The sequence below is a fragment of the Streptomyces sp. NPDC002958 genome (assembly GCF_055563255.1).
The window spans coordinates 1-54078 of sequence record NZ_JBVHDS010000022.1 but is presented as its reverse complement, the minus strand read 5'-3'; the positions used below and the strand labels follow the sequence as shown (position 1 = coordinate 54078).

62 protein-coding genes and 1 pseudogene (1 of these 63 only partly in view) are annotated in these 54078 nt (G+C 68.8%); 38 read left to right on the top strand and 25 right to left on the bottom strand.

Annotation, left to right across the window (positions count from 1 at the left end):
• A protein-coding gene (locus tag ACZ3IC_RS27470) for a hypothetical protein (protein ID WP_467420332.1) crosses the window boundary here: on the bottom strand, positions 1-569 show its 5' portion. 133 nt of this gene lie to the left of the window's left edge; only the first 569 of its 702 coding nucleotides appear in the window; the start codon lies at positions 567-569; its stop codon lies off the left edge, out of view.
• A gap of 92 nt (positions 570-661) precedes the next feature.
• Between ACZ3IC_RS27470 and ACZ3IC_RS27465 the strand changes: the two genes are divergently transcribed.
• The 5 genes from ACZ3IC_RS27465 to amaP are packed head-to-tail and all read left to right on the top strand — an operon-like array spanning position 662 to position 2979.
• Positions 662-1129, top strand: coding sequence for an Asp23/Gls24 family envelope stress response protein (locus ACZ3IC_RS27465; protein ID WP_467420331.1), 468 nt, complete (start codon positions 662-664; stop codon positions 1127-1129).
• A 32-nt stretch (positions 1130-1161) separates the two neighbouring features.
• Positions 1162-1353, top strand: a complete 192-nt coding sequence (locus ACZ3IC_RS27460; protein WP_327366611.1) for a hypothetical protein — start codon at positions 1162-1164, stop codon at positions 1351-1353.
• 5 nt (positions 1354-1358) lie between these two features.
• Entirely contained in the window at positions 1359-1712 is a 354-nt protein-coding gene (locus ACZ3IC_RS27455) for an Asp23/Gls24 family envelope stress response protein (RefSeq protein WP_467420328.1), read from the top strand.
• Positions 1709-2395: a DUF6286 domain-containing protein gene (locus ACZ3IC_RS27450; protein WP_467420325.1), complete on the top strand. Its 687-nt coding sequence runs from the start codon at positions 1709-1711 to the stop codon at positions 2393-2395. The genes ACZ3IC_RS27455 and ACZ3IC_RS27450 overlap by 4 nt, the downstream gene beginning before the upstream one ends.
• Positions 2396-2400: 5 nt before the next feature.
• The gene (amaP, locus tag ACZ3IC_RS27445; RefSeq protein WP_467420323.1) at positions 2401-2979 is read left to right on the top strand and encodes an alkaline shock response membrane anchor protein AmaP; all 579 of its coding nucleotides are present in this window, start codon (positions 2401-2403) and stop codon (positions 2977-2979) included.
• An 82-nt stretch (positions 2980-3061) separates the two neighbouring features.
• Here amaP and ACZ3IC_RS27440 read toward each other — a convergent pair whose 3' ends face one another.
• The 6 genes from ACZ3IC_RS27440 to ACZ3IC_RS27415 form a co-directional block, all read right to left on the bottom strand.
• Positions 3062-3817: an SDR family oxidoreductase gene (locus ACZ3IC_RS27440; protein ID WP_467420320.1), complete on the bottom strand. Its 756-nt coding sequence runs from the start codon at positions 3815-3817 to the stop codon at positions 3062-3064.
• Positions 3818-3822: 5 nt separating this feature from the next.
• On the bottom strand, positions 3823-5622 hold the full coding sequence (locus ACZ3IC_RS27435; protein WP_467420318.1) for a glycoside hydrolase family 15 protein: 1800 nt from the start codon (positions 5620-5622) through the stop codon (positions 3823-3825).
• 88 nt (positions 5623-5710) lie between these two features.
• A complete protein-coding gene (locus ACZ3IC_RS27430) occupies positions 5711-6526 on the bottom strand; it encodes an SURF1 family cytochrome oxidase biogenesis protein (protein ID WP_467420393.1) in 816 nt (271 codons plus the stop codon).
• Positions 6527-6598: 72 nt separating this feature from the next.
• Positions 6599-6832, bottom strand: coding sequence for a hypothetical protein (locus ACZ3IC_RS27425; RefSeq protein ID WP_259931046.1), 234 nt, complete (start codon positions 6830-6832; stop codon positions 6599-6601).
• Between the two features lie 63 nt (positions 6833-6895).
• Positions 6896-7894 carry a DEDDh family exonuclease gene (locus ACZ3IC_RS27420; RefSeq protein ID WP_467420313.1) on the bottom strand — a complete coding sequence of 333 codons (999 nt, stop codon included), beginning with the start codon at positions 7892-7894 and terminating at the stop codon, positions 6896-6898.
• A 29-nt stretch (positions 7895-7923) separates the two neighbouring features.
• Entirely contained in the window at positions 7924-8139 is a 216-nt protein-coding gene (locus ACZ3IC_RS27415) for a hypothetical protein (protein ID WP_467420310.1), read from the bottom strand.
• Between ACZ3IC_RS27415 and ACZ3IC_RS27410 the strand changes: the two are divergent.
• The 5 genes and pseudogenes from ACZ3IC_RS27410 to ACZ3IC_RS27390 form a co-directional block, all read left to right on the top strand.
• Positions 8125-8592, top strand: a pseudogene (locus tag ACZ3IC_RS27410) (amidohydrolase family protein); the annotation flags it as partial. The gene ACZ3IC_RS27415 and the pseudogene ACZ3IC_RS27410 sit on opposite strands and share 15 nt — an antisense overlap.
• A gap of 25 nt (positions 8593-8617) precedes the next feature.
• On the top strand, positions 8618-9331 hold the full coding sequence (locus ACZ3IC_RS27405; protein WP_467420308.1) for a VIT1/CCC1 transporter family protein: 714 nt from the start codon (positions 8618-8620) through the stop codon (positions 9329-9331).
• Between the two features lie 186 nt (positions 9332-9517).
• On the top strand, positions 9518-10396 hold the full coding sequence (locus ACZ3IC_RS27400) for a sterol desaturase family protein (protein ID WP_467420306.1): 879 nt from the start codon (positions 9518-9520) through the stop codon (positions 10394-10396).
• Positions 10393-11082, top strand: coding sequence for a lysoplasmalogenase (locus tag ACZ3IC_RS27395; protein ID WP_467420303.1), 690 nt, complete (start codon positions 10393-10395; stop codon positions 11080-11082). Before ACZ3IC_RS27400 ends, ACZ3IC_RS27395 begins: the two co-directional genes overlap by 4 nt.
• A 21-nt stretch (positions 11083-11103) precedes the next feature.
• Positions 11104-12147 (top strand): zinc-dependent alcohol dehydrogenase family protein, encoded by a 1044-nt coding sequence (locus ACZ3IC_RS27390; protein ID WP_467420301.1) that lies wholly within the window; start codon positions 11104-11106, stop codon positions 12145-12147.
• Here ACZ3IC_RS27390 and ACZ3IC_RS27385 read toward each other — a convergent pair.
• Positions 12137-13555, bottom strand: coding sequence for a CoA transferase (locus ACZ3IC_RS27385; protein ID WP_467420298.1), 1419 nt, complete (start codon positions 13553-13555; stop codon positions 12137-12139). The genes ACZ3IC_RS27390 and ACZ3IC_RS27385 overlap by 11 nt on opposite strands.
• 149 nt (positions 13556-13704) lie before the next feature.
• The gene (locus ACZ3IC_RS27380; protein ID WP_467420296.1) at positions 13705-15240 is read right to left on the bottom strand and encodes a S8 family peptidase; all 1536 of its coding nucleotides are present in this window, start codon (positions 15238-15240) and stop codon (positions 13705-13707) included.
• Positions 15241-15530: 290 nt separating this feature from the next.
• On the opposite strand from ACZ3IC_RS27380, the gene ACZ3IC_RS27375 reads away from it, so the two are divergent.
• The 3 genes from ACZ3IC_RS27375 (at position 15531) to moaA (ending at position 18801) form a co-directional block, all read left to right on the top strand.
• Positions 15531-15896, top strand: a complete 366-nt coding sequence (locus ACZ3IC_RS27375; protein WP_467420293.1) for a DUF485 domain-containing protein — start codon at positions 15531-15533, stop codon at positions 15894-15896.
• Entirely contained in the window at positions 15893-17533 is a 1641-nt protein-coding gene (locus ACZ3IC_RS27370) for a solute symporter family protein (RefSeq protein WP_467420291.1), read from the top strand. Before ACZ3IC_RS27375 ends, ACZ3IC_RS27370 begins: the two co-directional genes overlap by 4 nt.
• 278 nt (positions 17534-17811) lie before the next feature.
• A complete protein-coding gene (gene moaA, locus ACZ3IC_RS27365) occupies positions 17812-18801 on the top strand; it encodes a GTP 3',8-cyclase MoaA (RefSeq protein ID WP_467420289.1) in 990 nt (329 codons plus the stop codon).
• On the opposite strand, the gene ACZ3IC_RS27360 is transcribed toward moaA, so the two are convergent.
• Together ACZ3IC_RS27360 and ACZ3IC_RS27355 are read right to left on the bottom strand one after the other, a co-directional pair.
• The gene (locus ACZ3IC_RS27360) at positions 18798-19046 is read right to left on the bottom strand and encodes a hypothetical protein (protein ID WP_467420286.1); all 249 of its coding nucleotides are present in this window, start codon (positions 19044-19046) and stop codon (positions 18798-18800) included. The genes moaA and ACZ3IC_RS27360 overlap by 4 nt on opposite strands.
• 267 nt (positions 19047-19313) lie before the next feature.
• Positions 19314-19679: a DUF3099 domain-containing protein gene (locus ACZ3IC_RS27355; RefSeq protein ID WP_467420285.1), complete on the bottom strand. Its 366-nt coding sequence runs from the start codon at positions 19677-19679 to the stop codon at positions 19314-19316.
• A gap of 247 nt (positions 19680-19926) precedes the next feature.
• On the opposite strand from ACZ3IC_RS27355, the gene ACZ3IC_RS27350 reads away from it, so the two are divergent.
• Positions 19927-20202 carry a GlsB/YeaQ/YmgE family stress response membrane protein gene (locus tag ACZ3IC_RS27350; protein ID WP_467420283.1) on the top strand — a complete coding sequence of 92 codons (276 nt, stop codon included), beginning with the start codon at positions 19927-19929 and terminating at the stop codon, positions 20200-20202.
• A gap of 156 nt (positions 20203-20358) precedes the next feature.
• Here the strand turns inward: ACZ3IC_RS27350 and tyrS are convergent, their stop codons facing one another.
• Complete coding sequence (gene tyrS, locus ACZ3IC_RS27345; RefSeq protein WP_467420282.1) at positions 20359-21624, bottom strand: tyrosine--tRNA ligase; 1266 nt, start codon at positions 21622-21624, stop codon at positions 20359-20361.
• Positions 21625-21679: 55 nt separating this feature from the next.
• The gene (locus ACZ3IC_RS27340) at positions 21680-23077 is read right to left on the bottom strand and encodes a metallopeptidase TldD-related protein (RefSeq protein ID WP_467420280.1); all 1398 of its coding nucleotides are present in this window, start codon (positions 23075-23077) and stop codon (positions 21680-21682) included.
• Between the two features lie 295 nt (positions 23078-23372).
• Here ACZ3IC_RS27340 and ACZ3IC_RS27335 point away from each other — a divergent pair, with 295 nt between their 5' ends.
• A complete protein-coding gene (locus ACZ3IC_RS27335) occupies positions 23373-24608 on the top strand; it encodes a tyrosine-type recombinase/integrase (protein ID WP_467420278.1) in 1236 nt (411 codons plus the stop codon).
• A gap of 20 nt (positions 24609-24628) precedes the next feature.
• Here ACZ3IC_RS27335 and ACZ3IC_RS27330 read toward each other — a convergent pair whose 3' ends face one another.
• The 3 genes from ACZ3IC_RS27330 to ACZ3IC_RS27320 form a co-directional block, all read right to left on the bottom strand.
• On the bottom strand, positions 24629-26155 hold the full coding sequence (locus ACZ3IC_RS27330; protein ID WP_467420275.1) for a TldD/PmbA family protein: 1527 nt from the start codon (positions 26153-26155) through the stop codon (positions 24629-24631).
• A gap of 314 nt (positions 26156-26469) precedes the next feature.
• A complete protein-coding gene (locus tag ACZ3IC_RS27325) occupies positions 26470-26691 on the bottom strand; it encodes a DUF397 domain-containing protein (RefSeq protein WP_189277290.1) in 222 nt (73 codons plus the stop codon).
• Entirely contained in the window at positions 26688-27554 is an 867-nt protein-coding gene (locus ACZ3IC_RS27320) for a helix-turn-helix domain-containing protein (RefSeq protein WP_467420272.1), read from the bottom strand. Before ACZ3IC_RS27320 ends, ACZ3IC_RS27325 begins: the two co-directional genes overlap by 4 nt.
• A 144-nt stretch (positions 27555-27698) precedes the next feature.
• On the opposite strand from ACZ3IC_RS27320, the gene ACZ3IC_RS27315 reads away from it, so the two are divergent.
• The 9 genes from ACZ3IC_RS27315 (at position 27699) to ACZ3IC_RS27275 (ending at position 33446) form a co-directional block, all read left to right on the top strand.
• Positions 27699-28226, top strand: coding sequence for an ATP-binding protein (locus ACZ3IC_RS27315; protein ID WP_467420269.1), 528 nt, complete (start codon positions 27699-27701; stop codon positions 28224-28226).
• Between the two features lie 565 nt (positions 28227-28791).
• Positions 28792-29688, top strand: coding sequence for a helix-turn-helix transcriptional regulator (locus tag ACZ3IC_RS27310; RefSeq protein ID WP_467420267.1), 897 nt, complete (start codon positions 28792-28794; stop codon positions 29686-29688).
• Positions 29689-29857: 169 nt separating this feature from the next.
• On the top strand, positions 29858-30250 hold the full coding sequence (locus ACZ3IC_RS27305; RefSeq protein WP_467420265.1) for a hypothetical protein: 393 nt from the start codon (positions 29858-29860) through the stop codon (positions 30248-30250).
• Positions 30247-30555, top strand: coding sequence for an AAA family ATPase (locus ACZ3IC_RS27300; RefSeq protein ID WP_467420262.1), 309 nt, complete (start codon positions 30247-30249; stop codon positions 30553-30555). Before ACZ3IC_RS27305 ends, ACZ3IC_RS27300 begins: the two co-directional genes overlap by 4 nt.
• Positions 30556-30593: 38 nt before the next feature.
• Entirely contained in the window at positions 30594-30881 is a 288-nt protein-coding gene (locus tag ACZ3IC_RS27295) for a type II toxin-antitoxin system Phd/YefM family antitoxin (RefSeq protein ID WP_467420260.1), read from the top strand.
• A gap of 5 nt (positions 30882-30886) precedes the next feature.
• Positions 30887-31273: a type II toxin-antitoxin system VapC family toxin gene (locus ACZ3IC_RS27290; RefSeq protein WP_467420391.1), complete on the top strand. Its 387-nt coding sequence runs from the start codon at positions 30887-30889 to the stop codon at positions 31271-31273.
• Positions 31274-31407: 134 nt separating this feature from the next.
• Positions 31408-32127: a 3-oxoacyl-[acyl-carrier-protein] reductase gene (fabG, locus tag ACZ3IC_RS27285; protein WP_467420257.1), complete on the top strand. Its 720-nt coding sequence runs from the start codon at positions 31408-31410 to the stop codon at positions 32125-32127.
• A gap of 5 nt (positions 32128-32132) precedes the next feature.
• Complete coding sequence (gene fabI / locus ACZ3IC_RS27280; protein WP_467420255.1) at positions 32133-32900, top strand: enoyl-ACP reductase FabI; 768 nt, start codon at positions 32133-32135, stop codon at positions 32898-32900.
• Between the two features lie 168 nt (positions 32901-33068).
• Positions 33069-33446 (top strand): hypothetical protein, encoded by a 378-nt coding sequence (locus tag ACZ3IC_RS27275; protein ID WP_467420253.1) that lies wholly within the window; start codon positions 33069-33071, stop codon positions 33444-33446.
• On the opposite strand, the gene ACZ3IC_RS27270 is transcribed toward ACZ3IC_RS27275, so the two are convergent.
• On the bottom strand, positions 33418-34149 hold the full coding sequence (locus ACZ3IC_RS27270; RefSeq protein WP_467420251.1) for a FadR/GntR family transcriptional regulator: 732 nt from the start codon (positions 34147-34149) through the stop codon (positions 33418-33420). The genes ACZ3IC_RS27275 and ACZ3IC_RS27270 overlap by 29 nt on opposite strands.
• Before the next feature lie 107 nt (positions 34150-34256).
• Between ACZ3IC_RS27270 and ACZ3IC_RS27265 the strand changes: the two genes are divergently transcribed.
• The 4 genes from ACZ3IC_RS27265 (at position 34257) to ACZ3IC_RS27250 (ending at position 36651) form a co-directional block, all read left to right on the top strand.
• A complete protein-coding gene (locus ACZ3IC_RS27265; RefSeq protein WP_467420248.1) occupies positions 34257-35561 on the top strand; it encodes a CynX/NimT family MFS transporter in 1305 nt (434 codons plus the stop codon).
• 17 nt (positions 35562-35578) lie between these two features.
• Positions 35579-35698: an SGM_5486 family transporter-associated protein gene (locus ACZ3IC_RS27260; protein ID WP_467420247.1), complete on the top strand. Its 120-nt coding sequence runs from the start codon at positions 35579-35581 to the stop codon at positions 35696-35698.
• Positions 35699-35851: 153 nt separating this feature from the next.
• Positions 35852-36058 carry a hypothetical protein gene (locus ACZ3IC_RS27255; RefSeq protein ID WP_467420244.1) on the top strand — a complete coding sequence of 69 codons (207 nt, stop codon included), beginning with the start codon at positions 35852-35854 and terminating at the stop codon, positions 36056-36058.
• 74 nt (positions 36059-36132) lie between these two features.
• A complete protein-coding gene (locus ACZ3IC_RS27250; protein ID WP_467420242.1) occupies positions 36133-36651 on the top strand; it encodes a SixA phosphatase family protein in 519 nt (172 codons plus the stop codon).
• A 141-nt stretch (positions 36652-36792) separates the two neighbouring features.
• Here the strand turns inward: ACZ3IC_RS27250 and serB are convergent, their stop codons facing one another.
• Positions 36793-38049, bottom strand: coding sequence for a phosphoserine phosphatase SerB (serB, locus tag ACZ3IC_RS27245; protein ID WP_467420240.1), 1257 nt, complete (start codon positions 38047-38049; stop codon positions 36793-36795).
• 361 nt (positions 38050-38410) lie between these two features.
• Here serB and ACZ3IC_RS27240 point away from each other — a divergent pair, with 361 nt between their 5' ends.
• Complete coding sequence (locus tag ACZ3IC_RS27240; protein WP_467420237.1) at positions 38411-41011, top strand: ABC transporter ATP-binding protein/permease; 2601 nt, start codon at positions 38411-38413, stop codon at positions 41009-41011.
• A gap of 96 nt (positions 41012-41107) precedes the next feature.
• Here ACZ3IC_RS27240 and ACZ3IC_RS27235 read toward each other — a convergent pair whose 3' ends face one another.
• Positions 41108-41893: a transglycosylase SLT domain-containing protein gene (locus tag ACZ3IC_RS27235; protein ID WP_467420235.1), complete on the bottom strand. Its 786-nt coding sequence runs from the start codon at positions 41891-41893 to the stop codon at positions 41108-41110.
• Between the two features lie 330 nt (positions 41894-42223).
• Here ACZ3IC_RS27235 and ACZ3IC_RS27230 point away from each other — a divergent pair, with 330 nt between their 5' ends.
• Positions 42224-42742, top strand: a complete 519-nt coding sequence (locus tag ACZ3IC_RS27230) for a hypothetical protein (RefSeq protein ID WP_467420233.1) — start codon at positions 42224-42226, stop codon at positions 42740-42742.
• On the opposite strand, the gene ACZ3IC_RS27225 is transcribed toward ACZ3IC_RS27230, so the two are convergent.
• Together ACZ3IC_RS27225 and ACZ3IC_RS27220 are read right to left on the bottom strand one after the other, a co-directional pair.
• Positions 42729-43034, bottom strand: coding sequence for a hypothetical protein (locus ACZ3IC_RS27225; protein ID WP_467420231.1), 306 nt, complete (start codon positions 43032-43034; stop codon positions 42729-42731). The genes ACZ3IC_RS27230 and ACZ3IC_RS27225 overlap by 14 nt on opposite strands.
• A gap of 74 nt (positions 43035-43108) precedes the next feature.
• A complete protein-coding gene (locus tag ACZ3IC_RS27220; RefSeq protein WP_467420228.1) occupies positions 43109-43978 on the bottom strand; it encodes an IS5 family transposase in 870 nt (289 codons plus the stop codon).
• 128 nt (positions 43979-44106) lie between these two features.
• Between ACZ3IC_RS27220 and ACZ3IC_RS27215 the strand changes: the two genes are divergently transcribed.
• The 3 genes from ACZ3IC_RS27215 to ACZ3IC_RS27205 all read left to right on the top strand — a co-directional run bounded on the left by ACZ3IC_RS27215 (position 44107) and on the right by ACZ3IC_RS27205 (position 46283).
• Positions 44107-45252, top strand: a complete 1146-nt coding sequence (locus tag ACZ3IC_RS27215; protein ID WP_467420226.1) for a GAF domain-containing sensor histidine kinase — start codon at positions 44107-44109, stop codon at positions 45250-45252.
• The gene (locus ACZ3IC_RS27210; RefSeq protein ID WP_467420224.1) at positions 45245-45889 is read left to right on the top strand and encodes a response regulator; all 645 of its coding nucleotides are present in this window, start codon (positions 45245-45247) and stop codon (positions 45887-45889) included. The genes ACZ3IC_RS27215 and ACZ3IC_RS27210 overlap by 8 nt, the downstream gene beginning before the upstream one ends.
• Before the next feature lie 145 nt (positions 45890-46034).
• The gene (locus tag ACZ3IC_RS27205; RefSeq protein WP_467420221.1) at positions 46035-46283 is read left to right on the top strand and encodes a chaplin family protein; all 249 of its coding nucleotides are present in this window, start codon (positions 46035-46037) and stop codon (positions 46281-46283) included.
• 269 nt (positions 46284-46552) lie between these two features.
• Here ACZ3IC_RS27205 and ACZ3IC_RS27200 read toward each other — a convergent pair whose 3' ends face one another.
• Entirely contained in the window at positions 46553-47320 is a 768-nt protein-coding gene (locus tag ACZ3IC_RS27200) for a hypothetical protein (RefSeq protein WP_467420219.1), read from the bottom strand.
• A gap of 143 nt (positions 47321-47463) precedes the next feature.
• Between ACZ3IC_RS27200 and ACZ3IC_RS27195 the strand changes: the two genes are divergently transcribed.
• The 4 genes from ACZ3IC_RS27195 (at position 47464) to ACZ3IC_RS27180 (ending at position 50688) form a co-directional block, all read left to right on the top strand.
• Positions 47464-48261 (top strand): ABC transporter ATP-binding protein, encoded by a 798-nt coding sequence (locus ACZ3IC_RS27195; protein ID WP_467420216.1) that lies wholly within the window; start codon positions 47464-47466, stop codon positions 48259-48261.
• A 95-nt stretch (positions 48262-48356) separates the two neighbouring features.
• A complete protein-coding gene (locus ACZ3IC_RS27190; protein WP_467420214.1) occupies positions 48357-48785 on the top strand; it encodes an NfeD family protein in 429 nt (142 codons plus the stop codon).
• Positions 48786-48928: 143 nt separating this feature from the next.
• Positions 48929-49858, top strand: coding sequence for an SPFH domain-containing protein (locus ACZ3IC_RS27185; protein ID WP_467420212.1), 930 nt, complete (start codon positions 48929-48931; stop codon positions 49856-49858).
• Between the two features lie 62 nt (positions 49859-49920).
• Positions 49921-50688 (top strand): sulfite exporter TauE/SafE family protein, encoded by a 768-nt coding sequence (locus ACZ3IC_RS27180; protein ID WP_467420209.1) that lies wholly within the window; start codon positions 49921-49923, stop codon positions 50686-50688.
• 61 nt (positions 50689-50749) lie between these two features.
• On the opposite strand, the gene ACZ3IC_RS27175 is transcribed toward ACZ3IC_RS27180, so the two are convergent.
• The 3 genes from ACZ3IC_RS27175 to ACZ3IC_RS27165 all read right to left on the bottom strand — a co-directional run bounded on the left by ACZ3IC_RS27175 (position 50750) and on the right by ACZ3IC_RS27165 (position 52980).
• Entirely contained in the window at positions 50750-51256 is a 507-nt protein-coding gene (locus ACZ3IC_RS27175; RefSeq protein ID WP_467420206.1) for an HNH endonuclease, read from the bottom strand.
• Positions 51257-51614: 358 nt separating this feature from the next.
• Complete coding sequence (locus ACZ3IC_RS27170; RefSeq protein ID WP_467420204.1) at positions 51615-52145, bottom strand: YbhB/YbcL family Raf kinase inhibitor-like protein; 531 nt, start codon at positions 52143-52145, stop codon at positions 51615-51617.
• 52 nt (positions 52146-52197) lie between these two features.
• On the bottom strand, positions 52198-52980 hold the full coding sequence (locus ACZ3IC_RS27165; protein WP_467420202.1) for a sporulation protein: 783 nt from the start codon (positions 52978-52980) through the stop codon (positions 52198-52200).
• A gap of 74 nt (positions 52981-53054) precedes the next feature.
• Between ACZ3IC_RS27165 and ACZ3IC_RS27160 the strand changes: the two genes are divergently transcribed.
• A complete protein-coding gene (locus ACZ3IC_RS27160; protein WP_467420201.1) occupies positions 53055-53696 on the top strand; it encodes a DNA-3-methyladenine glycosylase in 642 nt (213 codons plus the stop codon).
• Positions 53697-54078: the final 382 nt, after the last annotated feature.

The following is a 54078-nucleotide window of genomic DNA, read 5'->3' as shown; positions in this document are numbered from 1 at the left end:
CGTACATGATCCGGGCCCGTGTGCACCGCATGGCCCAGCACCTGGGTCAGCGTCACGACACCCGCAACGCCTGCCGCGGCGACCCCCGCCGCCCCCTCCGCCCTGGCCGCGCGCACCTCGGCCGGTGCGGGGGCCGGACGTTCGGGTGGTGTGTCCAGCAGCTCCGTCACCAGGAGATCCACCTCGTGGACCACCAGGCCCAGCCGCTGCCCGGCAGCCGTCAGCAACGCCGAGCGCAGCGCCTCGGCCGCGGCGGGCAGCGGCTGGCCGGACATTGCCGACATGGTCGCCTCGATCCGCAGCGGCCCCGGCGGCAGCGCACTCGGCGGCGGCTCCACCGCCGCGTTCGGGGCATTGTCCGGATCCGCCACGGAGATCCTGAGCTTCCCGAGCACCGGGCCGGGTCCCGTCCCGGCCACCGCGCCGCGCAGCACCGCGACCGCGGCCTGCTCCGAGATCCAGGCCCCGTCCGCCGGACCGCCCAGCGGAAGGAGCCGGCCCAGACCGAGCCGTCGCCGAACCGCTGCCGTCCATCCGTCGGCCCCGTGCGGGCTGTCAGCTGTCGTCATTACCCCAGCCTGCCGCATTCACGGCGCGAAATGGGGCAAGCGCACTTAATGTGGGCAACGAGGTCCAACCTGCCCCGAAGGGAAGAGTGGCGATGACCGACACCCCACAGCGGAACCGTCCCGAGAACCCCGACAAGGAATCCAGCCCACTCACCAAGCGCGGCGGGGGAGCACCCGCCACCCGTGGCCGTACGACCATCGCCGACGGCGTGGTCGAGAAGATCGCGGGAATGGCGACACGTGACGTGGCCGGTGTCCATGCGATGGGCAGCGGCTTGGCCCGTACATTCGGCGCAGTACGCGAACGAGTTCCAGGCGGCGGGAAGTCCGTCACGCGAGGCGTCAAGGCGGAGGTCGGCGAGTCGCAGACCGCCCTCGACCTGGAGATCGTCGTCGACTACGGCGTGTCGATCGCCGATGTCGCCGGGGACGTACGGGAGAACGTCATCGCAGCGGTCGAGAGGATGACGAGCCTCGAAGTCGTCGAGGTCAATATCGCTGTCAGCGATGTGAAGCTGCCCGACGAGGAAGAAGAAGAGCCCGAGCCACGTCTCCAGTAGGCCTCCGGCGTGAGGCAGTTGAGGAGCGCACGATGAACATGGCTGTGGTCGGCATGGTGGCCGGCATGGCACTCGGTTTCGCCGGGTACTTCGGCGGATTCGGTGCCTTTCTGCTGGTGGCCGCGTTGGGGGCGATCGGCTTCATCGCCGGTCGCTTCCTGGAGGGTGACCTGGAGCCCGGCGACTTCTTCCGGAGTCGCGAACGCGGCGACCGACGGCGGTGATGGCGGTGTCGGGGGTGAGCGGACGGATCGCCGCCGGGGAGCGCGGAGCAACCCGGATCGCCGACCGGGTGGTCGCGAAGATCGCCGCACAGGCGGCGAAGGAGGCGATCGACGAGCCGCCGAAGGAAGGTGTTTCGCCGCGCGCCACGGTCACGGTGCACCGTGACACCGCCCGCGTGCGGGTGAGCCTGGAACTCGCATACCCCTCCGACATCGGCCGCCAGTGCGGCGGGGTGCGTCGGCATGTCGCCGAGCGGGTAAAGGCGTTGGCGGGGATGGACGTGCGCGAGGTGGCCGTACAGGTCGAGCGCCTGCATCCGACGGCAGCGAGCATCGCGGCACAGGGGAGGATCCGATGACCGAGCCCCATGAACCGGAACGCCGTACGCAACGGCAGCCCACCGCCCGGCCCGTCGAACAGGGGGACGTGCCCGCACTCGACCGGTCCGCCTCGTCCACCGCGCACAAACCGAGGCACGCACAGCGGGATGGCGGTGGCAGGGCGGGCCGTTTCTGGTCCGCGCGCCGTGTCCCCGCAGCGATCCTCGCCCTGCTGATCCTCGGCGGTACCGGTCTGCTGCTCTACGACGTGGTGGCGGTACGGGCCGACCACCCGGCGATGTGGTGGCGCCGCACGCTGGCCGACGAACTCGCCGACCGGCCGCTGGACGACATCTGGGTGCTGGGCGCCGCGGTGGCGGTCATGGCGATCGGCCTGTGGCTGCTCGTGCTCGCCGTCACTCCCGGACTCCGCGACCTGCTGCCGATGCGCCGCGACCGTCCCGGCGTACGGGCCGCCCTGGACCGGTCCGCGGCCGCACTGGTCCTGCGCGACCGGGCCGTCGAGGTGTCCGGTGTGCAGTCGGTACGGGTCCGGATGGGCCGGGGCAAGGTCGGGGTGCGTGCGGTGTCGCACTTCCGTGAACTCGACGATGTACGGGCCGATCTGAACACCGTGCTCGGGACCGGCATCAAGGAACTGGGGCTGGCGGGACCGCCCAGCCTGTCCGTAAATGTCCGCCGTCCGGCGAAGAAAGGGTGAGCCCGTTGCTCAGGACCGTCAACCGGGTACTGCTCGGCCTGGCCGGGCTGGTGCTGATCTGCGGCGGCGGTGCGGTGCTCGCCGCCGGGCTCGGCCTCTCCGTACCATCCTGGTGGCCCTGGTACGGCAAGGGCGATGTGCTCATCAGCGAGGCCGACCGGGACCGCTGGCGCGGCGAAAGCTGGTGGTGGCCGACCGTGATCGCGGTCCTCGCCGTTGTGGTCGTCCTCGCCCTGTGGTGGCTGCTGGCCCAGCTGCGCCGCGCCCGCCTCGCCGAGGTGCTGGTGGACAGCGGCGACGGCGAGGGCGCGCTGGTACGGGGCCGGGCCCTGGAGGGGGTGCTCGCCGATGAGGCGAAGACCCTGGACGGGGTGGCCCGCGCCCGGGTCGCGCTGACCGGGCGGCGCAGTTCGCCGCACGCCAGGATCCGTCTGCTGATGGAGCCGCACGCGGCGCCGGACGAGGCGCTCGGCCGCCTCACCGACGAGGCGCTGGCTCATGCGCGGGATTCGGCGGGGCTGGCCGAGCTGCCGGCCGAGGTGCGATTGAGGGCCGTCAAGCACCGTGCGGAAAGGGTGAGTTGACGGCCGCTGCCCGGTTTCCTGGCTCCCCGGCCGGGCTTGATTCCTCAAGCCGTCCGGGGAGCCAGGACAGGGCGAGGCCGGTTCAGAAGCCGTGCCGGGAGCCGCCGTCGACCGGCAGCATGATGCCCGTCAGATACGAAGCCGCAGGGGAGAGCAGGAACGCCGCGGTCCGGCCGAACTCCTCCGGAGTCCCGTAACGCCGCAGCGGAATACGTGCCTCGTTCGCCGTGCGAGAGGCCTCGACATCGCCCGAGAGCGCATCGAGCTCACGCATCCGGTCCGTGCCGATCCTGCCCGGCAGCACACCCACCACGCGGATGCCCCGGGGGCCGAGCTCGTCGGCCAGGGACTTGGCGAAACCGGCCAGGCCGGGGCGCAGACCGTTGGAGATCGTCAGCCCGGCGATCGGCTCGTACACGGAGCCGGAGAGCACGAAGCCGATGACACCGCCCTCGCCGAGCGTGGCCGCCGCGGCCCTGGCGAGACGTACCGCGCCCAGGAAAACCGACTCGAAGGCCGACTGCCACTGCTCGTCGGTGTTGTCGGCGACGAAGCCGGGCGCCGGTCCGCCGACACTGATGAGAATGCCGTCGAGCCGTCCGAAGCGCTCGTGCGCACTGCCCACCAGACGCTGCGCGGAGGCCGGGTCGGCGTTGTCGGCGGCGAGGCCGACGACATCCGGCCCCAGTTCGGCGGCGGCCGCCTCGACGCGCTTCTCGTCCCGGCCGGTGATGATCAACCTCGCGCCGTCCTCGGCCAGCGCCCGCGCCGTGGCGTTGCCCAGCCCCCGGGTCGCTCCGGTGACGATGTACACACGGTCTTTCAGTTCGAGATCCATGGGCCCTATCCTGCCGCGTCGGCCTCCAGCGTGTCCTCCCCGGCCAGTGCCATGGCGGTGCCCACCAGTCCGATGTGGCTGAACGCCTGCGGGAAGTTGCCGAGCTGCCGGTGTCCGACGGTGTCGTACTCCTCTGCGAGCAGCCCCACATCGTTACGGAGTGCCAGGAGCCGCTCGAAGAGATCTCTGGCCTCTTCGCTGCGCCCGGTCAGGTGCAGGGCGTCGGCCAGCCAGAACGAGCACGCCAGAAAGGCCCCTTCGCTGCCGGGCAGTCCGTCGATCGAGGCGCCGTCCGTGCTGTAGCGGCGGACCAGACAGTCGCTGCCCAGCTCCTCCCGGACCGCGTCGACCGTCCCGACCACCCGGGGATCGTCCGGCGGCAGGAAACCGGTCCGGGGGATCAGCAGCGTCGCGGCGTCCAGGTTCCGGGAGCCGTAGGACTGCGTGAAGGTGTTCCGTACCGGGTCGAACCCCTTTTCGCACACCTCCCGGTGCACGGCATCCCGCATCGCCCGCCACCGGTCGGCGTCTCCGGCCAGCGAGGGGTCCTTCTCCAGGGTGCGTACGGCACGGTCGGCGGCGACCCAGGCCATCACCTTGGAGTGCACGAAGTGGCGGCGCTGGCCGCGGATCTCCCACAGCCCCTCGTCCGGCTCGCGCCAGGTGGACTCCAGGAAGCCGAGCAGGCTGAGCTGCAGATTCCAGGCGTGCGGCTTTTCGTCCATGCCCGCCTCGCGCGCGAGCCGCAACGAGTCGATGACCTCCCCGTACACATCGAGCTGCCGCTGGCGCACCGCGGCGTTGCCGATCCGGACCGGGCCGGAGTTCTTGTATCCGCGCAGCCACGGCAGCTCCGCCTCGGGCAGTCTGCGCTCGCCCGCCAGGCCGTACATGATCTGTAGATCGGCCGGGTCCCCGGCGACCGCCCGCAGCAGCCAGTCCCGCCAGGCGGCGGCCTCCTCCAGGTAGCCGGCCGAGATGAGGGCGCCGAGGGTCAGTGTGGAGTCCCGCAGCCAGCAGAAGCGGTAGTCCCAGTTCCGTACGCCGCCGATCTCCTCGGGCAGCGAAGTGGTGGGAGCCGCCACGATCCCGCCGGTCGGGCCGAAGGTGAGAGCCTTCAGCGTGATCAGCGAGCGGATCACCGCCTCCCGGTACGGGCCCCGGTACTTGCACCGCGCGGACCACTCGACCCAGTCGGACAGGGTGTTCTCCAGTGCCTCGAACGGGTCGACGAGTTCGGGGCGGGGCGAGTGCGAGGGATGCCAGGTCAGGACGAACGCCACCTGTTCCCCCGCCGAGACGGTGAACGACGAGCAGGTGGAGAACTGCTGGCCCCATGTCTTGACCGGCGGCTCGCTGCGCAGCCAGGCCGAGTCCGGCCCCGCGACCGCCACCCGGTGCCCCTGCGAACGGCGCACCCACGGCACGACCGAGCCGAAGTCGAAGCGCAGCCGGATCACGGAGCTCATCTCGACGGTTCCGCTGACGCCCTCGATGATCCGCATGACATCGGGTTCCTGGTCGCGCTGTGGCATGAAGTCGATGACCTTGACCGTGCCGGTACGGGTCTCCCAGAACGTCTCCAGGACGAGGGACTCACCCGCATAGCCGCGCCGGGTGCAGGTGTCCGCGTCCTTCGGGGCGATCCGCCAGTGGCCGTTGTCCTGGTTGCCGAGGAGGGCCGCGAAGCAGGCGCCCGAGTCGAAGCGGGGCAGACAGAGCCAGTCGACAGAACCGTTCCTGCCGACCAGGGCGGCTGTCTGCAGATCGCCGATGAGGGCATAGTCCTCGATGCATGGGGTCACGTTCTGGCGTGTTCCCGAACCTGGGCCTCGTTAAGCAGCCCTCCACCTACGTGAGGCGGGGCACCCCGACACCCGGGCGGGCACGGCGTCAGGCCGTCGCGGGCTCCGGTTTCTCCGGCTCGGACGCGTCCTGTTCCCCGGCGGCGGCCTTGGCCGCGGCCTCCGCACGGTCGCGCCTCTCCCTGCGGGCGAGGACCACGAAGCCGACCGGGACACCTGCGGCGAACAGCCACCACTGCACGGCGTACGCCATGTGCGGGCCGATCGACTCGTCGTCCGGGGCGGCGATCAGTTCCGGGGTGTCGCCGGACGGCTCGGGTGCAATCTGCTCGATATAGCCGCCGAGCACCGGCCGGGAAAGCCTTTCGGCCTCCTGGGTGCTGTTGATCAGCATCACCTGACGGTCCGGCAGGTCGGAAATGTCCTTGATGCCGCTGCTGCTCGTGGTCTCGTCGGCCTTGAGTCGCCCGGTGACGGTCACTTCGCCCTTGGGTGCGGCCGGTACGTCGGGGAAAGCGCGCTGGCTGTCGGCGGCGGGCACCCAGCCGCGGTTGACCAGGACCGTGCCGCCGCCCTTGAGGTCGAGCGGGGTCAGTACATGGACGCCGATCTGGTCGTCGGCGGAGGTCCTGCGGCGTACGACCACCTCATGCGCGGTGTCGTACGTGCCCGTGGCTGTCACCGTGCGCCAGTAGTCGGAGCGCGGGACCGTGTGACCCGGGGAGGTGAGCGAGGTGACCGGAACCGGTTCCGCCTTGATGTTGCGGGAGATCAGGGCGTTCTGCGCGACCTTGTTCTCGTGCCGGTGCAGCTGCCAGAAGCCCAGCTCGACCATCGTGGGAATCAGTACGAGGGCGAGGAGGGCGAGGATCAGCCACTGCCGGGTCAACAGGAAGCGGTACACCCCATGACGGTACAACTGCGTCATGGGGTGCATCGCGGAGGGGTGGGGAGAAGGGGGCGCGGCAGCCGGCGGTCAGACTCTGTCGATGATGCCCACCTTCCCCTCGGCGCGGGCGCAGTGACCGCCGCAGAACCAGTGCCCGTCGACCTCGACCCCCTGGCCGATGATCTGGACCCTGCAGTGTTCACAGATGGGCGCCATGCGATGAATGGCGCAGGAGAAGCAGTCGAAGACATGCACCGCGCCCTGCGCGTGCACCTCGAAGGACATGCCGTAGTCGTTTCCGCAAACCTCGCAACGTGCCATGCGCCACAGGTTGGGACGCGAAAGCGGCGGCGGGCGAGCGGTGGGCGGGCGAGTCGCCCCGGTTCACTCCGATGACGGCGCGGCTGCCCGCGTCGCCGCCTGCGCCACATCGCGCAGCAGATGGGTGAACGCGCTCTCGTCCAGGATCGGTGTGCCGAACGACTTCGCCTTCACCGTCTTGGACGTCACCGAGTCCGGGTCGTTGGTGACGAGCAGGCTGGTCAGCCGGGACACGCTGGTCGCCACATGCAGCCCGGCCTCCACGGCCCGGTCCTCCAGCAGCTCGCGGTCCACGGAGGTGTCCCCGGAGAACGCCACCCGCATGCCCTGCATGAGAGGTTTGTCCTTCTCGTACCGTCCGGGGTTCGGATGCGGGCACGCCGGACGCTTGCGCGAGGGACGCCAGTTGTTCTGACCGTACGAAGGCTGGTAGCCAACCCGCGGTGTGACCGGGGAGTCCGACCACTCGGTCAGCGGCCGGCACTCCAGCAACGGCAGCCGCACCCCGCCCCGCGCCGCCGCATGCAGACTCGGCCGGAACGCCTCGGCCAGCACCCGGGCATCGTCCAGGGCGTGGTGGGCGCGCTGCTGCACGACTCCGAAGTGCGCCGCCAGCGACTCCAGCTTGTGGTTGGGCAGCGGCAGCCGCAGCTCCTTGGAGAGCGCGATGGTGCACAGCCGCTGCTCGACGGGGGCGGTGACCGAGGCCCGTGCGTACTCCCGCGCCAGCATCGACCAGTCGAAAGCCGCGTTGTGCGCGACGAGGACACGGCCCGTGAGCCGCTCGGAAAGCTGGGTGGCGACCTCCCGGAAGAGCGGAGCGTCTTCGAGCACGTCGCTGGTCAGCCCATGGATCCAGACAGGACCGGGATCACGCTGAGGGTTGACGAGGGTGTACCAGTGGTCCTCGACATTGCCCTGCGCGTCCAGGCGGTAGACGGCAGCGGACACTATCCGGTCGTCCCGCGCGAGTCCGGTGGTCTCCACGTCGACGACCGCGTACCCCTGCGGGTAGGCGGTCGGCCACGGTGCTGCGGTCTGGCGGTCGTCGAGCATGGTCACAGAGAATACGGGCCGCGACTGACAGTCTCCTATTCGGCCGTCTCCTGCCCCCGCGTGCCGGTTTGGTGGCGCGAAGCCTGTGGTACGGGGCGCGCCAACAGCCCCTCCACCAGGGCCCGTACGGAATCGGCGAACAACCGGTCCGGGTCGGCGGGCCGGGCCAGTGCGCGGGCCAGTGCCGGGTCGTCGTCCGCAGTGGACGCGGTCCACAGATCTCCCTCGCCGGGTGACTGGACTACTACCACGGACGGCTGGTCGCGGCGGCGACCCGGACATCCACCGCCGAGTCCAAGTTCGGTGCGGGACTGGCTGCTTCGATGGGGAACAGCCCCAGCGAGGTCTGGCGCGACAACTGCTTCGTCGGCGCCAGCTTCATGCGCCCGCATGAGGTGCCGCTGCGCGACCGGATCGGCCTCGACAAGATCATGCGGGGCAGCGACTACCCGCACGACGAGGGCACTGCCCCGTACTCGCGGGAGGGCCTGCGGATCGCGTACGCGGGCCTGCCGCCCGAGGAGATCGCGGCGATGACCGGCGGCAACGCGGCCCGCGTCTACGGCTTCGACCTGGCCGCCCTCGACCGCCTCGCGGCGGAGGTCGGCCCGACGGTCGAGGAGATCGCCGAGCCGCTGAAGGAGGCCCCTCCCGACGCGACGAGCCCCGCCTTCGCACCGGGCGGGTCGGTACGCGCGTGGTGACCGGGCGGAGTGAGACCATCCCCGGGTGACGGATACCCAGGCGCATGACGAAGCGCACGGCAACGGGCTCGGCACGCGGCTGAACTGGCTGCGTGCCGCGGTCCTCGGTGCCAACGACGGTGTGGTGTCCACCGCGGGCCTGGTCGTCGGCGTGGCCGGCGCCACCGGCGACCGCGGCGCCCTGCTCACGGCGGGCCTGGCCGGTTTGCTGGCCGGGTCCATGTCCATGGCGGCGGGCGAGTACGTATCGGTCTCCACCCAGCGCGATTCGGAGAAGGCAGCGCTGGCGGTGGAGAAACAGGAGCTTTCGGAGGCCCCTGAGGAGGAACTTGCCGAACTGACCGGCCTGCTGGAGGGCAAGGGGCTGAGCCGTGAGGTCGCCCGCGAGGCCGCTCTTCAACTCACCGAACGCGATGCGCTGCGCGCCCACGCGGTGGTCGAGCTGGGCATCGACCCGGACGAGCTGACGAACCCGTGGCATGCGGCGGGCGCTAGCTTCCTGGCGTTCACCGCCGGCGCGCTGCTGCCGCTGCTGGCGATTGTGCTGCCCCCGGCGTCGCTGCGGCTCCCCGTGACCGTCCTGTCGGTACTGGCGGCGCTGTCCCTGACAGGCTGGTGGAGCGCCCGCCTGGGCGACGCGGCGCCGGGGCCCGCGGTGCTGCGGAACATGGGTGGGGGAGCGGTGGCGATGGCGGTCACCTATGCGGCGGGGCAGTTGCTGGGGGCGGTGGGGGTTTAGCCTCCGGTTCAGGCCCTGCCGTCGATCGGTCGTTGAACTGCAGACGTCGCCCAAGGACGGCCGTACGGCCTCCGGTGCGTGCCCCCGCATTGGCAGAAGTCACCAAAGACTGCTGACGCCGCGTCTCGCATACTTGTTGGTAACAACGTCTAGTCCCGGGCCGACCTGCGGCTCTACGGTGCAAGCATGCCGCCGAACCTGCCCGATGTCGTACTCTGGTCCATACCAGCCTTCGTCCTGCTCACCGTCCTCGAAATGGCCCTCCACCACTTCCATCCCGATGACGAAGCCGCCGGATACGAGGCGAAGGACGCCGTCACCAGCATCACCATGGGGATCGGCAGCCTGGTCTTCGACCTGCTGTGGAAAGTGCCCATCGTCGCGATCTACACCGTGGTCTACGAGCTGACCCCGCTCCGTGTTCCCGTGCTGTGGTGGACCGTCCTGCTGATGCTGCTCGCGCAGGACTTCTTCTACTACTGGTCCCACCGCGGCCACCACGTCATCCGGATCCTCTGGGCCTGCCACGTGGTCCACCATTCCAGCCGGAAGTTCAACCTCTCCACCGCGCTGCGACAGCCCTGGACATCGCTGACCGTCTGGCCGTTCTATGTGCCGCTCATCGCCTGCGGTGTCCATCCGGCCGCGCTCGCCTTCTGCTCGTCGGCGAACCTCGTCTACCAGTTCTGGGTGCACACGGAGCGCATCGACAAGCTCCCCAAGCCCTTCGAATACGTGCTGAACACGCCCTCCCACCACCGGGTGCACCATGCATCGCAGGGCAGCTACCTGGACCGGAACTTCGGCGGCATCCTGATCCTGTGGGACCGGCTCTTCGGGTCCTTCACCGCCGAGACGGAGCGGCCTGTGTTCGGCCTCACCAAGAACATCGACACATTCAATCCGCTCCGTGTCGCCACCCATGAGTACGCGGCCATCGCCCGCGATGTGCGGGCGGCGGTCAGCTGGAGCGAGCGGGCCGGGCGGATCTTCCGCGGGCCCGGCTGGCAGCCGGCCGGTACGGCCGCCCGTACGGCCGTCCCCGCCCAGGAGCGCATCGGATGAGCGCCGCAGCCGTCACGGACCGGCGGGAACGTCTCGTACGCCCGCTGCTCATCGCCTTCCTTGTGGCCTCGGCCGTCGACCTCTTCGGCATCCTCGCCGACATCGCGGTCGCCCACATCGTCGCCAAGCCCCTGCTGATGCCGCTGCTGGCTGGGTACGCCGCCGCACGGCGCGCCCCGCGGCTGCTCATCGTGGCGCTCCTGTTCGGATGGGGCGGCGACACGCTGCTGCTGTCCGATGCCGATGCCGCCTTCCTCATCGGGATGGGCTCCTTCGCCGCTGGTCACATCTGCTATCTGTGGCTCTTCGGACGTGCCCGCAGTTCGCTGCTCGCCGGGGCCGTGTACGCCGCCGTCCTGGCCACCTTCATCGCGCTGCTCTGGAGCGGGCTGCCGGCGGACATGCGGATTCCGATTTCTGGCTACAGCCTGCTGCTCACAGCGATGGCGTACCGCGCCGGCACGCGCGGCCGGTATGCGGCCGTCGGCGGGGCGCTCTTCCTGATCTCCGACGCGCTCATCGCCACCGGCATCGCCGACTGGCCGCAGCTGCCCGCCCCCGACTTCTGGGTCATGCTCACCTACATCGCCGCACAGTTCCTGCTGACCCTCGGATGTCTCGCACCCGATGCGAAAAGGGCTGGTGCCACCCCTGGGGCGTACCGTGAGCGGAGTATCAGTATCTGAGATCAGCAAGGACCCCCACGCATGCGCGCCACCGTCATCCACGCCCCCCACGACATACGCGTACAGGAGGTGCCGGACCCGTCGATCCAGCAGCCCACCGATGTGGTGCTGCGGGTCCTGCGGGCCTGTATCTGCGGCAGCGACCTGTGGGCGTACCGCGGCGAGTCCGCCCGGCAGCCGGGCCAGCGCATCGGGCACGAGTTCCTCGGGATCGTCGAGGAGGCGGGTTCCGAGGTGGCCGGCTTCGCCGTCGGTGACCTCGTCGTCGCACCCTTCGTCTGGTCCGACGGCACCTGCGCGTACTGCGCGGACGGCCTGACCACCTCCTGCCCGCAGGGCGGCTTCTGGGGCTCGGTCGGCTCCGACGGCGGCCAGGGCGAGGCCGTGCGCGTCCCGTTCGCCGACGGCACGCTGGTCAAGCTCCCCGCTGCCGCGGCCTCCGACGACCATCTGCTCACCGCGATCCTGGCCCTGTCCGACGTACTCGGCACCGGGCACCACGCCGCCGTCGGCGCGGGTGTGAAGCCCGGCACGACGGTCGCGGTCGTCGGTGACGGGGCGGTCGGTCTGTGCGGCGTCCTGGCCGCCAAACGGCTCGGCGCCGGGCGGATCATCGCGCTCGGGCGCCACCGGGTGCGTACGGACATCGCCCGCACCTTCGGTGCCACGGACGTCGTCGCCGAGCGCGGCGAGGCGGCCGTCGAAGCCGTACGGGAACTGCTCGGCGGCGAGGGCGCACACTCAGTGATCGAGGCCGTCGGCACCGAGCAGTCGATGCGCACCGCCGTCGGGATCACCCGCGACGGCGGCTCCATCGGCTACGTCGGCGTGCCGCACGGCAGCGGCACCGGCCTGGACCTCGGAGTCATGTTCGGCCGGAACATCGCCCTGCGCGGCGGCGTCGCCCCCGTGCGCACGTACATTCCGGAGCTGCTTCCCGACGTGCTGTCCGGCACGATCGACCCGTCGCCCGTCTTCGACCTGACCATCGGCCTCGACGACGTCCCCGTCGGCTACAAGGCGATGGATGAGCGCATGGCGCTGAAGGTGCTCATCAAGCCGTGAGCCAGGCGGTCGCGTCCGCCCCCAGCGGGCCGGGCGGGCGCGACCAGTCGGCCGGGGAACCGTCGAAGGCGACCGGCGGCAGCGCGTGACGCAGCCGGCCCAGGGGGCTGTCCGTCTCCGTGAGCCACTTCTCCGGGTCGTACGATCCGGCGGCCCCGGATGCGGCCCCGAACTCCTGCCGGGCGGACAGCTCGTCGAGCAGCCAGGCGGCGGTCCGGGCGAGCGAGAGCGTGGCCAGCCGCGAGCCGCCTTCGTCGTGCTGCTCGGTCAGTGCGCGCAGCACGGCGGCGGCCAGCAGATAGCCCGTGCCGTGGTCGAGTGCTTGGGCGGGCAGCGCACCGGGCATGTGCTCCGCCCCGGCCTCGACCGAGGCGATGCCGGTGGCCACCTGCACCAGACTGTCGAAGCCGCGCTGCTGAGCCCACGGCCCGTGCCCCCAGGCCGAGAGCTGCCCGATCACCAGCCCCGGCCTGCGCGCGGCCAGGGACTCCGGCGTCAGGCCGAACCGCTCGACCGACCCCGGCCGGTAGCCGATGACGACCACATCCGCGCCGGTCAGCAGTTCGTCGAACGCGGCCGTACCGGAGCGGCTGCCGAGATCCAGGTTCACCGACCGCTTCCCGAAACCCGTGTCGCTGTGCGCGTCCGGGCTCTCCGGGAGCTGCGGGGCGTCGATCCGCAGGACGTCCGCGCCGAGCAGCGCGAGCGTACGGGTGGCGACGGGCCCTGCGATGACCCGGGTGAGGTCCAGCACGCGCAACCCGGCGGCGGGCAGCAGCGGTTCACCGCCGAGCGCCGTCGTCCGGCGGGGTGCGCTGTCGATACGGTCCCTGGCCACCAGCGGCGTGCCCGCGACCGCGGCGCCCCGCGGGTCGGCGGCCCACTCCTCGGGCGTACGGGCGACGACGGCCAGGCCGCCCGCCGCGTACACGGTCTGTTCGATCTCGTCGCCCCGGCGCCCGGCGAACGAGGCGGCGACGGCGTCCACGGCGATGTCGTCCGAAGTGTCCGCGGGCAGCCCCAGGGTGGCGAGCAACCGGGCCCGGTGGTGCGGGTAGTTGGCGTGTGTACGTACCCAGCCGTCCGCCGTGCGCCAGAACCGGGACAACGGGGCGAAGTTGGTCGGTGCGCGCCCGTCGATCCGCAGATGGCGCTCGCTGGTGAACGCCGTGGCCACCGCACCGTGGTCGATCCGGACGTGCGGCACGGGGCGCGCACTGCGACGGGCGGCCAGCTCGGCGGCGGCCAGTGAGCAGACCGCGACGGTGGAACGGGCCAGCTCCATCACCGGCAGCCGGGCGGGCAGCAGCCCCTCGGGACCAGCCGTCCCGATGTGCGCAAGAAGCGCCAGGTCACCGCCGAGCGCCGCCCAGGCCTGCTCCGTACCGGACGTTTGTGCATGAGTCATCCCCGCACTATGGCACCGAGTGCCACCAGCCGGGAAGAGACCCGGGAAGAGACCCGGGAAGAGACCCGGGGAGAGGGCCGGGAAGAGACCGGACGGAGACCGGGAGGAGCCGGCCGACGGCTCCGGCCCCTCCCGTCACATCGCGTTCCCTACCAGCGGACCGCGTTCAGCGCGTTCACCACACCGGCCCCGTAGAAGCCGTTGCGGTTCTTGCCGCCCTCGCAGACGGCGTCGATCTTGCCGTCACTGTTGATGTCGTACGGCGCGCCGCACGCGGTGGCGTCGGCCTCGGCCGTCAGGAGCGCCTTCACCGCAGCCGCCGAGGCCTGCGGGTGCGTCGACTTGATCAGGGCCGCGACACCCGCGACATGCGGGGACGCCATCGACGTACCGGCCTTGTAGCCGAACTTGCCACCCGGCAGCGTGGACAGGATCAGACCGCTCGTGGCGGGCAGTTCGGGCGTCTGGTAGACCGTTGAGTCGCCGCCCGGGGCCGCCACGTCGATGACACCGTTCCCGTAGTTCGAGTACGAGGCCTTCAGACCCTTGGCACCTGTCGCGGAGACCGTCACGACGCCCGGCAGCATCGCCGGGATGTCGAGGCACTCGCGCGGGTCGATGGTCCGGGTGGCCGCCGTGGTGTCGTTCGGGCTGGTCGTGTCCTCGATCGCGCCGGAGGCCAGGTCGAAGCGGCTGTTGCCGGCCGAGGCGACATTGACCGCGCCCTTGCGCTCCGCGTACCGCGTGGCACGGGCGACGGCCTCGACCAGAGCGCCCTGGTCCGGGTCGTTCTTGCAGTTGAACATCCACGGGTCGGTGTAGTAGCTGTTGTTGGTGACATCGACACCGTGCTCGGCGGCCCAGACGAAACCGCAGACGATCGACTCGGTGTAGAAGAAGCCGTCCGGGTTCGCCACCTTGATCCCGGCGACCTTCACGCCCGGGGCGACCCCCGTCACCCCGGTGCCGTTCTTCGCGGCGGCGATGGTGCCCGCCACGTGCGTGCCGTGGTCGCTCTCACCGGTCTTCGGACGCCAGGCACCATCCGTCGTGTCCGGCGCCCCGGACACGCAGCTCGCCGAGGCACCGCGGTCGAAGTTCGGCGCCAGGTCCGGGTGGGTGTCGTCGACACCCGTGTCGATGACCGCGACCGTGACCTTGCTGCTGCCCAGCGTCTCCCGATGCGCCTGGTCCGCCTTGATGGCGGGCAGGTCCCACTGCAGGGGCTCCATCGGATCCTGCTCCGCCGTCGCCTTCGCCGCCGCGTTCCGGGCCTGCTCGGCGCTGAGCGGCTGCTCGACCCCGATGTCCGTGGTGGCCTGCGGAACGATGGGGTTGGTGCGGGTGGCCCCCGCCGAATCGACACCCCTGACCCGGCGGATCGACTGCGCGAAGTCCGGGTTCTGCGAGTGGACGACGATGACACCGATCCGCTCGTAGGCGACCACCACCGTGCCGCCGGCTTCGGCTATCGCCTTCTTCACCTGCTTGACGGTCCTGTGACCGCCACGTGTGTTGACCACGTAGGAGAGCTTCGGGCCGTCCGTCGACACCGCTGCCGTGGGCTGCGCGTCCACCGGTGCGGCAGAGGCGGCACCCGTCGGCAGGAAGCCGAGCGAGGCCGTGAGTGCCAATCCGACGGGCAGCGTCAGTGCGCGCGTCCGTCTGGATCCCAGATGAGCCATGGGGTCTCCACATCATCAGTGCCGGGCGACCGGACACGGGTGTGCCCAGTCGCGTACATGACGAGTGAAGCTATCGCTGATCGTCCCTGCTCATCAATGAGTTCGGGGGACGGGTTCGGCCGGATGCGCGCGAAGAGGCGGGTTCGAGAAGTGCGAACTTGCGGTGAACCGCTTCGCCGCGCTCTCCGTGCCGTTGTCAGGGGAGGCGCACCATCACCCCCGACGATCGAGGTTCCTCAGTGAAATCCACCGTCCCCACCACCACCGCACCCGCGTCGCGAGGAGATTCCGTGGCTACCGATGCACCGTCACCCGAGGCCAGTACGGACACCAGCCCTGCCCAGCCCGTGACCGAGGCGTTCATCGCGATGCAGGCGAGTGCGGAGTTCGGCGAACTGCGCCGCGCGCACCGCTCGTTCGCCTTCCCGCTGACCGTCGCCTTCGTCCTCTGGTACCTGCTGTACGTGCTGCTGTCCAACTACGCGGGCGGCTTCATGGGAACCAAGGTGTACGGCAACATCAACGTGGCCTTCGTGTTCGGTCTCGCCCAGTTCGTCACCACCTTCTTCATCGCCTGGTTCTACTCACGCCACGCAGCCGCGAAGCTCGACCCGAGGGCCGAGGCCGTCAAGTCCCGTATGGAGGCCGACGCATGAGCGCCGCGTACCACTCGCATCCCGCCCTCCAGCTGGCCGCTTCCTCGACCACCGAGCACCGGCCGCTGATCATCGCGCTCTTCGCCGTGTTCGTCGCCGCGACCCTGGGCATCACCGTCTGGGCCGGTCGGCAGACCAAGAGCGCCTCCGACTTCTACGCGGGCGGCCGCCAGTTCACCGCCTTCCAGAACGGACTCGCGGTCTCCGGCGACTACATGTCGGCGGCCTCGTTCCTCGGGATCGCCGGGGCCATCGCCCTCTTCGGCTACGACGGCTTCCTGTACTCGATCGGCTTCCTCGTCGCCTGGCTGGTGGCCCTGCTGCTGGTCGCCGAACCACTGCGCAACTCGGGCCGCTACACGATGGGCGACGTCCTCGCCTACCGGATGCGGCAGCGCCCGGTCCGTACCGCCTCCGGCGTCTCCACCATCATCGTCTCGATCTTCTACCTGCTGGCGCAGATGGCGGGCGCGGGCGTCCTGGTCTCCCTGCTCCTCGGCATCACCAGCGACGCGGGAAAGATCCTGATCGTCGCGCTGGTCGGCGTACTGATGATCGTGTACGTCACCATCGGCGGCATGAAGGGCACCACCTGGGTCCAGATGGTCAAGGCCGTGCTGCTCATCGCCGGTGCCCTCCTGATGACCTTCCTGGTGCTGCTGAAGTTCGACTTCAACATCTCCGACCTGCTGGGCACGGCCGCCGCGAAGAGCGGCCACGGAGCGGCATTCCTGGAGCCCGGCCTCAAGTACGGTGCCACCGGCACCTCGAAGCTGGACTTCCTCTCCCTCGGTATCGCCCTGGTCCTCGGCACCGCCGGTCTGCCGCACATCCTGATCCGCTTCTACACGGTGCCGACCGCCAAGGCCGCCCGTAAGTCGGTCAACTGGGCCATCGGCATCATCGGCGCCTTCTACCTGATGACGATCGCGCTCGGCTTCGGCGCCGCGGCATTGATCGGCCCGGACGAGATCAAGGCGAAGAACCCGGCCGGCAACGCGGCCGCCCCGCAGCTCGCCGAGTATCTCGGCGGGGTCGGCACCACCGGCGGCGCCGTCCTGCTGGCTGTGATCTCGGCCGTCGCCTTCGCCACCATCCTCGCCGTCGTCGCGGGCCTCACCCTCGCCTCCTCGTCCTCCTTCGCGCACGACATCTACGCCAACGTCATCCGCAAGGGGAAGGCCACCGAGAAGGAGGAGATGCGGGCCGCCCGCTGGTCCACCGTCCTCATCGGCGCGGTCGCGATCATCCTCGGCGCCTTCGCCCGCGACATGAACGTCGCCGGACTCGTGGCGCTCGCCTTCGCCGTAGCCGCCTCCGCCAACCTGCCGACGATCCTCTACAGCCTCTTCTGGAAGCGGTTCACCACCCAGGGAGCGCTGTGGTCGATCTACGGCGGTCTGACCAGCTCGGTGATCCTGGTGCTGTTCTCGCCGGTCGTCTCCGGCAACCCGAAGACGTCGATGTTCAAAGGTGTCGACTTCGCGTGGTTCCCGCTGGAGAACCCGGGCCTGATCTCCATCCCGCTGGGCTTCCTGCTCGGCTGGATCGGCTCCATCCTCTCGAAGGAGCAGCCGGACAAGGGCAAGTACGCCGAGCTGGAGGTCAAGTCCCTCACCGGTGTCGGAGCGCACTGAGCGAGCAATCCCCGGAGCGGAATCCGCACCGTCGGCACTCTCGGCAAAGGGGTCCGGCCTGGCGGCACTCTCCTTCCACGGTCGTGTCGTAGAGTCCTACGACACGACCGTGCCGCTCCTCATGCCGTACGAGCCCCCTCCGAGGTCACAGGTCTCGCGTACTCTCGGAAGAGTCAGCCGGAAGAGTCGGCCGGGAAATCCAGCCGGCAAATTCAGCCGGGAGAGCAAGCCGGAAGAGCCGGATTCGGTAGCCGGGAAGCAATTGGGGAGGGGGCCACGTGCTCATCGACACCTACGATCGGGTTGCCACCGACCTGCGCGTCTCTCTCACCGACCGGTGCAATCTGCGGTGCACGTACTGCATGCCGGAAGAAGGCCTGCAATGGCTGGCCAAGCCCGATCTGCTCAGTGACGACGAGATTGTCCGGCTGATCCGCCTCGCCGTCACCCGGCTCGGCATCACCGAGGTCCGCTTCACCGGCGGTGAGCCGCTGCTGCGCCCCGGACTCGTCTCCATCGTCGAGCGGTGCGCGGCCCTGAGCCCGCGCCCCAAGATGTCGCTCACCACCAACGGCATCGGGCTGAAGCGCACAGCGGCCGCGCTCAAGGCCGCCGGCCTGGACCGGGTCAACGTCTCGCTGGATACCCTGCGCCCCGACGTCTTCAAGACACTCACCCGCCGTGACCGCCACCACGACGTGCTGGCCGGCCTCGAAGCCGCCCGCGAGGCCGGTCTCACCCCGGTCAAGGTCAACAGCGTCCTGATGCCGGGAGTCAACGACGACGAGGCCCCCGACCTGCTCGCCTGGGCCGTCGAGCACGACTACGAGCTCCGCTTCATCGAGCAGATGCCGCTCGACGCGCAGCACGGCTGGAAGCGCGACAGCATGATCACGGCAGGCGACATACTCCAGTCGCTGCGCACCCGCTTCATCCTCACCGAGGAGGGAGACGCCGAGCGCGGCTCCGCCCCCGCCGAGCGCTGGCTCGTCGACGGCGGACCCCACCGCGTCGGTGTCATCGCCTCCGTCACCCGCCCCTTCTGCCGGGCCTGCGACCGGACCAGGATCACCGCCGACGGCCAGGTGCGCACCTGCCTGTTCGCCCGCGAGGAGACCGATCTCCGCGGTGCCCTGCGCTCGGACGTGCCGGACGAGGAGATCGCCCGGATCTGGACGCTCGCGATGTGGGGAAAAAAGGCCGGATCCGGTCTGGACGACCCGTCCTTCCTGCAGCCCGAGCGGCCGATGTCGGCGATCGGAGGCTAGGGCCCCGATCCGCTGGACTCCCACTCCGCCAGCGTCACGACATCCTTGAGGAAACCCCGGACGCCCAGGAACGAGGAGAGGTGCTCGCGGTGTTCCTCGCAAGCCAGCCAGGTCTTACGGCGCTCCGGGGTGTGCAGTTTCGGGTTGTTCCAGGCAAGCACCCACACGGCGTCGGCCCGGCAGCCCTTGGCGGAACAGATGGGTGCGGTGGCAGCGCTCTCGGCGGCGGATTCAGCGGAGTTCACGGACTCAACCCTAGGTCAGCGCCTGTGCCGGCCCCACGGGCCGACTGCCCGACACATCCCCTGCTTGAGAAAACCGGAGAAAAGCGACGCCGAGCAGCCACGGGGGGAGCTGCCCGGCGTCGGTCTGTCGCTCCGACGGGGGATGCGGAGCGCCTACGAAGTATGTCACGCAGACCGGGGTATGGTGCACCGTAACTTCATGATTGATCTGAGGTTTTCTTGAGCCCTGGGTGCGGTCCGGCCCCAACTGTGCTCATGCCGATTCGCTCATGCCGATTCCCCGCCGTGCCGGGCCCCGTCGGCCTCCGGACCGGACTGCTCGGATTCGGCCATGGGCGCCGCATCGAGCGCCGGACGCATGGGCGCCGGAACGAAGGTGGAAGGAAGCGAAGGGGTGTTCTCCCGGCCCGCGTTGGCGATGACCACCGCCACGTACGGGAGCAGAGCACCGAGTGCCAGCGCCACGATCGCGACATACCGCTCGACGTTCCACAGCACAGCGGCCAGGATGACCGAAACCGTCCGTACGGACATCGAGATCACATAGCGCCGCTGCCTGCCGCGCACATCGTCCGCGAGCCCCTGCCGGGCCCCCGTGATCCGGAAGACCTCGGCACCGCTCTGCTTCCGCATCACGTCTCCACCACCCTTCCCCAGCGCCTCGCGGGCCGGGGGACCTCATATTCCCGCGCCGGACGCTCCCCGGACCGGACCGTATCCACGGTACGCCCGGTGTCCGACGGCTTCGAGACCGGGGCGCGCCGCGTTCGTGCACATCGGCAGCCGCACCGCACGTACGGACGCGTCCGACATGCGGCGTACGGCCCAGGGGCCGAGACTGGGCGCACGTGCGCGACATCGCGTCGCGCGAGGAGGCGACATGGGCTGGTTGTGGGCAATTATTGTGGGTCTGGTGCTCGGTCTGATCGCGAAAGCGATCCTGCCCGGCAAACAGAACATCCCACTCTGGCTGACGGCGGTCTTCGGCATTATCGGCAGCGTCCTCGGCAATGCCGTCGCCACCTGGATCGGGGTCAACGAAACCAAGGGCGTCGACTGGACCCGCCATCTGTTCCAGCTGATCGGTGCCGTGGTCATCGTAGGTGTCGGCGACATGCTGTGGTCCTCGTTGCGCGGCACCAGACAGAAAGCTTGAGCCGACAGAAGGCCTGAGCCAGCACCAGGCCCGAGCCGAGAAGGCCTGAGCCAGTACCAGGCCCGAGCCGACAGACAGCTCGGGCCCGCCGGGCCACAACGCACCGCGGCCGGACACGCGTCTTGCGTGCCCGGCCGCGGTGCCGACGTTCAGGGTTCAGCCGGTGACCTCGACGGCGGCGAGGTTCTTCTTGCCCCGGCGCAGCACCAGCCAGCGCCCGTGCAGCAGTTCCTCGCGAGCCGGTGCGCTCTCGCCGTCCGTGACCTTGACGTTGTTCACGTACGCGCCGCCCTCCTTCACCGTGCGGCGGGCGCCCGACTTGCTCGGCGCCAGGCCGACCTCCACCAGGAGGTCCACCAGCGGGCCGAGCTCGGTGACCTGTGCGTGCGGCACCTCGGACAGTGCGGCGCTCAGCGTCGCCTCGTCCAGCTCGCCGAGCTCACCCTGGCCGAAGAGCGCCTTCGACGCCGCGATGACCGCGGCGCACTGGTCGGCCCCGTGCACCAGCGTCGTCAGCTCCTCGGCCAACGCGCGCTGCGCCGTCCGGGCCTGCGGGCGCTCCTCGGTGACCTTCTCCAGCTCCGCGAGCTCCGCGGGGCTCCGGAAGCTGAGGATGCGCATGTACCGGGAGATGTCCCGGTCGTCCACGTTCAGCCAGAACTGGTAGAACGCGTACGGCGTCGTCATCGCCGGGTCGAGCCAGACGGCCCCGCTCTCGGACTTGCCGAACTTGGTCCCGTCCGCCTTCGTCATGAGCGGGGTCGCCAGCGCGTGCACCTCGGCGCCCGGCTCCAGGCGGTGGATCAGGTCGAGGCCCGCGGTGAGGTTGCCCCACTGGTCGCTGCCGCCCTGCTGGAGGGTGCAGCCGTAGCGCCGGTACAGCTCCAGGTAGTCCATGCTCTGGAGCAGCTGGTAGCTGAACTCGGTGTAGCTGATGCCCTCGTCGGACTCCAGCCGCCGGGCGATGGAGTCCTTGGTCAGCATCTTGTTGACGCGGAAGTGCTTGCCGATGTCCCGGAGGAACTCGATCGCGGACATGCCCGCGGTCCAGTCCAGGTTGTTGACCATGACCGCCGCGTTCTCGCCCTCGAAGGACAGGAACGGCTCGATCTGGGACCGCAGCCGCGACACCCAGTTGGCCACCGTCTCCGGATCGTTCAGCGTGCGCTCGGCGGTCGGCCTCGGGTCACCGATCTGACCGGTGGCGCCGCCCACCAGGGCGAGTGGCCGCAGACCGGCCTGCTGGAGCCGGCGCATGGTGAGCACCTGCACCAGATGGCCGACGTGCAGACTCGCCGCGGTGGGGTCGTAGCCGCAATAGAACGTGACGGGACCGTCCGCGAGAGCCTTGCGCAGTGCGTCCTCGTCAGTGGACTGGGCGAACAGCCCGCGCCACTTCAGCTCGTCGACGATGTCCGTCACGGTTCCGTGTCTCCTCAGCTACGTGTATCGAAAGGCAACAGTCAGTCTAGGCGGGTCACACGCCCGGGCTCACCGAGCTCATGTTGAAGTCCGGGATCCGCAGCGCGGGCATGGCGGCCCGGGTGAACCAGTCGCCCCACTCGCGCGGCAGCGTCTTCTCCGTACGGCCCGCCTCCGTGGCCCGCGACAGCAGGTCCACCGGCGATTCGTTGAACCGGAAATTGTTCACCTCGCCGACGACCTCGCCGCCCTCGACGAGATACACCCCGTCGCGGGTCAGCCCGGTCAGCAGCAGCGTCGCCGGATCGACCTCCCGGATGTACCACATGCAGGTCAGCAGCAGCCCGCGGCCGGCCGTCGCGGCCACCATCTCCTCCAGGGACCGCTCACCGCCGCCCTCGAGCATCAGGTTGTCGATCGCCGGCGCAACCGGCAGCCCGGTCAGCTCCGCCGTGTGCCGGGTGGTCGTCAGATGCTCCAGCCGGCCGTCCCGGATCCAGTCGGTCGACGTCAGCGGCAGACCGTTGTCGAAGACGGAAGCGCCGTCCCCGGAGGCATGAGCGATCACGAACGGCGCCGACTCCAGGCCCGGTGCGTACGGGTCGCTGCGCAGCGACAGCGGCAGCTCGGACAGGGTCTCGCCGATCCTCGTCCCGCCGCCCGGACTGGAGAACACCGTCCGGCCCTCCGCGGCGTCCCGAGCCGTCGACGACCACAGCTGGTAGATCAGCAGATCGGCCACGGCGGTCGGCGGCAGCAGCGTCTCGTACCGCCCGGCGGGCAGCTCGATACGGCGCTCCGCCCAGCGCAGCCGCTGCGCCAGCTCCGCGTCGAGCCCGGCCGGGTCGACATCCTTGAAGTCACGCGTCGAGCGGCCCGCCCAGGACGAGCGGGTCCGGTCGGGGGACTTCGCGTTGAGCTCCAGCGTCCCGTTCGGCTGGTCGTGGCGCAGCCGCAGCCCCGTCGACGTACCGAGGTACGTAGAGGTCAGCTGGTGGTGGGCGAAGCCATACAGCTCACGGCCCCCGGACCGGGCACGGGCGAAGGCGTCGCCGAGCGCCGGGGCGAACTCCGCGAAGACGTCCGAACCCGTCTCGGCCGGCGCGTCCGTGAAATCGGGCGACGAGGGCACCCCGCCGACCAGCGGCTGCGCGTCCTCCGCCGGACCGGCCCCGCGCGCGGCGGCCTCGGCGGCCCGCACCAGCGGCTCCAGATCTTCGGCGGTGACCGCGGACCGCGACACCACCCCGGACGCGGTGCCCTGCGCACCGTCGACGGTCGCGATGACGGTCAGGGTCCGCCCCCGCGTCACCCCGTTCGTCGTGAGCGCGTTGCCGGCCCAGCGCAGATTCGCGGACGACTCCTCGTCGGCGATGACGACACAGCCGTCGGCGGTGGACAGTTCGAGCGCCCGCTCGACGATCTCGTGCGGCTTGCTGTTTTGCCTGCTCATCGACTGTCTCCAGTGCAGTGTGGACATGAGAGTTCCCTTGGCCGGGCCGTCGGGTCGCGGTCAGTCGACGGCGCCCGGATGCGCCGTGTCGATGATGGCAAGGCATCAGCTGAGGGAGGAGAGCTTATCCGCCGCAGACCCGACAGTCTCGGCCTGCTGGGCGGAGTGATTCTGCGGTGTCGTAGTCATGTTCGATATGAACTCTGTTGAGTGAACGGCAAGTTGGGGATGCGGTGGTGTGTGCATATCTTCGTTGCGCACGTGTAGCCAATCGACATGCATGGGGTGAATTTGTGTGGCGGCCATCAAACACGAAGACTGCGACTGCCCAGGGCGCAGGAAGCCGGACTGCGCTCACTTGACGTATCGCGTGGCATACCGCCAGGCGGGCGAATCGCGTGAGGTTCCTTTCAAGCGGCTGGAGGATGCGGAATCCTTCGCGATCGGGGTCGAACGACGTAAGGACCTGGGAGCACGGCTCGACCCCGAGGCGGGGCGGAGGCTCTTCGCAGATGTCTGGCGCGAGTGGGTCGAGGCCGGAGCTCTCGAAGAGTCGACGAAGCGGAACTACCAGAGTGTCTATGACAACCACTTCGGGCGGACATTTGGATCCATGGAGATGGCCGACATCGCACCTGCGGATATCGAGCGGTGGGAGGTGCACCAGCGGGGACGCGGCTACGCGGAGAACGGTGTCAACGGTCGCAAGAACGTGCTCTCGTCCGTGTTCAACTACGCGGTGACGGCCGAGATCATTGGTCGGAACCCTTGCCGCAAGGTGAATCCTCACCGGCGTGCTGGGAGGCCGCTGACGCCGATCGCCGACGACGATATCCCGGCCATGGAGGAGGTGATGGGGATCATCGCAGAGGCCCCGAAGCTGATCCGTGCCGGATTTTGGGCGATGGCGGGATGCGGGCTGCGTCCAGGCGAGGCCTTGGCGATCTCGGGTGCGTCGATGAACTGGGATCGCGGCATCCTCGCGGTGGACCATCAGGTGTCGGCGTACGGGTGCCAGGAGATCTCTGGCTCTCGCCGCGGTGTGAAGCGTGGAACTAAGAGCCGTGGCTCGGGCGAGGCGCGGAGAACCCCCGTCCCCCACTCCATCCGTCAGGTCTTCAACGATCACGTCGACGCGTTCGGGATGTGGGGTGACAGGGGATGGTTCTTCGAATCTCCGCGTCAGAACGACCGGCACCCGTCGTACGACTGGCTCCTGGCCCAGTTCAAGGTGGCGGCAACGGCTGCCGGGACCCCGCGGTACACCCCCAAGAGCTTCCGGCACTTCTTCGTCTCCGAGGCGATCCACTCTGGTATCCCGCTCTTCGAGATCGCGGCGTGGGTCGGGCACCGCACTACCCGCACGACGGAACTGATCTACGGACACCTGGTGCGAAGGTCGATGCACCAGGGGGCGCTCGTCATACACAACCGCCTTGGGCTGGATCTCGCGCCTCTCCAGGGGAGCATTCCGTTGCCAAGTCTGAATCCGTCCGGCGAAGCCGCCGACGACCAAGACGATGCCGCATGATTGCATGTCGCGCTGCCGCGTCAGGAGCGTCCTGACTCGCTCGAGGTGTTGAGGATGTTCACGCCCCGGAACAGAGCGGTCGGGCAGCCGTGCGAGACGGCTGCGACTTGGCCGGGCTGAGCCTTCCCGCAGTTGAAGGCTCCACCGAGTACGTATGTCTGGGGGCCGCCGACTGCTGTCATGGACCCCCAGAAGTCCGGGGTCGTCCCTTGGTAAGCGACATCCCGGATCTGGCCGACGAGACGGCCGTCCCGGATCGCGTACGCCCGTTGCTGAGTGAATTGAAAGTTGTACCTCTGCATGTCGATCGACCAGGACCGGTCGCCGACCACATAGATCCCGCGCTCCACTCCGCCGATCAGGTCCTCCGTGGACAGCCCGCCCGGATCCGGCCGCAGCGACACGTTCGCCATCCGCTGGACGGGGACATGGGCCGGCGAGTCCGCGTACGCGCAGCCGTTGGACCGGCCCAGCCCCGTCAGCTTCGCGATCCGCCGGTCCAGCTGGTACCCGACCAGCGTCCCGTCCTTGATCAGGTCCCAGGACTGCGCCTCGACGCCTTCGTCGTCGTACCCGATGGTCGCGAGCCCGTGCTCGGTGGTGCGGTCGCCCGTCACATTCATCACGGGGGAGCCGTACGCCAGCTTCCCCAGCTGGTCGAAGGTGGCGAACGAGGTCCCGGCGTACGCCGCCTCGTACCCCAGCGCCCGGTCCAGCTCGGTGGCATGACCGATCGACTCATGGATGGTCAGCCAGAGATTGGACGGGTCGACGACCAGGTCGTACGTCCCCGCCTCGACGCTCGGCGCCCGCATCTTCTCGGCCAGCAGCCCGGGAATCCGCTCCAGCTCGTCGTCCCAGTCCCAGCCGGTGCCCGTGAGGTATTCCCAGCCGCGGCCCACCGGCGGGGCGATCGTCCGCATCGAGTCGAACTCGCCGGTCGTCCCGTCCACGGCGACCGCGGTGAACTGCGGATGCAGCCGCACCCGCTGCTGGGTGGTGACGGTGCCCGCCGTGTCCGCATAGAACTTGTTCTCGTGGACGGTCATGAGTGAGGCGTCCACATGCGCGACACCCTCGGCGCCCAGGAGCCGGCTGCTCCACTCGGCGAGCAGCCCCGCCTTCTCCTCGTCCGGTACGTCGAAGGGATCGATCTCGTACGCCGAAACCCAGGTCCGCTCACCGTGCACCGGCTCGTCCGCCAGCTCCACCCGCTCGCCGGAGCCGGCCGCCGCGATCACCTTCGCCGACAGCTTCGCCATGGCGACGGCCTGCGAGGCCACCTTCGCCGCGGCGTCCATCGTCAGATCCACCCCGGACGCGAACCCCCACGCCCCGCCGTGCACCACGCGCACCGCGTATCCGAGATCGGTGGTGTCCGAGGAGCCGGAGGGCTTGGCGTCCCGCAGCCGCCAGGACGCGCTGCGCACCCGCTCCAGCCGGAAGTCCGCATGCGTGGCGCCCAGCGCCCGCGCGCGGGCGAGCGCCGCGTCGGCGAGGGCACGCAGGGGCAGGGCCAGGAATGACTGATCTACCTCATGGGGCATGTAGTACTCCGTCTTTTCGGCATGTGTCCGCAGTGAACCATGCCGTGCGTCGAGGCGACCGGCCATAGGTTTCCCGGACGAGCGCGCCGGGCTCTTCAACCGGTTCGGCGTGGGCCACCCGAGTCCTGGACCCGATCACGGTTCCTCGGACAGAGCTTTATCTCCTACGGGATGGCCCCTCGGGCAAGCCGCCTCGGCCTACGTACAGCTCGACTTCCTCGGGGGCGAGTGAGGAGACACGTACCCGCGCACAGCAACGGCCGCCCGCCCCGACGGCATCCTCGGGCGGACGGCCGTTCGCGTGCCCCAACCGATCACAGGTCGCCGTCGATCACGCCCGCCCTGAACGCGGCCCACCCCGAGGCCGTGAACCGCAGGGGGGTGCGTGCAGGGTCTTTCGAGTCGCGTACCGCGGTTGCTCCGCCGGGGAGGTTGGCGACCTCTACGCAGTTGTTCTCGGCTCCACTGGCGGAGGACCTGCGCCAGGACACGATCGAGAGGTCGTGTCCGAACAGCTCCGCCTCGGGCGCGTTCACCTTCTGTGGCCTTCTTCCATCTCAGCTATGCGTGCGGCCGAATCCTCCGTGGACAGCGCCGTGGCACGAATCCGCTCGAACGCCTTCGCGAAGGGCGACGCTCCTTCGCCCTCAAGGTAAGTCTCTCCGCTGAGGTTTTCCAGCAGAACCACGTCCGGGGCGGGGCCGGGGAAACCGACCATACTGAAGCCGCCTACGACTCCAGGGTGCGCGGTTGAGTCCAACGGCATAAGTTGGATGGTCACGTTGGGCATCTCCGCCGAATCGAGCAGGCGTCGCAACTGCTCGCGCATGGTGGCGGGACGGACGGCGAACCGCTGGTGGAGCGCGGCCTCGTGGATGATGGCCCACAGCTCCAACGGCTTTCCCGGTCGAGTGAGTACGGACTGCCGGGCCAGCCGCACTTCGGCAAGGGCCGCAACTTCGTCGGTGGTACGGAAAGTTGTGATGCCCGCGATGTTCTCGCGCGCGTACGCAGCGGTCTGCAACAAGCCCGGGATCACCAGCGGCGACCATTCGCAGATCTGCGAGGCGTCGGACTCCAGTGAGATGTAGTCGGCGTAGGCGGGGGACACGATTCCGCTGTAGGTCTGCCACCACCCCTTCTTGCTGGCGTCCTTGGCCAGATTGTCCAGGGCGTTGAGCGTTTCCGGATCGTTGATCCCGTAGACCTTGAGCAGTGCCACGACATCGCCGGGCCTGATGGCCTGATTGGCGCTCTCGATCTTCGACAGCTTCGGGCCTTTCCAGCCCATGGCGACGGCGGCCTCGTCGAGCGTCAGACCTGCGCCGTTCCGTAGGCGTCTGAGCGTGGATCCCAGGCGTCGGCGCCGGACGGTCGGTACCAGGGGAGAGTTGGGCATGTCGCAGTCATACCTCAGTAGTTGGTGGTGCTGAATACCCTCCGGGAACTCATAACCGAAAGAGGTAGAAAACTTGCTACCCGGGGTGGAGGGACGCATTATCGCTACTCATCGCAACCCACCGTGTATGCACAATTGCTCAGCGTGGTGGAGGTCATCACTTCGCGCGGCCCCGCGCCGCAGGCTGGAGGCGTCATGTTCGGCATGGCCGACGAAGAAGACCAGGACCCGCAATCCCCGCCACCCGCCGTCGGGCGCTACGTGCGTTACCGGAGCCGCGGCTTCGCGGCACACATCAACGCCTCCGGCCCGAACCTCCGCTCCGTACGTGAGCTCACCGCCAAGGCTCTGGCCGAACTCGGCGTGCAGGGCGACGTGGCCGACACCGCGCAGCTCGTCGTGTCGGAGCTCGTCGGGAACGCCGTCCGGGCCTGCGGGGATCACGTGCCCGTGGTGGTGGAGGTGTACGCCGCGGCCTTCGGGGTCGCGGTCAATGTCCATGACCCCGACCCCCGCACCGTTCCGCGCCGTCGCGGTATCGCGCTGGACGACGCGGAGGCCGAGGCCGGCCGCGGCCTCGCGCTGCTGGACCTGCTCGCACCGGGCTGGCATGTAGTCCGGTCGTCGATCGGCAAGCAGATCCGCTGCCGGGTTCCCTGTTCGGCCGAATAGCCCCACGCGGATGAGCGGACGGAGTCGCGAAGTGTCCCGCGCCCGGCACTTGCCCCCACGAGTGGTCGAACTCGCACTCAATTGCCGCAATGACGTGCGATTTCGCCGATTGTCATTCCCTCGGGGTAGTCTCTTCGTCACGCCGAGTTGACAGTCAACTTCCGTGGCGGCGGCGAGCGTTGGGGAGATGGTGGATGGTCGGGCGCGATGTGTCACCGGCGGATCACCAGGACAAAGAGATTCGAGAAGTCCTCAAGCGGCTCGTGGGCGGCGGGTGGACACTGCGCAAAGAGGGGCACTGGGCTCGGCTGTACTGCCCGTGTGCCGAAGGGGGCTGCCTGACCATCCCGGTGCCGGGTACGGCAGCGAATGCGGGTCGCGCGGCACGCCGGATCGCGCGGCGTGCGAACCTCTGTCCGCTGCCCGAAGGGGACCCGCGCCGCACCCTTGGGGGCGGTGTTGTCGTTTGACAACGTACCGACGCTGGGTAAGTCTGCCCTCACAGGGGTGGCGAACCCTGGCGCGGACGTTTGTGAAGGCACGGACAACGGGGGTCGAAGGCGCGATGGAATACGAGTTTCTCTTCGTCGTGGACGGCGTCAGTGTGGACGACGATGTGGCGGTCGGCATCGTCTTCGACGAGTTCGACGGCCTGCTCACCCGCCATCGAGGCAAGCACCTGCTCGATGTGTCCGAAGCCGGGGACAGCGCCATCGATGCCGCACACCGCCTTGTCGTCCGGCTACATCAGGAACTGCCCTCGCTACGACTCCTACGGCTGGACCCCGATCTGGTCGGGGTGTCGGACATCGCCGAGCGCACCGGCCGCAGCCGCCAGAACATCCTCCAATGGGTGAATGGCGAGCGGCGCCATGAGGCCGAGGGGTTCCCGGACCCGGAAGGTACGGTCGGCCGCTCCCTCGTCTGGCGCTGGGCCGAGATCAATGCCTGGCTGGCCGGCATTGGTGAGGGCGTCGGAGATGGGGGCGCGACCAGGGAAGACGCCCTGCACATCGACTTCATGCTGCCGCGCTGGCGACAGGTGCTCGACGACGGGCTGCCTATCGTCCGCTTTGTCGATGCCGTACCGGAGGACGAGCGTTCCGGAGACCGGGCAGCCGTCGCCCAACTGCTGGAGGGCACCCTCTCCGCGCCGGGTGTGCTGGAGATGATCTCCGCATTTCCGAGGGCCGAGCGGCGGCGGCTGACCGTCATCTGCGCCGTTCTGCCGGACCGGCTGGACGCGGTGGCTGCTCGTATCGGCGACGAGAGTGCGGTGATCCTCGCCTACCAGGGCCGGGAGAACGAGCTGCATCTCACCCCCGTCACCGCACGCGACGTGCCGGGCGCCCGTCCCGTCTCGGAACTGGGCCTGAGGGCGGACGCGACCGTGGGTGACCTGCTGCTTGTCATCGCCAACGGCGAGGTGGCGCCCACGACCCCGGTGACCGTGGCCACGTGACGGACGGATACCGTCCGAGTGCCTGCCGTGCCTGACCGCCCGGAGTCACGGCCGCACGCAACGCGCGAGAGGAAGCCGGGTCCACCCCCTTCGAACTGACCGCCCGAGCGCTCCATCAGGCCGCGAGCATTCTCGCCGACCATCTTCAGGGCGGTCTTCGCTTCCGTGAGTGCCGGCCGCTGATCCACCAGTCGGCGCTGCCACCCGGTTGACCAAGGCGGGCTGGCTGACCCGGGCGAACCGGACCTGGCGGCTGACCGGCCTGGGAGTCGCGGCGCTTGAGGGCTCTCCGGGCCCGGTGACGTTCCTGTCGGAGGCCAGTACCCGCTACAACCACTGGCGCTCTCCGCGCACTTCTTTCGACGCGGCGGTCAAGCTCCTGGTCGAGCTGCCCGACGAGCAGTGGATCAGCGTGGAGGTCCTGGCGGCCGAGTACTCCGTCGATGCCGAAACCCTTGCTGCCTGCCTCCAGGGCGCCCGCTCCGAGGGCTGGCATCTGGCACTCGCCAACGACGGGGAGGCGGGCTTCGGCGTGCCCCTGCTGCCCGCTCGTCGGCGGTGAGCGAACTGCTCCGCGACAAGCGGCAGTTGATCTTTCACGGTCCGCCGGGTACTGGTGAGACGCTGACGGCGCTCGCGCTCGCCCGGCACCTGACCGGAGGCAGCCCCAGTAACGTACGACTTGTGCAGTTCCACCCGGAGCACACCTACGAGGACTTCTTCGAAGGGTTCCGCCCCGCCGGCCGCAGCAGCAGGCCCCCGGCCGGGCGGCGAAGGACCTGGAGTCCGCGACGAGCTCGCGGAAACGCTCGCGCGGTCGCTGCCGTAACCACACTCCGACATTGTAGGTACAATCTCGGAGTGTAGGTACTTTCTGGGTTGCACGCCGAAGGGAGCCCCGCCCGATGAGCGCAATCTCCGTCCGAGAGTTCTCGTACAACCCGAGCGCCGTCTTCGCCCGCGTGGAAAAGGGGGAAGCGGTCCAGGTCACCCGGCACGGCAAGGTGATCGCCATACTGCTGCCCGGTTCCGGGGCGACCTCCCGGTACGCGGACCTGGTGGCCCAGGGGAAGATCCGGCTCAAGGCCGCGAGTACCTCGGACCTCGACAGCTTCCCGCGGTACGAGATCCCTCCGGGCGCCCCCGATCCGCTGGAACTCCTCCTGACCGAACGTGAGGAGGATGACCGTTGATCTACATGGACTCCTCGGCACTCATCACTCTGTTCACGGGCAGGCCACGTGCCGCTGAGCTCAGGGCCTTTCTGTCCGGCCGGCCCGGGCTCCCCTTGGCGACCAGCACCATCGGCATCGTCGAAACCGTGCGGCAGCTGGACAAGGTCGGAGCGTTTCCGGGCGCGCTGTCGGATCTGGACGGGATGGTCACCGAAATCCTGCTGACCGAAGAGGTCCGGGATCTGGCTACCAGGGTCTCCGGGGCTCTGAGGTCTCTCGACGCACTTCACGTCGCGAGTGCACTCGTCGTCGGTGAAGCTCTTGACTCCCTGATCACGTACGACAAACGCATATTGGAAGCGGCGCGGGAAGAGGGTCTGCCTGCGCATGCGCCAGGAATGGCGGAATGAGAGCGGGCCGGGGGCTCCGGCTGTAGGAACCCGACAGTGCTGTGCCGGAGCCACTGTCAGGGGCCGATTCTCCTTATGGGGTGCCGTACCGATAGGTTTTCGAGGTACCAGACCGCTATCGAAAGGGTGATCCGTTGAGCCGCTCGGTTCTCGTCACCGGAGGAAACCGGGGCATCGGCCTCGCCATCGCCCGCGCTTTCGCCGACAACGGCGACAAGGTCGCGATCACCTACCGCTCCGGCGAGCCGCCCCAGGTACTCACCGAGGCGGGCTGCCTCGCGGTCCGCTGCGACATCACGGACGCCGAACAGGTGGAGCAGGCCTACAAGGAGATCGAGGACAAGCACGGTCCCGTCGAGGTACTGGTCGCCAACGCCGGTATCACCAAGGACCAGTTGCTGATGCGGATGTCCGAGGAGGACTTCACGTCCGTACTCGACACCAACCTCACCGGCACCTTCCGGGTCGTCAAGCGCGCCAACCGCGGCATGCTGCGCGCCAAGAAGGGCCGCGTCGTCCTCATCTCCTCCGTCGTCGGACTCCTCGGCTCGGCCGGGCAGGCGAACTACGCCGCCTCCAAGGCCGGTCTGGTCGGCTTCGCCCGGTCGCTGGCCCGTGAACTCGGCTCGCGGAACATCACCTTCAACGTCGTCGCACCCGGCTTCGTCGACACCGACATGACCCAGGTGCTCACCGAGGAGCAGCGCAAGGGCATCGTGTCCCAGGTGCCGCTCGGCCGCTACGCGCAGCCCGAGGAGATCGCCGCCGCGGTGCGCTTCCTCGCTTCCGACGACGCGTCGTACATCACTGGAGCCGTCATCCCCGTTGACGGCGGATTGGGCATGGGTCACTGATCAGCATGAGCGGAATTCTCGACGGCAAGCGCATCCTCATCACCGGTGTGCTGATGGAGTCGTCCATTGCCTTCCACACCGCCAAGGTGGCCCAGGAACAGGGTGCCGAAGTCATCCTGACCGCCTTCCCCCGGCCCACGCTGACGGAGCGCATCGCCAAGAAGCTCCCGAAGCCGGCCAAGGTCATCGAGCTGGACGTGACCAACAGCGAGCACCTGGACCGCCTCGAAGGTCTGGTCCGTGAGGAGCTCGGTTCGCTCGACGGCGTCGTGCACTCCATCGGTTTCGCGCCGCAGGACGCGCTCGGCGGCAACTTCCTGAACACCCCGTTCGAGTCCGTCGCCACGGCGATGCACGTCTCGGCGTTCTCGCTGAAGTCACTCGCCATGGCCTGCAAGCCGCTGATGAGCGAGGGCGGCTCGATCGTCGGCCTCACCTTCGACGCGCAGTTCGCCTGGCCGCAGTACGACTGGATGGGCCCGGCCAAGGCCGCGCTGGAGGCCACCTCCCGCTACCTCGCCCGTGACCTGGGCAAGGACGACATCCGCTGCAACCTGATCTCGGCCGGGCCGATCGGCTCCATGGCCGCGAAGTCCATCCCGGGCTTCTCCGAGCTCGCGGACGTGTGGAACACCCGCTCCCCGCTGGCCTGGAGCATGGCGGACCCGGAGCCGGCCGGCCGCGGTGTCGTCGCCCTGCTCTCGGACTTCTTCCCGAAGACCACGGGCGAGATCATCCACGTCGACGGTGGCGTGCACATGATGGGCGCCTGATCCCGCACGACAGGCTGTGACACGGCCGCGTACCGCCTCCGATCGGGCGGTACGCGGCCGTCGTGCGTCTGTACCCGGCCCTGACCCGCTCAGGTCGAAAAGATGGTCGAACCACCGCAGAATGTGGTGGAACCGGACTTTTGGTCAAGCTGTGGGGAGGAGGTCGCTGTGCGCTCCACACGTCGCCGAACCTGGACCCTGCCGGCGGCCTCCATAGCCTTCGCCGCACTGGTCGCCCCCATAGGCATGTCCCTGGCGGGACGGGCAGGAGCCGGGGCGTCCGCCCCCGTCGCTCCCACGCCGGACCCTGCCGGATCCGAATGCCGTACGTCGGTCCAGGGCTCCCGGGCCGTCGCCTACTGCCACAACCCGTACCCCTCCACCGACCGCGTGCAACTGCACACCGAATGCCGCCGCTGGTGGGACATAGACGCGGACGCCACCCCGGTCGACGTGGGACCGGGACAGACCGTGCGGCTCGAGGACCGCTGCTGGAAGGAAGTCGGCTCCGTCTGGGTCACCCACCGGGTGCAGGACACACTCTGACGCTGTCCGGTCCACGTGGGTGCCCGGCCTGGACCCGGTCCACCGGACATCTCAGCGCATGACTCGCGGCCTCGGCCGCCGCCGTATCCGCGTCCCCCGCCCGGATCGCCTCGACCAGCCGACTGTGGTCCATATGATTCTCCGGCCGCAGCTCATGGCCGACATCGCCCCTGAGGTAGTCGCGCAGCAGATCGCCCAGGTCGGCGTAGAGACCGGTCAGAACATCGTTGTGCGAGGCCGCGACCACGGCCAGATGCAGCGTCGCGTCCGCCGCGACGAACGCCTCGGCGTCACCCGCGGCCCAGGTCTCCTCCCGGCGCGCCATGAGCGCGTCCAGCTGCTTCAGGTCCCGATCGGTGCGCCGGGCAGCGGCCAGCCGCGCCGCCGAGGACTCCAGGGTGGAGCGCAGCTCGGCGACATGGCGCGGATCGGCGGAGGCGAAGCGGCGGTGCATCACCCCGGCCAGTTCGCTGGTGGCCACGACGAAGGTGCCCGAGCCCTGCCGGATGTCGAGCAGGCCGTTGTGCGCGAGCGCGCGCACGGCCTCGCGGACGGTGTTACGGGCCACCCCCAGCTGTTCCACCAGCTCGGGCTCGGTCGGAATCCGTGAACCCACGGGCCACTCGCCCGAGGTGATCTGATTCCTCAGCTGGGCAATCACCTGGTCGGCGAGTGCCGAACGCCGCGGAGACGTCAGCGTCATGATGCTCCTTGCTCGGGTTGCTGGGGTGATGAGAGGCGATGGAGGCGTTCGCCAATGTTCTCAGAGGATTGGACAAGAAATCATCCCATGATTCTATGATGGGCGTCATGCCCGACGACGAGATCCAGCCGCAGAACCGGACCCTGAGCCCCGCCACCACCGCGGTCGACGCCACGAAAATCCCGGCCCCGCGAGCCCCGCAGACGGCACAGGCCGCCGCCGGTCCCTCCCCATGGCTGCTCAGGCTGGTCGTCGTCGGGCTCGTCCTTGCCGCGCTCAACCTCCGCCCCGCCATCACCAGCCTCGGCGCCCTCCTCGAAGAGGTGCAGGACGGGCTGCACATGAGCGGCAGCGTCGCCGGTGTCCTCACCTCCGTACCGCCGCTCTGCTTCGCGATCTTCGGCATCATGGCGCCGCGCCTCGCCCGCCGCTTCGGCCCGGGGGCGGTGGTCTGCGCCGGCATGATCGCCATCACGGCCGGTCTGGCGATCCGGCCCTTCGTCGGCGGTACGGCCGGCTTTCTCGCCGCGAGCGCCCTCGCCCTCATGGGCATCGCCGTCAGCAACATCCTGATGCCCGTGATCGTCAAACGCTGGTTCCCGGACCGCGTCGGCTCCATGACCGGGCTCTACTCGATGGCCCTGGCCCTCGGCACCTCGCTCGCCGCCGCCGTGACCGTACCCATGACCGATGCGCTGGGCGGCAGCTGGAAGGCGGGCCTCGGCATCTGGGCCGCGCTCGCCGCCGTCGCGATTCTGCCCTGGATTCCGCTGGTACGGGACCGGCGCGCAGCCTCCGGGCAGCCCGTCGCGCACCACCAGGACACCCCGATTCTCAGGATCACCCGCAGCCGTACCGCCTGGAGCCTCACCTGCTTCTTCGGCCTGCAGTCCACCGCCGCGTACATCACCATGGGATGGATGCCGCAGATCTTCCGCGACGCCGGGGTCTCGGCCGGTACCGCGGGTGTTCTGCTCGCCGTGACCATGGCGATGGGCGTGCCGCTCGCTTTCGTCATCCCGAGAGTCGCCGCCCGGATGAAGAGCCAGGGCCCGATCGTCGTCCTCCTCGGTAGCTGCGGACTCATCGGATACGCGGGCCTCTACCTCGCACCGGCCGACGGGGCCTGGGCCTGGGCGCTGCTGCTCGGCATCTCGAACTGCGCCTTCCCGCTCGCCCTGACCATGATCGGCATGCGGTCCCGCAGCGGCGCCGGAGTGGTCCGGCTGTCCGCGTTCGCACAGTCCACCGGCTATCTGATCTCGATCCCCGGTCCGCTGCTCGTCGGCGTGCTCCACCAGCACAGCGGCGGCTGGGAACTGCCGATCGCGCTGATGGCGGGCCTCATGGTGCCGCAGATGGTGGCCGGAATCCTGGCCGGGCGGGACCGGACGATCGAGGACGAATGCTGAGATGCGAGACTGAGCCCATGTCTCCTGTGCTCGACCCGAATCCCCAGAACGGTCAGAAGAAGTTCCTCCTCGTGCTCGGGGCGATGCTGCTGGTCACCGTGATCATCGCGCTGATCGCCTCGATTGCATCCCCCTGAGCCGCACGGCCGTCCGGCGCCCGGCGGTGGGGCCGGCACCACCGTCCCCTAAGGGGCCAGGGTCAGGGTGAAGTGGGTGGGTCGCCGGATAAGACCGGCACCCCCGTATCCGTAGGTTCGAGGTATCGGAACCGATGACCCACGGAGGCGAACATGTCGGCCCGTATGCACACCCGGTCCACCCACCCGGCCACGGGCGGCGTCGAGGTCCGGCTGCCGTGGTGGGCCGTCGCACTGCCCGCGATCGCGTTCGCCGCGCTCCTGGTGCTGATCGTGGGATCCGGCGAGGCGCACGCGGCGACAACCGACCCCGCGATCGGCCGGTTGCTCGAGCGAATCGTGTCCCTCATGACCCGCTGACGGTGTCCACGCATACCGCAGAAGCCCTTCAACACCCTGCGCCCGGCGGCACATTTCGTGCGAAGCTGAGGTGTATGAGCGTCGATACACCTCGCAGGATCGTCCTTCTCAGGCATGCAAAGGCGGAATGGTCGCAGGACTCCGACCATGAGCGGCCGCTCGCGGAGCGCGGCCGCAAGGAGGCCCCTGTCGCAGGCCGCAAACTCGCCGACTCCGGGATCGTCCTCGATCTGGCCCTCTGCTCGACCGCTGTCAGGACACGCGAGACGTGGAAGCTGGCGGTGCACGAGATGCCGCACCGCCCCAGGACCGTGTACGAGGAGCGACTGTACGAGGCGTCTCCCGGCGAACTGATCGCCCTGATCAACGAGACTCCCGACGATGTGCACGACCTTCTTGTCATCGGCCACAACCCCGGGATGCACGCCGTCGCCGATGCCCTCTCCGAATCGGCCGAGGGCGACGCCCTGGCCCGGATGAACCGCGGCGGTTTTCCGACCGCCGCCTTCGCCGTCGTCGAGTTCTCCGGCTCCTGGAAGGGCGTGGAGCACGGAGTGGGCAAGCTGATCGAGTACTGGACACCCAACGACTGATCCCGCTTCCCGCGGTCCTACGGCTCCCGCTGTCGTACGACCGCTGTCCTACAGGTTCTCGCTGTCGTACGAGCAGGGCCCCGGTGAAGAGGATCGAGAATCCACCGGGGCCCTGCTCGTGCGCGGGTGTGCGGGTACGCGTCAGTCGACGAGACCGTCGGCGGCCTCGACCTCCTCGCGGGTGATACCGAGCAGATACAGCACGGTGTCCAGGAACGGCACGTTCACCGCGGTGTGTGCGGCCTCGCGGACCACCGGCTTGGCGTTGAAGGCCACCCCGAGCCCGGCGGTGTTCAGCATGTCGAGGTCGTTTGCACCGTCACCGATCGCGACGGTCTGCGCCAGCGGCACCCCGGCCTGCTCGGCGAAGCTGCGCAGCAACCGGGCCTTGCCGGCCCGGTCGACGATGTCGCCGACGACCCGTCCGGTGAGCTTTCCGTCGACCACTTCCAAGGTGTTGGCAGAGGCGAAGTCGAGCCCGAGCCGCTCCTTCAGATCGTCGGTGACCTGGGTGAACCCGCCCGAAACCACACCCACTTGGTAACCGAGCCGTTTCAGCGTACGGATCAGGGTGCGGGCGCCCGGCGTCAGCCGCACCTCGGCGCGCACCTTGTCCACCACCGACACGTCGAGCCCCGCCAGCAGCGCCACCCGCGCGTGCAGCGACTGCTCGAAGTCGAGCTCACCGCGCATCGCCTGCTCGGTCACCTCGGCGACCTTGTCCTCGCAGCCGGCATGGGCGGCGAACAGCTCGATGACCTCGTCCTGGATGAGCGTCGAGTCGACGTCCATGACGACCAGCCGCTGTGCCCGGCGGCTCAGCCCTGCCGACACCACCGCCACATCGACACCGATCCCGGCGGACTCCGTCGCCAGCGCCGTCCGCAGCGCCTCGGTCCTGGTGCCGGAGACCGCGATCTCGACTGCCGTGACCGGGTATTTCGCGAGCCGGAAGATCCGGTCGATGTTCCCGCCGGTCGAGGTGATCGTGGCCGCTATGGCGGCGGTCGACTCCGCGGTCAGCGGGTGCCCGAGCACCGTCACGTGGGAACGTCCGTGGCCACGTGGCCGGTTGTCACCCGTACCGGAGATGATCTCGGCCTGCAGCTTCAGCGAATCGGCCCAGCTGTGCACGGTCGCTCGCAGGTCGCCCTCGGTGGCGCCGCCCGCGGTCGGGGGAGTGACCAGCGCGCACAGGACGATGCGGCCACGGGTGACGACCTGCTCGATGTCGACGACATCGACCGAGTAGGCGGCGAGGGTGTCGAAGAGCCCGGCAGTGATTCCGGGGCGGTCCTTCCCGAAGATTTTCACGAGAAGGGTGGGTGTGTCCGTGCCCTGACGGGACTCAGGGGGCTCAGGAGACGGGGAAGACTGAGGTGGCTGAGATGCGCTCATGGTGCTCCCACCGTATCGGTCCGCCTCACGGCACCGGAGGCCCGTCCCGAGGACCGGTCAGTGCGTCGTCCCCCCCGCCCCCGCTCGGAGCACACACGCCATGACGGACGGTGCGCGCTCGGGCACGTCCGGCGACGCGGGCGGCCGAGATGCTCCGGATCGGCCCGGCCGATCACGGTCCGTACGCACTCAGGGCGCTTGCCGTTCTCCGAACCCGTTTCTCCGACAGCGCAACGGCACAGGTCTCGGCAGGGTCTTCACCCCGCCCGACTTTCGTATCGGGGACTGCTCCTGGAATAGTTCCCCACGATGTTCAGCATCCCTAAACCCCCTGCGATGGGGGTAACTCGGGGGACAACTAGTGGGGCGCGGAGTGCCGGAACTCGTACTGGAATTGAATGGCAGGACCTGGACGCTCGATCCGTCCAGGTCGTACACCCTTGGGCGCGATCCGCAGGGCGATCTGACGATCGACGACGCCAGGGTGTCGTGGCGGCATGCCACGATCAGCTGGGGGGGCCGCAGTTGGTTCATCGAGGACCACGGCAGCACCAACGGCACCTATGTGCAGGGCCGACGAATCCATCAGCTGGAAATCGGGCCCGGCTCCGCCGTACACCTGGGCAATGCCACTGACGGACCACGGCTGAGCATCGGCGCCGCGGGGGGTGCCGATGTGCACAGCGGGCAGGGCGCGGGTGCGCAGCAGGCCCCCGCCCAGCAGCCTCAGCAGGGTGGCGCCGGCCGGCCCGGTTGGCAGGACCCCGCTCCGCAACAGCCGCAGCAGGGCTGGCAGCAGGCCCCCCAGGGCCAGCCGCAGCAGCCTGTGCAGCCGCAGGTCCCGCACCAGCAGCAGCCTGTGCAGCCGCAGGTCCCGCACCAGCAGGGCATAACGAAGACGCCCGGCGCAGGCGGGCCCGGCGGTGTCGCGGGGGCCCCGCCGGTGTACGGCGACCGAAGCCCGACCACGTTCCACCAGCTGGCCCTCGGCCGCGTCATGCGTATCGGCCGCGCGCTGGAGAACGAACTGGTCGTCTCCGACCTCCAGGTCTCGCGTCACCACGCCGAGTTCCATGCGACGCCCGACGGCCGCTTCGAGATCCGTGACCTCGGATCCCACAACGGTACCTACGTCAACGGCCAGCCGCTCCACAAGTCCGGCTCCGCGCTCATCGGTCCGAACGACATCGTCGGCGTCGGTCACTCGACCTTCCGCCTGGTCGGCGACCGGCTTGAGGAGTTCGTCGACACCGGTGAGGTCTCCTTCTCCGCCCGCCACCTCACGGTGACGGTCGACGGCGGCAAGGACATCCTCAAGGACGTCTCCTTCGGGGTTCCGGAAAAGTCTCTGATCGCGGTCATCGGCCCGTCCGGTTCCGGCAAGTCCACCCTGCTCAAGGCGCTCACCGGCTACCGGCCCGCCAACCAGGGCGATGTCCTCTACGACAGCCGGAACCTGTACAAGCAGTTCGCCGAGCTGCGCCAGCGCATCGGGCTGGTCCCGCAGGACGACATCCTGCACAAGGAACTCACCGTCATCAAGGCCCTCAAGTACGCGGCCAAGCTCCGCTTCCCCGCGGACACCACCGAGGCCGAGCGCCAGGCCCGGATCCTCGAAGTTCTTGCCGAGCTCAAGCTCGACATCCACAAGGACAAGAAGGTCACCTCGCTCTCCGGCGGCCAGCGCAAGCGCGTCTCCGTGGCCCTGGAGCTGCTCACCAAGCCGTCGCTGATCTTCCTGGACGAGCCGACCTCCGGCCTCGACCCGGGCATGGACCGCGATGTCATGCAACTGCTGCGCGGCCTGGCCGACGACGGCCGTACGGTCCTCGTCGTCACGCACTCCGTCGCCGAACTGGCGATCTGCGACAAGCTGCTCGTCATGGCGCCGGGCGGTTCCGTCGCCTACTTCGGCCCGCCGGAGGAAGCACTCAACTTCTTCGGCTACACCACCTGGGCCGATGTCTTCTCCGCGTTCGAGAACTACCGCGACTACGACTGGGCGGGCCGCTGGCGCGGTTCGCAGCACTACCAGATGTACGCCGCGGACATTGACGCCGTCGCCGCACAGTCCGTACACATGCCGCCCCCGCAGCAGATGCGCCCGCCGAAGCCGCAGAGCTGGACGGCTCAGCTGTGGACGCTGATGCGCCGCTACATCTCGGTGATCGCTTCCGACAAGGGCTTCATGGGCCTGATGGTGATCCTGCCCGCCGTGCTCGGTGTCGTCAGCGTGGTCATCCCGGCCGAGTTCGGCCTGGCCCCGCCGAAGCCGCCGTCCCGGTTCAACGGAGCCGCCGGAACGATCATGCTGATTCTCGCGGTCGGCATGTGCTTCTCCGGTGCGGCCAACTCCGTACGAGAACTGATCAAGGAACGTGTCATCTACGAACGGGAACGGGCCACCGGTCTCTCCCGCTCCGCCTATCTGATGTCCAAGGTGATCGTCCTCGGTGTGATCACGGCCATCCAGGGCGTCATCATCTGCGGCATCGGCTTCGCCACCCGCGAGCTGCCCGCAGAGGGCCTGATCATGCCCCCGGCCGTCGAGCTCTGCCTGACGATCATCGTGCTCGGCTTCACCTCGATGATGTTCGGCCTGGTGATCTCCTCGCTGGTGAAGACCGCCGAGAAGACCATGCCGCTGCTGGTCATGTTCGCGATCGTCCAGGTCGTCTTCACCGGCATCCTCTTCCAGGTGTACGGATCGCCCGGCCTGGAGCAGTTCGCCTGGCTGATGCCGTCACGCTGGGCCATCGCCGGCGCGGGCGCGACGCTCGACCTCTCGCACCTCATGGCACCGTGGGACCCGAAGAACCCGACCGACCTGGACCCGCTGTGGGAGCACTCGGCCGGTCAGTGGGGGATGAACATCTCGGTACTGCTGCTCCTCGGCATCGTCTGCGGCGTCGTGGTCGCGCGACTGCTGCGCCGCCACGAGCCGGAGGTCATGCGCAAGTAGGCGCGGGAACCGGCACGGAACGCCGAAGGGCGGCATCCCACGTGGGGCGCCGCCCTTCGGCGTATGCGTATGTCGTCCGAGGACGTCAAGAGCCGATCAGTACGCGCTGTTGACGTTGTCGATCGAGCCGTATCGGTCGGCGGCGTAGTTGGCCGCGGCGGTGATGTTGGCGACCGGGTCGTAGATGTTCGACGAGGTGCCGGGGACGTGGTACGCGTCGAACGTCGGCGGGATGACCTGCAGCAGGCCCTTGGACGGAATGCCGTTCTGGGCGTTGATGTCCCAGTTGTTGATCGCGTACGGGTTGCCGCTGGACTCCCGCATGATGTTTCGGTGCAGACCGTTGTACGAGCCGGGGATGCCGTGGGCTTCCATGACGTCCAGGGCCTGGGTGATCCAGCCGTCCAGGTTGTTGGCGTAGACCGGGGCACGGGCCTCGGAGCGGCTGGCGGCCTGCGTCTCGGCGCGCTCGGCGGCGGCCTCGGCCTTCACCTGGGCGGCGGCCTCGGCCTGCGCCTCGGCCTGAGCCTTGACCTCGGCAGCGGCGGCGGCCTTGGCCTTCGCGGCGGCCTCGGCCTTCGCCTTGACGGCGGCGGCCTCCTTGGCCCTGGCGAGGTCGGCGGCCTCCACCAGCTTCTCGGCGGTGTAGTGCTGTTCGATGATGCTGGCCTGCACGGTCTTGACCTGCGGAGTACCGGCGGCCGATGCGAGGGCCACGGGGGCGGCGGACACGGGGGTCTGCTCCTCGGGCTTGCTTTCGGCATTGGCGGGGACGAGCGAGAACGAGAGCGATGCGACAGCGAGGGCGGAGATACCCGCGACGGAGAGCTTCTGGGTCTTGTTCAGGCGACGACTACGGCCGGGGATGCGGGACATGGACATGCAGGCGTACCTCTTCGAATTGCGGGAGTCCTCACGGAGGACGAAGACGGGAGGCGGTGTTTTCGCATCTCCGTCGGAGACAGGTGCAATTCTTAGCGGCAGCAAAATCCTGTGGCAAAGGTGTGACGTACGACCCCGGGTAGTGGATCACGGGCCTGCTCGAACGTACTGAACCGCGCTCGTTCTTACTGATGTGGCGCTTGTGAAACCACTAGCAGGCTTCGTAAGTGATGTGGGTCCTGTGCCCGGCCTCACATCGAGCGTGCAACGAACTCACCAACTGTTGCTTCGGCAATTCGGAGTGTGAGGTTCCGTCTCGGGGAGTTGTAGATGGACGTCCTCGAAATCATGCCGGAGGCAATCACCGAGACAGGCATGACAACCGTCCTTGTGGTCACGACGACCGTCCTTGTAATTACGTCGGCAATCGCCGATGAACCTCGGCGCCCCCAACGTGGAAACGCCACCCCACCGCGCGCCTCGTCCAGGAGCCGCACCACCACACGGCACTTCGTCCTGGACCGGGACTTGGTCCACGGCCTAGGCCGTGTTTTGAAAGTGGTGCACGATGGGGTCGACCGCGTACCGATCGAAAGAAGTCTCGTGGTTGACCCCGTGCTGAAGCACGCCCTGCGCCATCTCCGCTCTGTGAAGTCGCAACAGCCGTCCGCTGCGGACTCCGTCGAGTTCGCTGACTGGCGGGAGAAGATCGCTGAGGCCTTGGACGCGTTGGCCTGTGTGCTGGTCTTCGAGGACGACCGGGGCAGGGCCAGAGCGGAGGCAGCAGCGGCGCGGGAGCAGGCCATAGAGGTTCGACGCCAGGGTGGGATTGGGGCTAACGAGCGCTGATATTGCGGGCGGCCATCCAGAGGGTGAGGCCGCGGGCGATGTCATTGATGCTGGTCGTGGTGGTGACCTCGTGCTCGTTTCGGGTGGTGTCGCGGCGGACGACCTCGTAGCCGCCTTCGTCCAGGACAGCCACGGAGGCGAACCAGACGGGGTCGTCCTCGTCGGGCTGGATCACGACGAAGGTGTTGTCGGAGTCGTTGAGATCGCTGATCATCATGAACAGCGCGTCCTCGGACGGGTCGTCGATGCGGTCGCCGTTCTCGCTGTCGGCGCCGTAGTACCGAGCACCCATCTGCTTCGTCTCCCCTCGCCCCGTTCACCCTGGTCGCGGTCAGCATGGCATGCGGGGTCGACGTCCCCTGTATGTCACAGCCATTCGCCGATCGCGGCGATCAGGACGGTCGCCTCGAAGCGGACCGCGAGCTTGTCGAACCGTGTGGCCACTGCCCGATTGCGCTTGAGCCGGTTGATCCCGCACTCGACCGCGTGCCGGGCCTTGTAGTCCTCACGGTCGAAGGCAGGCGGCCTCCCGCCCACCTTCCCGCGTCGCTTGCGGTTGCCGACCTGGTCAGCTGGCTCAGGGATCGTGCACTGGATCCCCCGCCTGCGCAGGTAGGCCCGGTTCGCGCGAGAGGAATACGCCTTGTCGCCCCTCACCCGCAGCGGACGGACACGGGGGCGGCCGGGCCCGATGCGAGGGACCCGGATGCCTTCAAGGACGGCCGTGAACTGGGGGCTGTCGCCGCGCTGTCCGGCGGTGACCAGCAGGGACAGCGGCCGCTGGCTTTGTTCGCAGGCCAGGTGGATCTTGGTGGTGAAGCCTCCTCGGGACCGGCCCAGGCCGTGGTCGTCAGGCTCGCTGCGGATACCGCCCGGCGGCTCCTTCTGGGCCCGTCCGTCGCGACGGGCGCCTGCGGCGTGCTGATGAGCCCGGCAGACCGTGGAGTCGACGTTCACTTCCCACGTGATGAGCCCAGCCGCGTCCGCCCGGGCCTGCAGCCTTGCCAGCAGCATGGTCCAGGTGCCGTCCCGCTGCCAGCGACGGAAGAGTCCGTAGACGGTCTGCCACGGCCCGTACTCCCGCGGCAGATCCCGCCACGGAGCACCGGTCCGCACCCGCCAGCGGATGCCGTCGATCAGCTTCCGCCGGCTCACCGGCGGCCTGCCCAACCCCACAACCGGCAACAACGGCTCCAGCACCGCCCACTGCTCGTCAGAAAGATCCCCTCGCCCCACACCGCGATCATCACGATGCGGGACGAGGGACGGAACCCACTTTCAAAGCACGCCCTAGTCCCTACGCCCTAGTCAGCAGCCGTCCTCAGGCCGATACGGCGTCACCGCCCCGCCGGTACGGTGAGGCCATGAGCCATCGCCCACCGTCGGGCCTCGCAGTGGTGAGTGCCGCGCTCCTCGCCATGAGCCGGCATCTCGAAGTGCGTGACGTCCTGAAGACGATCGTCGCCTCGGCCCGCGAGCTGCTGGACGCCGAATACGCCGCCCTGGGTGTCCCCGACGACCACGGCGGCTTCGCCCAGTTCGTTGTCGACGGCGTCAGCGACGAGCAGTGGAGGGCCATCGGCCCGCTGCCCCGGCAGCACGGCATCCTCGCCGCGATGCTCCACGAGGCGAAGCCCGAGCGCCTCGCCGATGTCCGCAAGGACCCCCGCTTCGAGGGGTGGCCCGCCGCCCACCCCGACATGTCCGACTTCCTCGGCCTGCCCATCCGGGACGGCGACGAGATCATCGGAGCCCTCTTCCTCGCCAACAAGCGCTGCCCCAAGCCGGAGGGCAGCTGCGGCTTCACCGCCGAGGACGAGGAGCTGCTGTCGATCCTCGCCCAGCATGCGGCGATCGCCCTCACCAACGCCCGGCTCTACGAGCGCAGCCGCGAGCTCACCATCGCCGAGGAGCGCTCCCGGCTCGCCCATGAGCTGCACGACGCGGTCAGCCAGAAGCTGTTCTCGCTGCGGCTGACGGCCCAGGCCGCCACCGCCCTGATCGACCGGGACCCGGACCGCGCCAAGGGCGAACTCCACCAGGTCGCCGCGCTTGCCGCGGAAGCCGTGGACGAGCTGCGCGCCGCCGTCATCGAACTGCGCCCGGCCGGGCTCGACGAGGACGGCCTCATCGCCACACTCCGTACCCAGATCCAGGTCCTGGACCGGGCCCACACGGCCCGGGTCACCTTCGAGAGTGTGGGCGTACGGGCCCTGCCCGCCGCTCAGGAGGAAGCGCTGCTCAGGGTCTCCCAGGAGGCCCTGCATAACGCACTGCGCCACTCCGGCGCCGAGCACGTGGACGTCACGCTGGCCCGGCACGGCGGCGGCACGCTGCTCCGGATCACCGACGACGGCAGCGGCTTCGAACCCACGGCGATCCGGCAGGCGGGCCGCCACCTGGGCCTGGTGTCGATGAGGGATCGCGCGAGCGGAGTCGGCGGAAAGCTCACTGTTGAATCGGCGCCCGGCAAGGGCACCACGATCGAGATGGAGGTACCCGGTGGCTGACAAGATCATCAGGGTGCTGCTGATCGACGACCACCAGGTGGTTCGCCGCGGTCTGCGTACGTTCCTGGAGATTCAGGACGACATAGAAGTGGTCGGTGAGGCGTCCGACGGCGCCGAAGGAGTGGCCAGGACCGAGGAGCTCCGCCCCGACGTCGTCCTGATGGACATCAAGATGCCCGGCACCGACGGGATCGAGGCCCTGCGCAAGCTCCGCGAGCTGCAGAATCCGGCCAAGGTCCTCATCGTCACCAGCTTCACCGAGCAGCGCACCGTGGTCCCCGCCCTGCGAGCCGGAGCTTCCGGTTACGTATACAAGGACGTCGACCCGGACGCCCTGGCCGGCGCCATCCGCTCGGTGTACGCGGGCCACGTCCTGCTCCAGCCGGAGGTCGCGGGAGCCCTGCTCGCCCAGGACGACGCGGGCAGCGGTACGGGCCGGGGGAGCACCCTCACTGAACGGGAGCGGGAAGTGCTGGGCCTGATCGCTGACGGCCGCTCCAACCGCGAGATCGCGCGAGCACTGGTCCTCTCCGAGAAGACCGTCAAGACGCATGTCTCGAACATTCTGATGAAGCTGGATCTCTCGGACCGGACCCAGGCGGCCCTCTGGGCCGTCAGACATGGGGCGGCGGGCTGACCGGCACCGAAGCGGAGCGCCTTCCTCCGGACTGAGATTCATACTGTCGGGTGTACGTCACCCGGACGGCGCAACCTGCTCGGCTCCGAGGCGTTCTCCAGGGTGCTGCGGCGGCTGGCCGCAGCCACGCTAGGAGGATCCTGAAGTGAAGAACCTGAAGAAGGCCGCTGCCGTCACCATGATCGCCGGTGGAATCATTGCCGCCGGTGCCGGCGCGGCCTCCGCTACCGGCCACGGTGCCGGTGCCCACGGCGCAGCGACCCACTCCCCGGGCGTGGTCAGCGGCAACGTCGTCCAGGTCCCGGTGCACGTCCCGGTGAACGTGGTCGGCAACACCGTCAACGTGATCGGCCTGCTCAACCCGGCCTTCGGCAACTTCGGCCTGAACGGCTGACCGATCTCACGGTCCTGTGTCGCCGGACGGGCGCATCGAGCCCGTCCGGCGACATTCACACCCTCTCGGGCACAGCCGAGCCGAGCCTGCTCAGGCGCATCCACGCCCACTCCCGCACGCTCAAGCCCGTCCGGCAATCAAAGGACAAAGGCACCCCAGCCCGTCCGGCGGTTGAGGACAAAATTGCCCCGGGGTCTCCGGGGCAACAAGGCCGCGCGCCCCGGGGCAACAAGGCCCCCGGACACCCCAGGCGCAACAAGCCCCCCGCCCTACCGCTCCCGCTCCTCCACATACGCGTTGTACGCGGCAACCTGCGCCCGCCGAGCCACCCGCTCCACCGGCCGCAGCGCCTCCCCCCGAGCCGCGATCTCCGACGCGCTCACCGCCCCGCCGTGTCCGTTCTCGTACGCCACCGAGATCAACAGCCCGACCCGCTGCGCCAGCTCCAGCACCCGCACAGCCCGCGGCGGAAGCACCTCGCGCCCCCGCTCCACCCGCGCCCGGTACGCATCCACCGCAGCCTCCGCCACTGGCCCGGAACCGGCCACATCCAACCGTGACAGCACCGCCGTCGCATCCCGCAACGCCTCGGCGAGCTCCCGCTCCGCCTCACCCAGCGACGGGACATCGGCCGGCATTGCCTCCCGTACCGGCAGGCAATGCCACACCACCTCGACGTGCAGATCCCCGCCCGGCCCCACCTCACGCACCTCGGGAACCAGCCCGTACGGCGCACCGAAGGCGACAACCGCCTCCTCGGCCTCCAACGCCCGCGCGTTGAAGTCCGGCGGACCGCTCAGCCCCAGAGGGTGCCCGGGCGCCGGCAGCGCGACCCGGAAACCCGTCACCCCCAGACCCCGCAACCGCCCGAGCGCCAGCGTGAGCCCGACCGGCCCCGCCTCCCCCGGCAGTCCCTCGACGCGGTGCGCCGCGTCGTCCCCGACAATGGTGAGCGCCGCGTCGTCCGGCGACACCAATCCCGCCAGAAGCGCGTTTCCCCAAGCGGCCAGCAGCCCTGAGCGTGGTTCCGAAAGCATGGGAACAGCCTAGGGAACGCGGCCGGGGCCTGTCGTCGCACGGGCCCAGCGCCTGGGGCCCACATGCGGTGGCGTAGATTTCCTGGGGAGCTGTGCCCACAGGCACGCGACGATCTCGACACTGCATGGGGAGACAACGCGCCATGAGCGATGTACTGGAGCTGGTGGACGTATCCGTGGTCCGCGACGGACGTGCTCTGGTGGACGACGTCTCCTGGCAGGTCAAGGAGGGGGAGCGCTGGGTCATCCTCGGCCCGAACGGCGCAGGTAAGACCACCCTCCTCAACATCGCGTCCAGCTACCTCTTCCCGAGCACCGGCACCGCCAAGATCCTCGGCGAGCAGCTCGGCGGCGTCGGCACCGATGTCTTCGAACTCCGCCCCCGCATCGGTATCGCGGGCATCGCCATGGCCGAGAAACTGCCCAGGCGCCAGACCGTTCTGCAGACGGTGCTCACCGCCGCGTACGGCATGACCGCCACCTGGCACGAGAACTACGAAGCCGTCGACGAGGAGCGCGCCCGCGCCTTCCTCGACCGGCTCGGCATGACCGAGTACCTCGACCGCAAGTTCGGCACCCTGTCCGAGGGCGAGCGCAAGCGCACCCTGATCGCCCGCGCCATGATGACCGACCCCGAGCTGCTGCTCCTCGACGAGCCCGCCGCGGGCCTCGACCTCGGTGGCCGCGAGGACCTGGTCCGTCGCCTCGGCCGACTGGCCCGCGACCCGTACGCCCCCTCCATGATCATGGTCACCCACCATGTCGAGGAGATCGCCCCGGGCTTCACCCACGTCCTGATGATCCGCCAGGGCAAGGTGCTCGCCGCAGGCCCCATGGAGACCGAGCTCAGCTCCCGCAATCTCTCCCTCTGCTTCGGCCTGCCGCTCGTCGTCGAGCTCACCGGCGACCGCTACACGGCCCACGGACTTCCGCTCTCCTAGCGCAGCCGTACGACGACGGTCTCCGGGCGCAGTAGTGCCGCAGCCGACCGCTTGCGCCCTGTCCGCGAGGGCACCCGCGGTCCTACCATGACCACGTGGATATCGATGCGTGGGTGTGGTGGCTGATCGGCGCGGTGGGACTGGGCATCCCGCTCGTCCGGACCGCGATGCCTGAATTCGGCATGTTCGCCGTCGGAGCGGTCGTCGCGGCAATCGTCGCGGCACTCGGCGGCGGCATTGTGGCCCAAGTACTGGTATTCGTCGTGGTTTCCGTGGCGCTCATCGCCGTGGTCCGCCCGATCGCCACCAGACACCGTGCCGACCGGCCCCAACTCGCCACCGGTATCGATGCGCTGAAAGGCCGTCAGGCAGTCGTCCTGGAGCGGGTCGACGGCAGCGGCGGCCGGATCAAGCTGGCCGGAGAGATCTGGTCCGCCCGCGCACTCGACGGGGACCAGAGCTTCGAACCGGGCCAACAGGTCGATGTCGTCGACATCGACGGAGCTACGGCAGTCGTCATGTGACCGAACCACCCACACAGCAGAGCGCGTTCTGTCAGACTCGATGTCGATCATCATGAGATCGGGGCCGTCGAGGCATACGGCCCCCGCGATTTCGACCTCGATCATCGCGATCTGTCGGCAACCGAAGGGCAACGAGGAACACGATGCAACCGATCATCATCGTCCTGATCATTCTGGTGGTGCTCGTCTTCATCGCCCTGATCAAGACGATCCAGGTCATCCCGCAGGCCAGCGCCGCCATCGTGGAGCGCTTCGGCCGCTACACCCGCACGCTCAACGCAGGCCTGAACATTGTCGTTCCATTCATCGACTCCATCAGGAACCGCATCGACCTTCGTGAACAGGTCGTGCCGTTCCCGCCCCAGCCGGTGATCACCCAGGACAACCTGGTCGTCAACATCGACACCGTCATCTATTACCAGGTGACCGACGCTAGGGCCGCGACCTACGAAGTCGCCAGTTACATCCAGGCGATCGAGCAGCTCACCGTCACCACCCTCCGCAATATCATCGGTGGCATGGACCTGGAGCGGACCCTGACCTCCCGCGAGGAGATCAACGCCGCCCTTCGCGGAGTCCTCGACGAGGCCACCGGCAAGTGGGGCATCCGCGTCAACCGCGTCGAGCTCAAGGCGATCGAACCGCCCACCTCCATCCAGGACTCGATGGAGAAGCAGATGCGCGCCGACCGCGACAAGCGTGCCGCGATCCTCCAGGCCGAAGGCACCCGGCAGTCCGCGATCCTCACCGCGGAGGGCGAGAAGCAGTCCTCGATCCTGCGCGCGGAGGGTGAGGCCAAAGCCGCCGCCCTGCGCGCTGAGGGCGAGGCCCAGGCCATCCGCACGGTCTTCGAGTCCATCCACGCCGGCGACCCGGACCAGAAGCTCCTCTCGTACCAGTACCTCCAGATGCTCCCGAAGATCGCCGAGGGCGACGCCAACAAGCTCTGGATCGTGCCCAGCGAGATCGGCGACGCCCTCAAGGGCCTCAGCGGCGCCTTCGGCAACCTCGGCACCGGAGCCCCCGGATTCGACACCGGCAAGGAACGTCGGGAGCAGCCCCCGGTCGACTGACGCGTACACGCCCTCGTGCATGATCAGTGCACCAGGCACCGATCATGCACGAGGGATTCGCCATGACCACCTGGGAAATGCTCGCCGTCTTCGTCGCGGGCATCAGCGCCGGCACGATCAACACGATCGTCGGATCGGGAACGCTGATCACCTTCCCCGTCCTGCTCGCCACCGGCCTGCCCCCGGTCACCGCCACCGTCTCCAACGCCCTCGGGCTGATCCCCGGCTCCATCAGCGGCGCCATCGGCTACCGCGAGGAACTCGCAGGGCAGAGCCGCCGCGTCCTCAAGCTCGCCGTCGCCGCCCTCATAGGTGGCCTCACGGGCGCCACCCTCCTGCTGGCCCTGCCCTCCACGGCCTTCGAGACGATCGTGCCGATACTGGTGGCCCTGGCCCTCGTCCTGGTCGTCCTGCAACCCCATATCAGCAAAGCGGTCCAGCGCCGACGCGCACACACCGGCACTTCTGCCCGCCCCGAAGGCGGCCCGCTCCTCTTCATCGGACTGATGCTCGCCAGCGTCTACGGCGGCTACTTCACCGCCGCCCAGGGGATCATCTACCTCTCCCTGATGGGCATGCTGCTCGACGACACGATGCAGCGCCTCAACGCCGTCAAGAATGTCCTGGCCGCCGTCGTCAACAGCATCGCCGCACTCTTCTTCCTCTTCGTCGCGGACTTCGACTGGACGGCCGTCGTGCTGATCGCGGTCGGTTCCGCACTCGGCGGCCAGATCGGCGCCAAGGTCGGCCGCCGTCTCAGCCCGACCGTCCTGCGCATCCTCATTGTCGCGGTCGGGACACTCGCCATCGTCCAGCTGCTGCTCCGCTGACAGACGGAAACCCGCTTCCGCAAGGAGACAGGTTTCCGATACGACAAGATGCGTACGCCAACTACGCGGCAGTGCGGTCCAGCCACTCCGGCAGAGCCGACCGCTCACCGGCCCCCATCGCCAGCAGCATCGCCTCCGCCGGAGACGGCACGAACGGCTGCCGCAGCAGCGGCATCCCCGCCTGCTCCGGCGTCCGGGCCGCCTTGCGGTGATTGTCCTCGGCGCAGGACGCCACCGTGTTGAGCCAGGTGTCCTGACCGCCCTGGGCACGCGGAACCACGTGGTCGACGGTGCTCGCCCGCCGCCCGCAGTACGCGCACTGGTGCTGGTCCCGTATCAGCACGCCCCTTCTGGACCACGGAGCCTGTCTTCGGAACGGCACCCGTACGTACCGGCAGAGCCTGATCACCCGGGGCACCGGAATGTCCACGGCGGCGCCACGCATACGGAGATCGGGATGCGACTGCTCGACCACGGCCTTGTCCTGCAGAATCAGCACCACCGCACGGTTCAGCGTCACCGTCGACAGCGGCTCGAAGCTCGCGTTCAGTACCAGCGTGTCCCGCATCTCGCCCACCTCCCGTGTGCCGCCCGCCCCCTGGCAGGCCCGGATCAACTCTGGCTGGGCAGGCCGTGATGGACAACGCAATAAAAAATGCCCTGCCCTGATCTCTCCGAGACCAGGGCAGGGAAAACAGCAGGGGAACTTTCGGCTCACCGGGTACTGGTGCCCCTTCCGGCAGGCTTTGCCCCGTCGCGCCGCCCAGCACGCGCGCTCGCGGCGTTGACCACAAGCCCTGGTAGTTCCTTCCCCGAGCTCTCGACTTCGTTCGAGCAGGAAAGACCCCGTCCAAGGACTTCCGGCCGCCTTGCGATCGCACGCACTGGACGACGCTCCTTCCGGGCACACACTGCCGGTCACGGCACTAGGCGGGACCCGTGTACTCACCGATCAGCTGAGCACGGCCCAGCGTGTGGAACCGCAGATTGAATCCGACGACCGCGGGCGACACATCGCTGTCGACACCCAGCTTCTCGCTGTCCACCGCGTACACGGTGAAGACATAGCGGTGGTTCTCCCCGGCCGGCGGCGCGGCACCGCCGAAGTCCTTCGACCCGTAGTCATTACGGACCTGTACGGCACCCGGCGGCAGCCCCTCGAACTTCCCGCTGCCCGCACCGGCCGGGAGCTCCGTGACCGACGCCGGGATGTCGAAGACCACCCAGTGCCAGAATCCGCTGCCCGTCGGAGCATCGGGGTCGAAGCAGGTCACGGCGAAACTCTTGGTCCGATCCGGGAACCCTTCCCACCGCAGCTGCGGCGAGGTGTTCCCGGCCGCGAACACCTGGGCATCCGCCAGTGCGGCCCCGGGCGCGAGGTCCTCGCTCACCACCGTGAACGACGGAACCTCGGGATGGAAGTCGTGCGGCAGCGGCGCCCTCTTCGGCTCGGTCACGTCAGCACCTCTCCTGATCGCTCTCCTGCTGTCAGCAGGTCTCGCACCGACCCTAGAGCCAGTTGCGCTGACCGCCGACCTGGGCGAGCCACTGATTGAGGTACGCCGTCCAGTCGGTCCCCTGGAAGTCGTTCAGCCCGACCTTGAACGCGCGGTACGAGTCGCTGCCTTCGCTGAAGAGTCCCGGCTTCTTGTCCATCTCCAGGACGACGTCCATCTCGCGGTCGTCCGCGACGAACGTCAGCTCCACCTGGTTGAGCCCGCGGTACTGCTGCGGCGGGAAGAACTCGATCTCCTGGTAGAACGGCAGCCGCTGGCGCGTACCGCGAATGTGGCCACGCTCCATGTCCGCACTGCGGAAGCCGAAGCCGAGCTGCCCGAAGGCGTCGAGAATGGCCTGCTGAGCCGGCAGCGGGTGCACATTGATCGGGTCCAGGTCGCCCGAGTCCAGAGCCCGCGCGATCTCCAGCTCCGTGGTCACGCCGATGTTCATGCCGTGCAGATGTTGACCGGCGAACATCGTGATCGGCGTCTCCCACGGAATTTCGAGCCCGAACGGTACGACGTGCACGGCACCGGCCTGCACCTCGAACGCGCCACCGAGCCGAAGCTTGGTGAACTCGACGTCCTGCTTGATCTCCGTGTCCTGACCCTCGATCTCGACCCGGGCCTGCAGACCGACGGAGAGCCCCTCGATCTGCTGGTCCACGGATCCGCCCTGTATCCGCACCTCGCCCTGGACGACCCCACCCGGTACGACATTGAGTTCGGTCAGCTCGGTCTCCACCGAAGCACCACCGGCGCCCATGCTCGCGAGCAGCCTCTTGAAGCCCATGTTTTTCTCCTCCTTGGTCCTGACCTCTAGATACGAGCCACGACCGCAGTCGGTTCCCGGTAACCTCGAACGCCATGATCGAGGGCCTGGACCGTACGCCACTGACACGCGACTTCTTCGACCGCCCCGTACTGGACGTGGCACCCGACCTCCTGGGCCGGATCCTGGTACGCACCACGCCCGACGGCCCCATCGAACTCCGCCTCACGGAGGTGGAGGCCTACGCCGGAGAAATCGACCCCGGATCGCATGCGTTCAGAGGCCGCACCCCGCGCAACAGTGTCATGTACGGACCACCGGGTCACGCATACGTCTACTTCACCTACGGCATGTGGCACTGCCTCAACCTGGTGTGCGGCCCGGAGGGCAGGGCGGGCGGTGTTCTGCTCCGCGCCGGCGACATCCAGGTCGGTGCCGATCTCACCCGCAAACGTCGAATCTCGGCCCGAAATGACAAGGAACTGGCCAAAGGCCCGGCCCGACTGGCCACCGCCCTCGACATCGACCGCGCACTGAACGGCACCGACGCCATTGCCCACCCCGGCGCCCCGCTGTCCGTACTGCATGGCACCCCACCACCCCGCGGACAGGTACGCAGCGGCCCGCGCACCGGAGTGGGCGGTGACGGAGCCTCACATCCGTGGCGCTTCTGGATCGACGGGGACCCCACGGTGAGCCCCTACAGAGCCCATGTGCCACGCCGCCGCGCAACTTGACTCGCCCTTGGGGGCCGCCTAATGTAGCCCGAGCCGCTTGAAACGGGTACTGCTGTTGGTACGGTCCATCGGACCGCCCCGAGCATCCGGAAGCAGCCAACCACTATCTACGAATCACCCTGGCGGGTGCGAATTCGGCGTGCCGTATTTCGTCCCCATCGACTCGATTATGAGTCGCCAAGGAAATCGGTTAATGTGGTGGACACGCCGAAAGGCAAAGGCCAATCCAAAGGTCACTGGAATTCGAACCGGAAACGGTACGGAAAAGAGTCTGGTAAGGTTGGAACCGCCGGAAAGGGAAACGCGAAAGCGAAGAACTGGAAAGCAGCCCCGCTTCGACCGGGAATCGGACACGAAAGAGTCTGATAGAGTCGGAAACGCA

Coding starts and splice junctions, on each gene's coding strand:
- ACZ3IC_RS27465 (WP_467420331.1), top strand. CDS start 662: ATGACCGACACCCCACAGCGGAACCGTCCCGAGAACCCCGACAAGGAA.
- ACZ3IC_RS27460 (WP_327366611.1), top strand. CDS start 1,162: ATGAACATGGCTGTGGTCGGCATGGTGGCCGGCATGGCACTCGGTTTC.
- ACZ3IC_RS27450 (WP_467420325.1), top strand. CDS start 1,709: ATGACCGAGCCCCATGAACCGGAACGCCGTACGCAACGGCAGCCCACC.
- ACZ3IC_RS27440 (WP_467420320.1), bottom strand. CDS start 3,817: ATGGATCTCGAACTGAAAGACCGTGTGTACATCGTCACCGGAGCGACC.
- ACZ3IC_RS27425 (WP_259931046.1), bottom strand. CDS start 6,832: ATGGCACGTTGCGAGGTTTGCGGAAACGACTACGGCATGTCCTTCGAG.
- ACZ3IC_RS27400 (WP_467420306.1), top strand. CDS start 9,518: ATGCCGCCGAACCTGCCCGATGTCGTACTCTGGTCCATACCAGCCTTC.
- ACZ3IC_RS27395 (WP_467420303.1), top strand. CDS start 10,393: ATGAGCGCCGCAGCCGTCACGGACCGGCGGGAACGTCTCGTACGCCCG.
- ACZ3IC_RS27390 (WP_467420301.1), top strand. CDS start 11,104: ATGCGCGCCACCGTCATCCACGCCCCCCACGACATACGCGTACAGGAG.
- ACZ3IC_RS27385 (WP_467420298.1), bottom strand. CDS start 13,555: ATGACTCATGCACAAACGTCCGGTACGGAGCAGGCCTGGGCGGCGCTC.
- ACZ3IC_RS27380 (WP_467420296.1), bottom strand. CDS start 15,240: ATGGCTCATCTGGGATCCAGACGGACGCGCGCACTGACGCTGCCCGTC.
- ACZ3IC_RS27370 (WP_467420291.1), top strand. CDS start 15,893: ATGAGCGCCGCGTACCACTCGCATCCCGCCCTCCAGCTGGCCGCTTCC.
- ACZ3IC_RS27355 (WP_467420285.1), bottom strand. CDS start 19,679: ATGCGGAAGCAGAGCGGTGCCGAGGTCTTCCGGATCACGGGGGCCCGG.
- ACZ3IC_RS27350 (WP_467420283.1), top strand. CDS start 19,927: ATGGGCTGGTTGTGGGCAATTATTGTGGGTCTGGTGCTCGGTCTGATC.
- ACZ3IC_RS27340 (WP_467420280.1), bottom strand. CDS start 23,077: ATGAGCAGGCAAAACAGCAAGCCGCACGAGATCGTCGAGCGGGCGCTC.
- ACZ3IC_RS27330 (WP_467420275.1), bottom strand. CDS start 26,155: ATGCCCCATGAGGTAGATCAGTCATTCCTGGCCCTGCCCCTGCGTGCC.
- ACZ3IC_RS27320 (WP_467420272.1), bottom strand. CDS start 27,554: ATGCCCAACTCTCCCCTGGTACCGACCGTCCGGCGCCGACGCCTGGGA.
- ACZ3IC_RS27310 (WP_467420267.1), top strand. CDS start 28,792: ATGGAATACGAGTTTCTCTTCGTCGTGGACGGCGTCAGTGTGGACGAC.
- ACZ3IC_RS27295 (WP_467420260.1), top strand. CDS start 30,594: ATGAGCGCAATCTCCGTCCGAGAGTTCTCGTACAACCCGAGCGCCGTC.
- ACZ3IC_RS27290 (WP_467420391.1), top strand. CDS start 30,887: ATGGACTCCTCGGCACTCATCACTCTGTTCACGGGCAGGCCACGTGCC.
- fabI (WP_467420255.1), top strand. CDS start 32,133: ATGAGCGGAATTCTCGACGGCAAGCGCATCCTCATCACCGGTGTGCTG.
- ACZ3IC_RS27270 (WP_467420251.1), bottom strand. CDS start 34,149: ATGACGCTGACGTCTCCGCGGCGTTCGGCACTCGCCGACCAGGTGATT.
- ACZ3IC_RS27265 (WP_467420248.1), top strand. CDS start 34,257: ATGCCCGACGACGAGATCCAGCCGCAGAACCGGACCCTGAGCCCCGCC.
- ACZ3IC_RS27260 (WP_467420247.1), top strand. CDS start 35,579: ATGTCTCCTGTGCTCGACCCGAATCCCCAGAACGGTCAGAAGAAGTTC.
- ACZ3IC_RS27255 (WP_467420244.1), top strand. CDS start 35,852: ATGTCGGCCCGTATGCACACCCGGTCCACCCACCCGGCCACGGGCGGC.
- ACZ3IC_RS27250 (WP_467420242.1), top strand. CDS start 36,133: ATGAGCGTCGATACACCTCGCAGGATCGTCCTTCTCAGGCATGCAAAG.
- serB (WP_467420240.1), bottom strand. CDS start 38,049: ATGAGCGCATCTCAGCCACCTCAGTCTTCCCCGTCTCCTGAGCCCCCT.
- ACZ3IC_RS27235 (WP_467420235.1), bottom strand. CDS start 41,893: ATGTCCATGTCCCGCATCCCCGGCCGTAGTCGTCGCCTGAACAAGACC.
- ACZ3IC_RS27230 (WP_467420233.1), top strand. CDS start 42,224: ATGGACGTCCTCGAAATCATGCCGGAGGCAATCACCGAGACAGGCATG.
- ACZ3IC_RS27225 (WP_467420231.1), bottom strand. CDS start 43,034: ATGGGTGCTCGGTACTACGGCGCCGACAGCGAGAACGGCGACCGCATC.
- ACZ3IC_RS27215 (WP_467420226.1), top strand. CDS start 44,107: ATGAGCCATCGCCCACCGTCGGGCCTCGCAGTGGTGAGTGCCGCGCTC.
- ACZ3IC_RS27200 (WP_467420219.1), bottom strand. CDS start 47,320: ATGCTTTCGGAACCACGCTCAGGGCTGCTGGCCGCTTGGGGAAACGCG.
- ACZ3IC_RS27195 (WP_467420216.1), top strand. CDS start 47,464: ATGAGCGATGTACTGGAGCTGGTGGACGTATCCGTGGTCCGCGACGGA.
- ACZ3IC_RS27185 (WP_467420212.1), top strand. CDS start 48,929: ATGCAACCGATCATCATCGTCCTGATCATTCTGGTGGTGCTCGTCTTC.
- ACZ3IC_RS27180 (WP_467420209.1), top strand. CDS start 49,921: ATGACCACCTGGGAAATGCTCGCCGTCTTCGTCGCGGGCATCAGCGCC.
- ACZ3IC_RS27175 (WP_467420206.1), bottom strand. CDS start 51,256: ATGCGGGACACGCTGGTACTGAACGCGAGCTTCGAGCCGCTGTCGACG.
- ACZ3IC_RS27165 (WP_467420202.1), bottom strand. CDS start 52,980: ATGGGCTTCAAGAGGCTGCTCGCGAGCATGGGCGCCGGTGGTGCTTCG.
- ACZ3IC_RS27160 (WP_467420201.1), top strand. CDS start 53,055: ATGATCGAGGGCCTGGACCGTACGCCACTGACACGCGACTTCTTCGAC.